This is a genomic window from Mycolicibacterium stellerae (genome assembly GCF_003719305.1).
GTDB lineage: Bacteria > Actinomycetota > Actinomycetes > Mycobacteriales > Mycobacteriaceae > Mycobacterium > Mycobacterium stellerae.
In genome coordinates, this window is sequence record NZ_RARC01000006.1 from 169,190 (window position 1) to 226,860 (window position 57,671).

50 protein-coding genes and 1 pseudogene (2 of these 51 running past the window's edge) are annotated in these 57,671 nt (G+C 65.9%); 24 read left to right on the plus strand and 27 right to left on the minus strand.

What is annotated here, in order from left to right:
* Positions 1–1,276, minus strand: partial view of a prolyl oligopeptidase family serine peptidase gene (locus tag D6M19_RS10890; protein ID WP_164478429.1) — the 5' portion only. It extends 809 nt beyond the left edge of the window; the window shows 1,276 of its 2,085 coding nt (coding positions 1–1,276); the start codon lies at positions 1,274–1,276; its stop codon lies off the left edge, out of view.
* 162 nt (positions 1,277–1,438) lie between these two features.
* Between D6M19_RS10890 and D6M19_RS10895 the strand changes: the two genes are divergently transcribed.
* Genes D6M19_RS10895 through D6M19_RS10930 form a run of 8 tightly spaced genes read left to right on the plus strand, consistent with a single transcriptional unit; the run spans position 1,439 to position 10,314 of the window.
* Positions 1,439–3,262 carry an ABC transporter substrate-binding protein gene (locus D6M19_RS10895; RefSeq protein ID WP_123025210.1) on the plus strand — a complete coding sequence of 608 codons (1,824 nt, stop codon included), beginning with the start codon at positions 1,439–1,441 and terminating at the stop codon, positions 3,260–3,262.
* 7 nt (positions 3,263–3,269) lie between these two features.
* Positions 3,270–4,307 carry an ABC transporter permease gene (locus D6M19_RS10900; protein ID WP_123025211.1) on the plus strand — a complete coding sequence of 346 codons (1,038 nt, stop codon included), beginning with the start codon at positions 3,270–3,272 and terminating at the stop codon, positions 4,305–4,307.
* Positions 4,304–5,212 carry an ABC transporter permease gene (locus tag D6M19_RS10905; protein ID WP_123025212.1) on the plus strand — a complete coding sequence of 303 codons (909 nt, stop codon included), beginning with the start codon at positions 4,304–4,306 and terminating at the stop codon, positions 5,210–5,212. Before D6M19_RS10900 ends, D6M19_RS10905 begins: the two co-directional genes overlap by 4 nt.
* Positions 5,209–6,174: an ABC transporter ATP-binding protein gene (locus tag D6M19_RS10910; RefSeq protein ID WP_123025213.1), complete on the plus strand. Its 966-nt coding sequence runs from the start codon at positions 5,209–5,211 to the stop codon at positions 6,172–6,174. The genes D6M19_RS10905 and D6M19_RS10910 overlap by 4 nt, the downstream gene beginning before the upstream one ends.
* Complete coding sequence (locus D6M19_RS10915) at positions 6,171–7,181, plus strand: oligopeptide/dipeptide ABC transporter ATP-binding protein (RefSeq protein WP_123025214.1); 1,011 nt, start codon at positions 6,171–6,173, stop codon at positions 7,179–7,181. Before D6M19_RS10910 ends, D6M19_RS10915 begins: the two co-directional genes overlap by 4 nt.
* A gap of 4 nt (positions 7,182–7,185) precedes the next feature.
* A complete protein-coding gene (locus D6M19_RS10920) occupies positions 7,186–8,319 on the plus strand; it encodes an aromatic ring-hydroxylating oxygenase subunit alpha (RefSeq protein ID WP_206428500.1) in 1,134 nt (377 codons plus the stop codon).
* A 10-nt stretch (positions 8,320–8,329) separates the two neighbouring features.
* Entirely contained in the window at positions 8,330–9,481 is a 1,152-nt protein-coding gene (solA, locus tag D6M19_RS10925; protein WP_164478430.1) for an N-methyl-L-tryptophan oxidase, read from the plus strand.
* Between the two features lie 5 nt (positions 9,482–9,486).
* Positions 9,487–10,314: a class I SAM-dependent methyltransferase gene (locus D6M19_RS10930; protein WP_123025216.1), complete on the plus strand. Its 828-nt coding sequence runs from the start codon at positions 9,487–9,489 to the stop codon at positions 10,312–10,314.
* A 19-nt stretch (positions 10,315–10,333) separates the two neighbouring features.
* Here D6M19_RS10930 and D6M19_RS10935 read toward each other — a convergent pair whose 3' ends face one another.
* Together D6M19_RS10935 and D6M19_RS10940 are read right to left on the minus strand one after the other, a co-directional pair.
* Complete coding sequence (locus tag D6M19_RS10935; RefSeq protein ID WP_123025217.1) at positions 10,334–12,283, minus strand: CocE/NonD family hydrolase; 1,950 nt, start codon at positions 12,281–12,283, stop codon at positions 10,334–10,336.
* On the minus strand, positions 12,280–13,359 hold the full coding sequence (locus tag D6M19_RS10940; protein ID WP_164478431.1) for a P1 family peptidase: 1,080 nt from the start codon (positions 13,357–13,359) through the stop codon (positions 12,280–12,282). Before D6M19_RS10940 ends, D6M19_RS10935 begins: the two co-directional genes overlap by 4 nt.
* Positions 13,360–13,387: 28 nt before the next feature.
* On the opposite strand from D6M19_RS10940, the gene D6M19_RS10945 reads away from it, so the two are divergent.
* A complete protein-coding gene (locus D6M19_RS10945; RefSeq protein WP_164478432.1) occupies positions 13,388–14,449 on the plus strand; it encodes a histone deacetylase family protein in 1,062 nt (353 codons plus the stop codon).
* Between the two features lie 82 nt (positions 14,450–14,531).
* Here D6M19_RS10945 and D6M19_RS10950 read toward each other — a convergent pair whose 3' ends face one another.
* The gene (locus D6M19_RS10950) at positions 14,532–16,586 is read right to left on the minus strand and encodes an NAD(+) synthase (protein ID WP_123025219.1); all 2,055 of its coding nucleotides are present in this window, start codon (positions 16,584–16,586) and stop codon (positions 14,532–14,534) included.
* Between the two features lie 57 nt (positions 16,587–16,643).
* On the opposite strand from D6M19_RS10950, the gene D6M19_RS10955 reads away from it, so the two are divergent.
* From D6M19_RS10955 to D6M19_RS10970, 4 genes and pseudogenes are all read left to right on the plus strand, one after another.
* Positions 16,644–17,183, plus strand: coding sequence for a cysteine hydrolase family protein (locus D6M19_RS10955; RefSeq protein WP_123025220.1), 540 nt, complete (start codon positions 16,644–16,646; stop codon positions 17,181–17,183).
* Positions 17,184–17,295: 112 nt separating this feature from the next.
* Positions 17,296–17,715 (plus strand): annotated as a pseudogene (locus D6M19_RS10960) (Hsp20/alpha crystallin family protein); the annotation flags it as partial.
* Positions 17,716–17,886: 171 nt separating this feature from the next.
* Positions 17,887–18,720 (plus strand): NAD-dependent protein deacetylase, encoded by an 834-nt coding sequence (locus D6M19_RS10965; protein WP_123025222.1) that lies wholly within the window; start codon positions 17,887–17,889, stop codon positions 18,718–18,720.
* The gene (locus D6M19_RS10970) at positions 18,717–19,349 is read left to right on the plus strand and encodes a hypothetical protein (RefSeq protein WP_123025223.1); all 633 of its coding nucleotides are present in this window, start codon (positions 18,717–18,719) and stop codon (positions 19,347–19,349) included. Before D6M19_RS10965 ends, D6M19_RS10970 begins: the two co-directional genes overlap by 4 nt.
* 8 nt (positions 19,350–19,357) lie before the next feature.
* Here D6M19_RS10970 and proB read toward each other — a convergent pair whose 3' ends face one another.
* The 13 genes from proB to D6M19_RS11035 form a co-directional block, all read right to left on the minus strand.
* On the minus strand, positions 19,358–20,458 hold the full coding sequence (proB, locus tag D6M19_RS10975; protein ID WP_123025224.1) for a glutamate 5-kinase: 1,101 nt from the start codon (positions 20,456–20,458) through the stop codon (positions 19,358–19,360).
* Complete coding sequence (gene obgE / locus D6M19_RS10980; RefSeq protein WP_123025225.1) at positions 20,455–21,894, minus strand: GTPase ObgE; 1,440 nt, start codon at positions 21,892–21,894, stop codon at positions 20,455–20,457. The genes proB and obgE overlap by 4 nt, the downstream gene beginning before the upstream one ends.
* A gap of 85 nt (positions 21,895–21,979) precedes the next feature.
* Entirely contained in the window at positions 21,980–22,246 is a 267-nt protein-coding gene (gene rpmA / locus D6M19_RS10985) for a 50S ribosomal protein L27 (protein WP_123025226.1), read from the minus strand.
* A 44-nt stretch (positions 22,247–22,290) separates the two neighbouring features.
* Positions 22,291–22,602, minus strand: a complete 312-nt coding sequence (gene rplU, locus D6M19_RS10990) for a 50S ribosomal protein L21 (protein WP_123025227.1) — start codon at positions 22,600–22,602, stop codon at positions 22,291–22,293.
* Positions 22,603–22,762: 160 nt separating this feature from the next.
* Positions 22,763–25,513, minus strand: a complete 2,751-nt coding sequence (locus D6M19_RS10995) for a ribonuclease E (protein WP_123025228.1) — start codon at positions 25,511–25,513, stop codon at positions 22,763–22,765.
* Between the two features lie 295 nt (positions 25,514–25,808).
* On the minus strand, positions 25,809–26,219 hold the full coding sequence (gene ndk / locus D6M19_RS11000; RefSeq protein WP_123025294.1) for a nucleoside-diphosphate kinase: 411 nt from the start codon (positions 26,217–26,219) through the stop codon (positions 25,809–25,811).
* A gap of 32 nt (positions 26,220–26,251) precedes the next feature.
* The gene (locus D6M19_RS34555) at positions 26,252–27,313 is read right to left on the minus strand and encodes a hypothetical protein (protein ID WP_206428501.1); all 1,062 of its coding nucleotides are present in this window, start codon (positions 27,311–27,313) and stop codon (positions 26,252–26,254) included.
* Positions 27,314–27,418: 105 nt separating this feature from the next.
* Positions 27,419–27,817 (minus strand): DUF4233 domain-containing protein, encoded by a 399-nt coding sequence (locus D6M19_RS11010; protein ID WP_123025229.1) that lies wholly within the window; start codon positions 27,815–27,817, stop codon positions 27,419–27,421.
* Positions 27,814–29,223, minus strand: a complete 1,410-nt coding sequence (gene folC, locus D6M19_RS11015; protein ID WP_123025230.1) for a bifunctional tetrahydrofolate synthase/dihydrofolate synthase — start codon at positions 29,221–29,223, stop codon at positions 27,814–27,816. The genes D6M19_RS11010 and folC overlap by 4 nt, the downstream gene beginning before the upstream one ends.
* Entirely contained in the window at positions 29,220–31,874 is a 2,655-nt protein-coding gene (locus tag D6M19_RS11020) for a valine--tRNA ligase (protein ID WP_123025231.1), read from the minus strand. The genes folC and D6M19_RS11020 overlap by 4 nt, the downstream gene beginning before the upstream one ends.
* 67 nt (positions 31,875–31,941) lie before the next feature.
* On the minus strand, positions 31,942–32,556 hold the full coding sequence (locus tag D6M19_RS11025) for a DUF937 domain-containing protein (protein WP_123025295.1): 615 nt from the start codon (positions 32,554–32,556) through the stop codon (positions 31,942–31,944).
* A 90-nt stretch (positions 32,557–32,646) separates the two neighbouring features.
* Positions 32,647–33,903: a saccharopine dehydrogenase family protein gene (locus D6M19_RS11030; protein ID WP_123025232.1), complete on the minus strand. Its 1,257-nt coding sequence runs from the start codon at positions 33,901–33,903 to the stop codon at positions 32,647–32,649.
* A gap of 11 nt (positions 33,904–33,914) precedes the next feature.
* Entirely contained in the window at positions 33,915–35,903 is a 1,989-nt protein-coding gene (locus tag D6M19_RS11035) for a S9 family peptidase (RefSeq protein ID WP_123025233.1), read from the minus strand.
* A gap of 64 nt (positions 35,904–35,967) precedes the next feature.
* Here D6M19_RS11035 and D6M19_RS11040 point away from each other — a divergent pair, with 64 nt between their 5' ends.
* From D6M19_RS11040 to D6M19_RS11050, 3 genes are read left to right on the plus strand one after another with little or no spacing between them, the layout of a single operon-like run.
* Complete coding sequence (locus tag D6M19_RS11040; protein ID WP_123025234.1) at positions 35,968–36,363, plus strand: winged helix-turn-helix transcriptional regulator; 396 nt, start codon at positions 35,968–35,970, stop codon at positions 36,361–36,363.
* Complete coding sequence (locus D6M19_RS11045; protein WP_123025235.1) at positions 36,360–36,890, plus strand: PaaI family thioesterase; 531 nt, start codon at positions 36,360–36,362, stop codon at positions 36,888–36,890. Before D6M19_RS11040 ends, D6M19_RS11045 begins: the two co-directional genes overlap by 4 nt.
* Before the next feature lie 31 nt (positions 36,891–36,921).
* On the plus strand, positions 36,922–38,085 hold the full coding sequence (locus tag D6M19_RS11050; protein WP_234834807.1) for an FAD-dependent oxidoreductase: 1,164 nt from the start codon (positions 36,922–36,924) through the stop codon (positions 38,083–38,085).
* On the opposite strand, the gene D6M19_RS11055 is transcribed toward D6M19_RS11050, so the two are convergent.
* The 5 genes from D6M19_RS11055 to D6M19_RS11075 form a co-directional block, all read right to left on the minus strand.
* On the minus strand, positions 38,077–38,475 hold the full coding sequence (locus D6M19_RS11055) for a transglycosylase family protein (RefSeq protein ID WP_234834812.1): 399 nt from the start codon (positions 38,473–38,475) through the stop codon (positions 38,077–38,079). The genes D6M19_RS11050 and D6M19_RS11055 overlap by 9 nt on opposite strands.
* 326 nt (positions 38,476–38,801) lie before the next feature.
* Positions 38,802–39,128, minus strand: a complete 327-nt coding sequence (locus D6M19_RS11060; RefSeq protein WP_123025238.1) for a transglycosylase family protein — start codon at positions 39,126–39,128, stop codon at positions 38,802–38,804.
* 1,031 nt (positions 39,129–40,159) lie between these two features.
* Positions 40,160–40,726 carry a molybdenum cofactor guanylyltransferase gene (gene mobA, locus D6M19_RS11065; protein WP_234834808.1) on the minus strand — a complete coding sequence of 189 codons (567 nt, stop codon included), beginning with the start codon at positions 40,724–40,726 and terminating at the stop codon, positions 40,160–40,162.
* A gap of 10 nt (positions 40,727–40,736) precedes the next feature.
* Complete coding sequence (locus tag D6M19_RS11070) at positions 40,737–41,807, minus strand: 2-oxoacid:ferredoxin oxidoreductase subunit beta (protein ID WP_123025240.1); 1,071 nt, start codon at positions 41,805–41,807, stop codon at positions 40,737–40,739.
* Positions 41,804–43,741, minus strand: a complete 1,938-nt coding sequence (locus D6M19_RS11075) for a 2-oxoacid:acceptor oxidoreductase subunit alpha (protein WP_123025241.1) — start codon at positions 43,739–43,741, stop codon at positions 41,804–41,806. Before D6M19_RS11075 ends, D6M19_RS11070 begins: the two co-directional genes overlap by 4 nt.
* 395 nt (positions 43,742–44,136) lie before the next feature.
* Between D6M19_RS11075 and D6M19_RS11080 the strand changes: the two genes are divergently transcribed.
* Complete coding sequence (locus D6M19_RS11080; RefSeq protein ID WP_123025242.1) at positions 44,137–44,850, plus strand: hypothetical protein; 714 nt, start codon at positions 44,137–44,139, stop codon at positions 44,848–44,850.
* A gap of 123 nt (positions 44,851–44,973) precedes the next feature.
* On the opposite strand, the gene D6M19_RS11085 is transcribed toward D6M19_RS11080, so the two are convergent.
* Positions 44,974–45,978, minus strand: coding sequence for a LacI family DNA-binding transcriptional regulator (locus D6M19_RS11085; protein ID WP_123025243.1), 1,005 nt, complete (start codon positions 45,976–45,978; stop codon positions 44,974–44,976).
* A 153-nt stretch (positions 45,979–46,131) separates the two neighbouring features.
* On the opposite strand from D6M19_RS11085, the gene D6M19_RS11090 reads away from it, so the two are divergent.
* The 7 genes from D6M19_RS11090 (at position 46,132) to D6M19_RS11120 (ending at position 54,232) form a co-directional block, all read left to right on the plus strand.
* Positions 46,132–47,289, plus strand: coding sequence for a phytanoyl-CoA dioxygenase family protein (locus D6M19_RS11090; protein WP_123025244.1), 1,158 nt, complete (start codon positions 46,132–46,134; stop codon positions 47,287–47,289).
* Entirely contained in the window at positions 47,286–48,293 is a 1,008-nt protein-coding gene (locus D6M19_RS11095) for a Gfo/Idh/MocA family protein (protein ID WP_123025245.1), read from the plus strand. The genes D6M19_RS11090 and D6M19_RS11095 overlap by 4 nt, the downstream gene beginning before the upstream one ends.
* Positions 48,290–49,162, plus strand: a complete 873-nt coding sequence (locus tag D6M19_RS11100; protein ID WP_123025246.1) for a sugar phosphate isomerase/epimerase family protein — start codon at positions 48,290–48,292, stop codon at positions 49,160–49,162. The genes D6M19_RS11095 and D6M19_RS11100 overlap by 4 nt, the downstream gene beginning before the upstream one ends.
* Positions 49,159–50,121 carry a Gfo/Idh/MocA family protein gene (locus tag D6M19_RS11105; RefSeq protein WP_123025247.1) on the plus strand — a complete coding sequence of 321 codons (963 nt, stop codon included), beginning with the start codon at positions 49,159–49,161 and terminating at the stop codon, positions 50,119–50,121. Before D6M19_RS11100 ends, D6M19_RS11105 begins: the two co-directional genes overlap by 4 nt.
* Before the next feature lie 148 nt (positions 50,122–50,269).
* Positions 50,270–53,029 carry a helix-turn-helix transcriptional regulator gene (locus D6M19_RS11110; RefSeq protein ID WP_123025248.1) on the plus strand — a complete coding sequence of 920 codons (2,760 nt, stop codon included), beginning with the start codon at positions 50,270–50,272 and terminating at the stop codon, positions 53,027–53,029.
* A 47-nt stretch (positions 53,030–53,076) separates the two neighbouring features.
* Positions 53,077–53,358, plus strand: coding sequence for a hypothetical protein (locus D6M19_RS11115; protein WP_123025249.1), 282 nt, complete (start codon positions 53,077–53,079; stop codon positions 53,356–53,358).
* Positions 53,359–53,536: 178 nt separating this feature from the next.
* The gene (locus D6M19_RS11120) at positions 53,537–54,232 is read left to right on the plus strand and encodes a hypothetical protein (protein ID WP_164478433.1); all 696 of its coding nucleotides are present in this window, start codon (positions 53,537–53,539) and stop codon (positions 54,230–54,232) included.
* A 54-nt stretch (positions 54,233–54,286) separates the two neighbouring features.
* On the opposite strand, the gene D6M19_RS11125 is transcribed toward D6M19_RS11120, so the two are convergent.
* The 4 genes from D6M19_RS11125 to D6M19_RS11140 form a co-directional block, all read right to left on the minus strand.
* The gene (locus tag D6M19_RS11125; protein ID WP_123025251.1) at positions 54,287–55,111 is read right to left on the minus strand and encodes an ATP-binding cassette domain-containing protein; all 825 of its coding nucleotides are present in this window, start codon (positions 55,109–55,111) and stop codon (positions 54,287–54,289) included.
* 3 nt (positions 55,112–55,114) lie between these two features.
* Entirely contained in the window at positions 55,115–56,173 is a 1,059-nt protein-coding gene (locus tag D6M19_RS11130) for an ABC transporter permease (protein ID WP_123025252.1), read from the minus strand.
* A 24-nt stretch (positions 56,174–56,197) separates the two neighbouring features.
* Positions 56,198–57,187 carry a substrate-binding domain-containing protein gene (locus tag D6M19_RS11135; RefSeq protein WP_123025296.1) on the minus strand — a complete coding sequence of 330 codons (990 nt, stop codon included), beginning with the start codon at positions 57,185–57,187 and terminating at the stop codon, positions 56,198–56,200.
* A gap of 130 nt (positions 57,188–57,317) precedes the next feature.
* Positions 57,318–57,671, minus strand: the 3' end of a protein-coding gene (locus D6M19_RS11140; RefSeq protein WP_123025253.1) for a LacI family DNA-binding transcriptional regulator. 639 nt of this gene lie beyond the right edge of the window; only the last 354 of its 993 coding nucleotides appear in the window; the start codon falls outside the window, past its right edge — the gene reads right to left on this strand; it ends in the stop codon at positions 57,318–57,320.

The window sequence follows — 57,671 nt, forward strand, 5'->3', positions numbered from 1 at the left end:
CGTCCTGCGCCGGGGCCAGGTGGCGCTCCTGCACGTAGGCGTCGGGATCCACCCCGACGATCTGCTCGACGTGACGCGGGCTGCGACGGCCGGAGCCGATGTCGACGTCTTCCCACCGGGTCGGATAGATGAACGACTGCTGGACGACGGTGACGAAGTCGGCGTCGAACACTTCGTTGCGGCCTAGTGTCACCAGGCCACCGGGCTCGTCGGGCCAGATCTCGAAGGCCGTGCCCCGGTAGGGGTGCACCGTCAGCATCCCGACGCCCTCGCGTCGGGCGGACACCACCACCGCGGAGTCGAATGCGTGCGCCTGGTAGACGCGTGTCGTCGAATCCTCGGCCACATAGTCGTCCCACCGATCCGGCGCATCGACCGCAGCGCTGACGATGCGGAAGGATTCGGCGTCGAGATTCGTGACGATCAGAAAGCGATTGCCTTCGGGGCCGGGCGCATGCTCGAGGCGGTACTCGACCAAGTCCTGCCTGGGGCGAACGAGTCTCGGCGTGCCGGCGGGCTCAGCGCACGACAGGATGTGCACCTCGGTGGTGTTCCGCGATGCAGCGGTAATCACGAACCACGCCCCGGACCGGGTGGCGCTCACGCTGACTTCGAACCGCTCGTCGGGCTCGGTGAAGACCAGTCGATCTGTCGCGGGATCGGCGCCGAGCGTATGCGCCCACACCTGATGGGGTCGATTGATGGTGTCGGTGCGCAGATACATGTATGTCGTCGAGTCCGCGCTCCATCCGCCACTGGGGAAGGTCGACTCGATGACGCCCGGCAGGTCCGCTCCGCTGGCCAGGTCGCGGAATCGAAGGGCGTATCGCTCGTCGCCGACGATGTCGGACGACCAGGCCAGCGTCGTCCCGTCGGGGCTGACCTCGCACTCGCCGAGATGAAACTCTGCGGCGGGGTGCGCATCGGCGACCGCCTGCAGATCGATCAGCCGCTCGTCCGTGCCATCGGCAGTGCGGCGCACGAGCGTGGGGAATTCCGCACCGGCGCCGTGGATTTCGCGGTAGGTGAAGTCTCCGGACCGCCAAGGTGCCGATTCCGACGTGGCTGGTACCCGCGCGGTCATCTCGGCGGTCAGGGTAGCCCGCAGCTCTGCAAGGGAAGCGACCCGCGCCTCGTAATACGCGCGTTCGGAGTCGAGCAGATCGATCAACTCCGAGGTGGGCTCGGCGATCCAGTCGTACGCGCCGCCCCTGCCGTCTGCGACCCGCGCGACCGGCGGGGTGAAGGCAAGTTCGGCATCGCGGCGGGGTGACACGGCAAACCTCCCGACTGTCTCAGCGCGCGTCATACGCGATGCAAACCATAACTCCCGTTTCGCAACGAATTCGTTCAAGATCTCCGGACCCCCTGCACGAATCCGTCGTTCGTGGTGTATTTGGTGGCGTCCTGATCCGTCAGTCAAACTCGAGGGCACGTGATGGCACATCGACCCACCCGCCTCATCGCCGCATTGGCATGCATCATGGGGCTGCTCTTCCTCCCGACCGGACTCTCCAGCGCCGACGAACCTCCCGCCAAGTCGGTGTTCACCGTCGGGGTGGTGCAGGACGTCGACTCGCTCAACCCGTTCATCGGGGTCACGGTCGCCGCCTACGAGATGTTCCAAATGCAGTACCCGACGCTGACCGAGTGGGACGCGAAGAACTTCGCCGTCGTGCCGGGGCTGGCGGAATCCTGGACAGAGTCCCCGGACAAGACGTACTGGACCTACAAGATGCGGCCGGACCTCAAGTGGAGCGACGGCGAACCGCTGACCGCGAAGGACGCGGCCTACACCTTCAACCGCATCATCAACGGCACGTTCGAGAAGACCAACTACGGCAACTACGTCAGCAACATCACCAAGGCCGAGGCGCCCGATGACACCACGCTGATCCTCCGCGTCGACAAGCCAACACCGATCATGCAGACGCTCGTCGTCTACATCCTTCCCGAGCACGTCTACTCCAAGATCGACGAAACGGCCATCCAGAGCTACAACAACGAACCGCAGGGCGGCAAGCCCGTCGTCGGGGCCGGGCCGTACCTGGTCGCCGAGCGCAAGGTCGGCGAATTCACCCGGTTGGTCGCCAATCCGAACTTCTACCGCGGCAAGCCCGCCGTCGACGAGATCGTCTTCAAAACCTATGCGAACCCCGACGCACTCGGCCAGGCGCTCAAGAAGGGCGAGATCGACTACGCCAACGACCTGCAGCCCAACGTCTACGACTCGCTGGCCGACGCGCCGAACATCGAACGCAAGTCCCAGGTCTACCCGGGATTCAACGAGCTGGCCTTCAACACCGGAGCGGCGCTGGTCGACGGCAAGCCGATCGGGGACGGCAACCCACTGCTGAAGGACAGGCGCCTGCGCGAGGCCATCGGCTGGTCGATAGACCGAAAAACGTTGGTGGACAAGGTTCTCGGGGGGCACGGCAGCCCAGGCACGACCATCATCACGCCGAACTATGCGAACCTGCACCTGACGCCGTCCGACGAGGCTACCTTCGACCCGGACAAGGCCCGCCAGCTCCTTGACGCCGCGGGCTACCGCATGGGTCCCGACGGCGTCCGGCGCGCCGAAAACGGCGCGCGGCTCGACTTCCGGCTCTTCGGCAGGACCGACAACCCGAACTCCAAGAAGTCCGTCGAGTACATCAAGCGCTACCTCGCCGACGTCGGCATCGCGGCCAACGTAACGCTCATCTCGGAGGATGCCCTCACCGAGAAGATCGGCCAGGGCGAGTTCGACATGTTCGAATGGGGATGGGTGGTCGAACCCGACCCGAACTACCAGCTCTCCACCATGACCTGCGGCAGTAGATCATACGAGGAGGACGGCAGCGTGCTGGCCGGCCTCTCCGATTCGTTCTACTGCAATCCCGAGTACGACAAGCTCTTTGACGCCCAGGGCGCCGAAACGAACGTCGCCAAGCGCACCGAGATCGTCAAGCAGATGCAGCAGATTCTCTACGACGACTGGCCGTACGCGCTGACCTATTACTACGACAACCTGATCGGCTACCGCACCGACAAGTTCGAGGGCTTCATCCCGCAGCCCGATCCCGACGGTTCCTACCTGTTCCAGTACGGGACGTGGACATACGAGAACCTCAAGCCGATCGCAGCGGGCGCGGGCCAGTCGAGCGGACCGTCGCCTGCGCTCATCGGCGGAGTCGTGGCAGCTGTCGCGGTTCTCGGCGGTCTGGCCTTCCTGTTGCTGCGACGGCGTCGCGCAGGCGCGGCCGACGACCGGGAGTGACCAGCGGATGGCGCTGATCAACGCACCGGACGTCGCGCCAACCCCTCAGGCGCCCGGACGGGGGCGCGTCCTCGGGCCGGGGGTCCGCTTCGCGGTGTCTCGGGTGCTGTCGTCATTAGGCACGTTGGTCTTCGTCATCCTGTTCAACTTCTTCCTGTTCCGCATGCTGCCCGGCGATCCCATCGCCCTCTACACCCGCGGGCGGGACGTGGATCCGGAGATAAGAAGGCAGATGCAGATCAAATTTCATGCCCCGATCGCCGAGCAGTTCGTGCAATACATCAAGAATCCGTTCGTTCCCGAGCTGCCCTCGCAGCAGTTCAGCGCCCCCGTCTGGGACGTCATCGTGCCGCGGATCGGTCCGACGCTGCTGCTGGTCGGCACGGCGACGTTACTCGCGACGGTATTCGGGGTATGGCTCGGCGTCCGCGCCGCATGGAAGCGCGGCGAACGCTTCGACAAGGTCACCACCACAACAACTCTCGTCATGTACTCGATGCCGGAGTTCTGGTTCGGGATGATCTTGTTGATCGTGTTCTCGGTCGGCGTTTTCGGGTTCCCTGGGATCTTCCCCGTCGGCGGGCTGTCCACACCGGGTATCGACGTCGGCTCCTTCGCCGGACTGGCCGACGTCGGCTGGCATCTCGTGCTGCCGGTATTCACCCTCACCGTGGTCTATCTTGCCGAGTACGCACTGGTCATGCGCGCCTCGCTGATCGACGAGATGGGCCAGGAGTACCTGCAGACCGCACGCGCCAAGGGACTGCGCGACGACGATGTGCGCCGCAAGCACGCGGTACCCAACGCCATGCTGCCGACGACGACGCTGATCTTTTTGAACCTCGGCTTCGTCATCGGCGGGGCGATCACGATCGAGTACGTGTTCTCGCTGTCGGGCCTCGGATCGCTGACCGTGCAGGCCCTGCGTGGACCGGATATCCCACTGCTGCAGACGCTGTTCCTCTTGTTTTCCGCGGCCGTGATTCTCGCCAACCTCGTGGCCGACCTGCTCTACGCCCGACTCGATCCGCGGGTACGGACATGACCCCAGAAGCCGGGCCCGTTTCGGCTCGTTCGATCGTGTGGGTGCGCAGGCGCCGGGCATGGAGCAATCTGGCCGGCCAGTTCCGCCGCTCCAGGCAGGGCATGCTCGGCCTCACGATCTTCATCCTGTTCGTCGTAATCGCGGTGCTCGCCCCGGTGATGTTCGACGAGTCCCAACTCGACGTCACCAAGGCGGGCGGCGGCGTCTATGAAGCGCCGTCCGGGCAGTACTGGCTCGGCACCGACGCCGCCGGTCGCAACGTGCTGGCGCTCGTGGTGTGGGGTGCCCGCATCTCCCTGCTCGTCGGGTTGTGCGCCAGCGTGCTGGCGATGGTCATCGGCACCTCGGTCGGTATCGCGTCTGGGCACTACCGCGGATGGGTCGCCGGAATCCTGAACCGGCTCACCGACTGGTTCCTCGTCATCCCGTTCCTGCCGCTGGCCATCGTTCTGGCCACCGTTCTCGGCAAGAGCCTGCTCAACATCATCATCGTGATCGGCGTGACGTCGTGGCCCGCCACCGCCCGGCTGATCCGGGCCCAGACGCTGTCCGTCGAGGGCAGGCCTTACCTCGAGCGGGCCAAGGCCCTTGGCTCGGGCGACCTGCACCAGATGACGCGCCACGTTCTGCCCAACGTGATGCCGCTTGTGCTGGCGAATACAACGCTGGCCGTGTCGATTTCGATCCTGTCGGAGACGACGTTGTCCTTCCTCGGACTTGGCGATCCGACCGCGGTGTCCTGGGGAACGATCCTCGACGATGCCTTCGCAGGCGGCGCCATCTCATCAGGCGCATGGTGGTATCTGGCCCCTCCCGGCATCTGCGTCGTGCTGGTGGTGCTGGCCTTCAACCTCATCGGGCGAACGCTCGAGGACATCCTCGACCCGCGCGGGGCACACATATGACGCTGCTGGAGTTCGACGATGTCAGCATCACCTACCAGTCCAGGCACGGTCGGGTCCCCGCGGTCCGCAACGTGTCGCTGTCCGTGCCGCTGGGCCAGACCGTCGGCATCGCAGGCGAATCCGGTTGCGGTAAAACCACGTTGACGAGTTCGGTGTTGCGACTTCTGCCGAAGTCCGCAGAGGTGACCGGCCAGATCCGGCTCAACGGCGATGACGTGATGGCGATGTCGTTCGGCCAGTTGCGCGCCGTCCGCTGGGCGCAGGCGGTTGTGGTGTTCCAGGGCGCGATGCACGCGCTCAACCCGGTGCAGCGCATCGAAACCCAACTCGCCGAACCGATCCTGCTGCACATGGATGTCGGACCCAAGGCAGCGCGCACTCGGGTCGGTGAACTACTGGAGCAGGTCGGCCTGCCTGCCAGTCGCGCTCGCGCATACCCGCATCAACTGTCCGGCGGGCAGAAGCAGCGGGTCATGATCGCCATGGCGCTGGCCTGCCAACCCCAACTCCTCATCGCCGACGAACCCACCACCGCCCTCGATGTCATGGTCCAGGCGCAGGTCCTCGATTTGCTTTCGTCGCTGGTCGCCGACCTCGGCCTCGGCGTCGTGTTCATCAGCCACGACCTGTCCGTTCTCGCCTCGACGTGCGACCGGGTCGCGGTCATGTACGCGGGCAGGATCGTCGAACAGGGCAGCGCGAGCGATGTTTTCGCCCGGCCGCTACATCCCTATGCCCGCGCGCTCGCGGCGGCGTTCCCTCGGATCGGCGACGCACGGTTCCGCTACGCACCCGCAGGGGTGCCGGGCGATCCGCCGTACCCCGGTGACCTACCGGCGGGTTGTCCGTTTCACCCCCGTTGCCCCGCGGCGACTGACATCTGCACGACATCGGAACCAATGTTGGAGAACTATGACGGTCGGGACGCCGCGTGCCATCATGCGGGCGAGGTGCTGGTGTGACGGCCGCATTGGAAGCCGGTGCAACGGCGCTGGAAACGCGTGAGCTGAGAGTCGAGTTCCGTGTCCGCGGTGGCGAGGTGGCACGCGCGGTCGACGGCGTCGACCTGGCCGTCCGACGCGGCGAGATCATCGCTCTGGTCGGCGAGAGTGGCTCAGGGAAAACAACATTGGCCCGCACGATTCTCGGCCTGCAGCGGCCGACGTCGGGCGCGGTCTACGTAGCGGGCGAGACGCTGTCGTATCGGGCCCGCGATCTGAAGGCCTACCGCAGGCGGGCACAGCTGATCCTGCAGGATCCGTCGGGCGCACTCAACCCGAGGCACACCGTATACGAGGCGGTGGCCGAGGGCCTGCGGGTACACGGCCTGCACCGGGGCGAGGAGGCCAAGGTCGCCGACGCACTGTCACGTGCGGGACTGCGCCCACCCGAGCGCTTTTACTTGCGCTACCCACACGAGCTGTCCGGCGGGCAGCGCCAGCGGGTGGTGATCGCGGGAGCTCTCGTTCTCGATCCGGAGATCATCGTCGCCGACGAGCCGGTGTCCAGCCTTGACGCGTCGGTTCGTGGAGAGATCCTCGCGCTGCTCCTGCGGCTGCGCGACGAACTGGGTCTGACGCTGGTCGTCGTCACCCACGACCTCGGGCTGGCCTGGAATATCGCCGACCGGGTGGCGGTGATGTATCTCGGTCGCATCCTCGAGATCGGCCCGACCGAAGAGATCATGTCCGCGCCTCAGCATCCATACACCAAGGCACTGCTGTCGGTGGTGCCGGAGACCGAGCGGCTCGAGCCGGTCGTGCTGGTGGGCGAGACGCCCGACCCCACCAGGATTCCGAATGGCTGCCGGTTCCACACGCGGTGCCCCGCGCTGGCAGACGGCACCGCCGCAGCCGCAGGCGTCGACGGACAATGCCGGACCGTGGCGCTACCCGTGCTGACCGCCGACGTGAACGCCGACAACCACACCAGCGCATGCCATCTCGTGACTGCGGACGCAGGGTCATAGCGCTGTGTCGAATCCAACGCGGCGACCGCTCCAGCCGGCCCTCGATCGCCACCACTACGTCGACGCGGCGTCCTTCGATCGCGAAGCGGGCATGCTGCGGCGCGAGTGGACCTGCATCGGTCGGCTCGACGAGTTCGGCCTTGCCGCAGCGGGACACGCCAGTCCCAATCGACGTGCGGTGGTGTGCTATCTCGGTGAGTCGGTCATCGTCACCGCCGACGCTGCCGGTGCGCTGCACGCGTTCGCGAACGTGTGCCGACACCGGGGCTCCCAGGTGGTACCCGTCGAGCCGGGCATCCCTGCCGAGCCCTGCTCCGCGAAATCCTTGCGGTGTCCCTATCATTCCTGGACCTACGGGCTGGACGGCAGGCTGTTGCACGCCCCGCACACCGACGACATCGATCTGGACACCTCGAGGTTCGGACTGCAAACATTGCACGCCGCGGCGTGGGGCGGATTCCTTTGGCTCACCGAGGATCTGGAAGCCCCCGCTGTCGTCGACGCGCTTCATCCTGTGCCGGAACGGGTGCGACGATACCCGCTCGACACCCTCGTGGTGGGCATGCGGCTGACCTATTCGGTCGCGGCGAACTGGAAGGTGATAGCCGAGAACTACAACGAGTGCTACCACTGCGGACCGGTGCATCCCGAGCTGTCGCGGTTGGTGCCCGCGTTCGGTGATGGCGGCGGCGCCGACCTCGCGTGGGACGACGGCATCCCGCATCGCGACGGCGCCTGGACGTTCACTGTGTCCGGCACCACCGACCGCGCGCCGTTCCCTGACCTCGACGAGGCAGAACGGGTGCGGCACAAGGGCGAACTCGTCTACCCCAACCTGCTGCTGTCGCTGTCGGCCGAACACGTCGCGGCATTTGTGCTGCGACCCACCGCAGTCGACCGCACCGAGATCACCTGCGATCTGCTCTTCGCACCCGATGAGTCCGCCAAACCGGAGTTCGATCCCAGTGATGCCGGCGATCTCTGGGATCTGGTCAACCGGCAGGACTGGGCGATCTGCGAGTCGGTGCAGCGCGGAATGACATCGCGGTACTACACGCAGGGGTGGTTCGCTCCGATGGAGGACGCGTCCGCCGACATCCGCCGCTGGCTGCTCCCCCGACTCGAGCGGCACGGCTAGCATGACGCACGTGTGCGACCTCGCGGTCATCGGGCTCGGCGCGCTCGGCAGCTCGACGGCATGGCACGCGGCCAGCCGGGGCCTGCGCGTGGTCGGTCTCGAGGCGTTCGAGTTCGGGCACGACCGCGGCGCTTCACACGACACGTCGCGGATCATCCGGCACAGCTACCACACCCCCGCCTACGTCGCGCTGACCTTCGGCGCCTACGACGACTGGGCGCGCCTCGAGGATCAGACCGGCGAACATTTCGTCACGGTCACCGGTGGACTCGACCTATACCCACACGACGCTGCGATCCCCGCCGCCGACTACACGTCGTCGATGGACGCACACGACATCGCCTACGACGTGTTGGATGCCGATGCGGTCGGCGAACGGTGGCCGGCGTTCGACCTACCGGATGGGACCATCGCCATCCATCAGGCCCGTACCGGAATCGTGCCCGCAGCCAGAGGAACCGCCGCGATGGCGAGGCGGGCAACCGAACTCGGCGCGGTGCTGCACTACAACACCCGAGTCGAGGCGTTGGTACCACGAGCCGACGGCGTCGACCTGATCACCGCCGACAATGTGATCAGCGCCGGGTGCGTGGTGGTCACGGCAGACGCGTGGACTGCCGATCTACTCGCTCCGCTCGGCGTCGATCTGCCGCTGACCGTCACCGAGGAGCAGGTCACGTATTTCGCTCCGGGGCGGCCTGCGGAGTTCAGTCCCGACGTCTTCCCGGTGTGGATCTGGATGGACGAGCCGTCCTACTACGGCTTCCCCACCTACGGCGAGGACACCATCAAGGCCGCGCAGGACTGCGGCGGGCCCATCGTGACGGGCGACGACCGCAGCGGCGCACCGGATGAGGTCATGCGAGAACGCCTTTCGGGATTCATGCGCCGAGTGGTCCCCCGCTGCGGCCCGCCCGTCCGGTCCAAGCGCTGCCTGTACACACTGACGCCGGACCGCGACTTCGTCATCGATCGGCTTCCCGGGCATCCTTCCGTCACCGTCGGTCTCGGCGCGGGCCACGGGTTCAAGTTCGCTGCCCTGTTCGGGCGCCTGCTCACCGATGTGGCCGTCGACGGCGAAAGCCGTTATGACCTCTCGGCTTTCCGGCTCGACCGGCCTGCCCTCACCGATCCCTCATACGAAGCGAACTGGATGGTTTGACCGTCGTGGACTCCGCAGAGATCAATCGGCTCAATTGGGACGAGCGCGCGCCCGCCCACGCCACCTCGCCCGACTACCACGCCGCGAGCTTCGCAGAGGATCAGTCTTTCCTGAGTTACGTTGTACAGTTCGACCTTCCGCGGCTCGGAGACATCGCTGGGCTGCGTGGCGTACACCTGCAATGCCACATCGGCACGGACACCGTCTCACTCGCCCGCCTCGGCGCACACATGACGGGCCTCGACTTCTCCCCCGCAGCCCTTACCGAGGCGCGACGGATAGCGGCGCTGGCCGGGGCGGAGGTGGATTTCGTCCAAGCCGAGGTGGATGAGGCGGTTTCGGTGCTCGGCCCCAACAGGTTCGACCTGGTCTTCACCGGCGTCGGCGCGTTGTGCTGGCTGCCGGACATCCGCCGGTGGGCGCGGGTCGTCGCCGACCTGCTCCGCCCGGGCGGACGGTTGTTCCTGCGCGAATTCCATCCGATGCTGTGGGCCCTTGACGAGGAGCGCGAGGGCGATCTGCTGGTCGTCGACTACCCGTACTTCGAGACGTCGGGCCCCTTGGTGTTCGATGACGACGAGACCTACGTCGAGACGGATTCGACGTTTTCCCACACCACGACTCACACATGGAATCACGGGTTGGGCGAGATCATCGGCGGGTTACTCGAGGCGGGCATGGAGCTCACCGCGTTCGAAGAGCATCGCAGCGCGCCATGTGACGTGCTGCCCGGTCATCTGGTGCGCGACGAGTACGACGAGTGGCATCTTCGGGAGCGACCGGAGCGGGTGCCGTTGACGTATACGTTGCAGGCGCGCAAGCCAACTCGCTGAACCGGCGCTTATCCGCATCTCATGCGAGATCACGCGCAAACCGCCGGTGCCAACTCCGCTGCCCCACCACTTGCTGTCCCGAATGCCCTGTTTCCGTGCACGTCAGGTCGATCGTCACATCGAGTTCGGTGTCGTCGGCCTCGACCGTCAGCACCGAATGGGCCACGCAATCGACGGCAGCCCCCGCCGCGTCGTCGTCGTAGTGCACAGAGAACGTCACGTCGGATCGCGCCGACTGCGCGAACGTCTGCGTCTGCACATTCACCTCGCCGATGTAGTGCTCGCCTGCGCGGCCGTAGGGAGTGGCGTATGGTTCGCCGCCGTGCTCGACGAACGCGCCGGTGATGCGGGCAAGCACGTCACGCGACGTCCGCCAGGTGACGGCGGACGGGTCCTCGTCGGCCGTCTCATCCGCTGGTACGAAAATGGGTGTCGGATAGGGGCTTTCGGCCGCATCATAGGTCGGTAGCACCAACTTACCGCCGTGCACGGTCATGGTCAGCGGCGAGGGAGGCGCGATGACGTTGGGCCAGTCTGCGCCGGCCACGGCCAGCCGCAGCAGGTGGCCGGGTGCCCAGCGCCAGGCGATCGCATCGATCTCGACGTCGACGTCGTAGATCTCACCCGGCACCAACGGTTCGGCGGTCGCCATTCCGCCGCGCCTTGTCAGGTTCAAAAAGCCGCGTGACACCAGCGTCGAAGTGCCGTCCGGCCCCACATCGCACAGCCGGGCGGCGATGACTGCGACCGGTTCCGTCGTCGAAACCCGCAGCCGCACATGCGAATACCCGGCTATCTCGAGCCCGTCGGCGAGGGGCCAGTCCCAGGTCAACGACCGGATGTCGTCGACGCGTTGATCGTCGGGCTGTCCCCACGGCAGGTGTCCGGAACACGACAGCCACGCGGTGAGGCCGATATCGGCGACCACCTCATACGGCGGCTTCGGTGCCACCGACCAGGTCTGCTCGCCGATACGCGGCGTCGGCCACTCGTCGGCCCGCCACACGCCGGGCACCTCATCGAGATCTGGTGCGGGCCGGTGGGACGCCTTGGCATACCAGCGCGCCTGCGGTGGCTCGACGGCGGGAGCGCGGCCCCGCAGCCAACGGTCCCACCACGCGGTCATCTCCGGAACCAGATCGATGCGTGGGCCAGGCAGGCACGACGAGGTCGCCGCGTGCGGCCATGGCCCGGCCAGCAACTCGGCGTGCCGTCCCGCCGCGCGCAGCGCCTCGATCGCGCGGAAGGTGCTGTTGCGGTAGCCATCCGCCCAGCCGGCGACGATGAGTACCGGGCATCCGATGTCGCTGTAGTTCGGGCGGATCGATCCGTGCTCCCAGTACCCGTCGCGGCGGGTGTGCTCGAGCCATTCGAAGAGCCATGGCTCGTGCTCGGCGATCCGCGCCGCCCACTCGTCGCGCCAGCCGTCACCCCATAGCGCGGGCACGGGCGGAAGGGCATTCATCGGCGTCATGTAGTGGCAGTAGTCGACGAGGTCCAGCCACCGTCTCGAGCCACCGCAGAGATGTACGTCATCGGTGAAGCGGTCATCGCTGGCGTAGATCGCGATGACGGCCTTCAACGCTGGTGGGCGCTCGGCGGCCATCTGCAGCGAGTTGAAACCGCTGTAGGACGTGCCGTACATGCCGACGTTGCCGTCACACCAGTCCTGGTCTGCGATCCACGCGATCACCTCGGCCAGGTCGCGCTGCTCGAGGTGGGGATATTCGTCGGTGGCACGGCCGCTGCTGCTGCCCGTGCCCCGGACATCCAGGCGGGCCACCACATAGTCGTATTCGTCGCGAAGCCGGGTGTACTCGGGGCGATAGGAGGCGGTCAGGTCGTCCTTGCGGTACGGCAGCGCCTCGAGGATGCACGGGTGCGCCCCGCTGTCGGGAAGGTAGAGCGTGACCGCGAGGCGGGCGCCGTCCGACATCGGGATCCACTCGTCGCGGCGGGTTCCCGTCACGGCAGCCCCAACAGCGTGCGGACGCGATCGTGCGGAAGGGCGTGGATGGTCCTGCCGCCGACACCGGTGGTCGTCGTGCCTGCAAGCAGTGCGTCGATCACCGCCTCCTCGGTCGCATCGACGGTCGCTTCGAAGTAGGGGTCGAGACCGGTGCCCGATATGGCGGCCGCCGATCGGGCTGGAGCGGACCGATCCGTGCGCAAACCCGTTGCCAGGCCGAGGAATATCTCACCGGATCCATGATGGCCGGTCGAACCGGTGCGGGCCAGCCCGAGGCCCATTCGCGCCGCAAGACGAGCACAGCCCGCGGCGTCAATCGGCGCGTCGGTGATGACCACGCCGATACACGACCCGGCAGGCGGCGGTGTGGCATCCGGCGGCCGACCGAGGCCGCGCCCCACCGGCACGCCCGCGATCGTCAGACGGCCCCACTCGCCGAAGTTGGCCAGCACGAGCGCCGCGACGACGTGGCCGTCCGGCAGCAGCCGCGACGCGGACCCGATGCCGCCCTTCCAGCCGAAGCAGGCCATGCCCGTGCCTGCCCCGATGGCGCCGAGGCCGACGTCGGTTCCGCCGATCGAACGCCGCGCCGCGGCAAGCGCCGCCGCGACATCGCCGTCCTGCACGTGCATGCGGCGGGCGTCGGTGAGCCACGAGTCGTCGCATTCACCCACGATCGGGATCACCACGTCGTCGACCCCGATCCGTGGCTGCTCGTCGATCAGCAGGCGGCATGCGGCGTCGTAGACCCGGCCGACCTGCATGGTCGAGGTCAGAAACACCGGGGTCTCGGCAACCCCCCACTCTTCGATCTGGGACCGGCCGGTCAGCTCGCCCGCGCCGTTGAGCACCGACACCCCGGCGGGCACGGGGGCGGCCCAGACGTCGCCGCCCGGGTCGAGAACCGTGACGCCGGTGCGCGCGATGCCCGAACCCGCAGGCGGTTCGGCGTCATCGGAGATGACCGTCGCGTGCCCCAACCCGACGCCTGGCACATCGAGCACCGAGTTGGTACGCCCGCGGGGAAGCGCGCCGACGGCGACCGACCAGGCAGCCAGCCGAGTGCTTCCACCCATCCGCGCATCGTGCCATGCTGCCGGGGTGGTGGGGCGAATTCCGGTCGTGGTCGATCCGCTGTGCGCGGAGCACGATCCGCAGGCGGAGATCTGGCTCGGTATGCGCACCCCGGCAAGCGAGGTCGCCGACCGCGTCACCGTCATCGAATCGACGCTGCGTGAATTCGGCCATGAGGTCGTGCCCGCGCGCGAGTTCGACGACATCTGGCTGTCCCGTGTGCACTCCGCCGAACTGGTGGAGCACCTCGCGACCGTGTGGGACCGGTGGGTGCAGGGCCGCTATCCCGACCTCGGCGCGCAGCGGGTCGTGCCGTATCTGTTCCCCAGCGCCGAACTGCTGCACGGGCTTCCCGCGCGGAGGGCCACAGCGGTGCACGCGCAGGTCGGTACGTTCTGCTACGACACGATGACGCTCGTCGGCCCGGGCAGTTGGCGAGCGATCAGGGCCGCGACCCACGCCACGCGCACCGCGGTGGACCTCGTCGTTGCCGGCGCCCCTTGCGCTTACGCGCTGACCCGACCGCCGGGTCACCACGCCACCAGATCGGCCTACGGCGGGTCGTGCTACCTCAACAACGCCGCGATCGCCGCGCAGGCGCTGCGTGACGCCGATTTCGCCAAGGTCGCGGTCGTCGACATCGACGCCCACCACGGCAACGGGACCCAGGCGATCTTCTACGAGCGGCCCGACGTGTTCACGGCCTCGGTTCACGTCGATCCGGGTGCGGGCTGGTTTCCACACCACGTCGGCTTCGTTTCGGAGGCAGGGCGCGACGCGGGACATGGTGCCAATCTCAACCAACCGCTCGCACCCGGATCCGGTGACGGGGCTTGGCTACCGTCCGTCGAGCGCGCCGCGGCTGCCGTCACCGTGTTCGGCGCGACCGCACTCGTCATCGCCCTCGGAGTGGATGCGGCGGTCGACGATCCCGAGAGTCCGCTGCAGGTGACCGTCGAGGGCTACCGACGGGCAGGCAATGTGCTGGCGGCGCTGGGTCTTCCGACAGTGGTAGTGCAGGAGGGCGGCTACCATCTGCCGACACTGGGCCGGTTGGTCGGTTCGGCGCTCGAGGGCCTCGGGTCTGGTTAGCATCTCCGCCGAGCGCTCATTCCTGTACAGAATTTGGCGCCGAAACCGTACAAGGCTGAGCGCTCGACGCGTTCGGGTCCGGCTAGTCCTCGGGTACCTCGCGTTCGATCTCGTCCAGCCAGGTTTTGGCCGACATGTCCGACGGCGCCCGCCAGTCACCGCGCGGGGACAGCGAGCCGCCGTGGGACACCTTGGGGCCGTTCGGCACCGCGGACCTTTTGAACTGGGCGAACGAGTAGTACCGCTGCACAAAAACCTGCAACCAGTGCCGAATCTCCTTCAGCGAGAAGGACGGCCGCTTGTCGTCCGGGTAGCCCGTCGGCCAGTCCCCGTGCTCGGGATCGCGCCAGGCATGCCAGGCCAGGAAAGCAACCTTCGACGGCCGGAAGCCGTACCGAAGCACTTGAAACAGCGAGAAGTCCTGCAGCACATAGGGCCCGATTTTCGCCTCGCTGCTCTGGATCTCCTCGTCCTCACCCTGCGGCACCAACTCCGGGCTGATCTCGGTGTCCAGCACCGACATCAGCACCTCGTTGACCTGGTCGTCGAACTGCTTCGAAGCGACCACCCAGCGGATCAGATGCTGGATCAACGTCTTCGGCACACCGCCGTTGACGTTGTAGTGCGACATGTGATCGCCGACGCCGTATGTCGACCATCCGAGGGCCAGCTCGGAGAGATCCCCTGTGCCGAGCACGATTCCGCCACGCTGGTTGGCAATCCGGAAGAGATAGTCGGTGCGCAGCCCGGCCTGCACATTCTCGAAGGTAACGTCATAGCGCTTCTCGCCGCGCGAGAACGGATGATCCATTTCGCGCAGCATCAGCTCAGCCGTCGCCTTGATGTCGAGTTCGGCGAAGGTGACCCCCAGCGCGTCGGCCAGCCTAATGGCGTTTCTCTTGGTGCGGTCGCCGGTGGCGAACCCGGGAAGGGTGAATGCCAGAATGTCGCTGCGCGGCCTGTCTTCCCGGTCCATCGCGCGGGCGGCGACGATCAGCGCATGGGTGGAGTCCAGGCCACCCGAAACGCCGATCACCGCCTTGGGGTAGTTCAGCGCGCGCAGCCGCTGCTCCAATCCCGACACCTGGATGTTGTAGGCCTCATAGCAATCCTGTTCCAGCCGTGAGGGATCTGAAGGGACGAATGGAAACCGCTCGACCTCGCGGCGCAGGCCGATGTCACCGGCAGGCGGGTCGAGCTCGAACTCGATGCGACGGTATGACTCGGGGTCGATGCCGTGGTGCACCCGGTTGTCGTCGAAGGTGCCCATCCGCAGCCGTTCCGACCGAAGCAGCTCCAGATCGACATCGGCGACCGAGCGCCGCGCTCCCCTGGGAAAGCGCTCGGAGCCGGCCAACTGGACACCGTTCTCCCAGATCATGGTCTGACCGTCCCACGCCAGATCGGTGGTCGACTCCCCCTCGCCCGCAGCGGCATACACGTATGCCGCAAGGCACCGCGACGACGCCGAGCGCGCCAGTAGGCAGCGGTCCTCCGACCTGCCGATCGTGATGGGGCTGCCCGAAAGGTTCGCGAGCACGGTCGCGCCTGCGAGCGCGGCCTCTGAGCTGGGCGGAATCGGCACGAACATGTCCTCGCAGATCTCGACATGGAGAACGAAGCCGGGCAGATCGGCTGCGGCGAAGAGCAGATCGGGGCCGAAGGGCACCTCCGCGACGGCACCGCGCCGTCCGATCCGGATCACCCCGCGCAGGTCGTCGCCCGCCGCCATCTGGCGGCGCTCGTAGAACTCCCGATAAGTCGGCAGGTAGGACTTCGGCGCGACGCCGAGCACCAGTCCGCGGTGAATGACGACGGCGGTGTTGTAGATGCGGTGCTGATGCCGCAACGGCGCACCGACCACCAACACCGGCAGCAGGTCGACCGATGCCGTCACGATGTCGAGCAGCGCATCCTCGACGGCATCGAGCAGCGCATCCTGCAGCAGGATGTCCTCGATCGAATAGCCCGACAGCGTCAACTCGGGGAACACCGCAAGGCCGACGCCCTCGTCGTGGCATTCCCTGGCCACTTCCAACACCGATTCGGCATTGGCCGACGGCTCACCGATCGTGGTGCGCATCGTGCACGCGGCGACCCGGACAAAGCCCTGGCCATAGGCGCTATAGAAGTCCATCACCTTCTATTGTCGCTTGTGAAGTGTCATAAACCGGTCACGGGGTATCAACGATTCATGAGTGACACCGCTGTGCTCGTGATCGACATGCTCAACAACTACCGGCACGAAGATGCCGAGAAGCTGGCGCCGAGCGTCGCTGACATCATCGAACCCATCGCCGAGCTCATCTCTGCGGCGCACAAGCGGGACGACGTCGACCTCATCTACGTCAACGACAACTACGGCGACTTCACCGCCAGTCAGGACGACCTTGTTCGTCAGGCGCTCGAGGGTGAGCGACCCGACCTGGTCAAGCCGATCGTCCCCAAAGAGGGTGTGCGATTTCTGCAGAAGGTCCGACACAGCGCGTTTTATGCCACCGCGCTGGCGTATTCGTTGCGCCAGCTGGAGCCCAAGCGGTTGATCCTCACCGGACAGGTCACCGAGCAGTGCATCCTTTACACCGCGCTGGACGCCTATGTGCGCCACTTTCCGGTCACCGTGCCTCCCGACGCCGTCGCTCACATCGACGCCGACCTCGGCGAGGCGGCATTGCGGATGATGGAGGAGAACATGGGTGCCGAGATCGTGCCAGCGCGGAAGTGCCTGAACTGACATCGGTGACGGTGTGGTGTTGGTCTGCAGTTCGCCCGCAGGCATCGTGCCCGCTTCGGGGATTTTCCCTCCATCGCCCATGGTTAGGCGATACCCGCCGGATCCTGGAGGAATCGTGAACAAGCTTGCCGTTCAACGTCAGTCGCGTCTCTTGCTGCCCGAGCTCTCGCACCTCGTCACTGGCCTGCCCGCGTTCGCCGGTCTTCGGCCGCTCTTCGAGAACCACGTTCTGCGCCTCGAGGACGAAACCAAGGAGGGAATCTATGAGGTGCGCGTCGAGCTGCCGGGCGTCGATCCGGTCGAGGACGTCGAGGTCACGGTTCGCGAGGGCCGGCTGACGATCAGGGCCGTGCGGACGCGTACCGCCGAGTCGACCGGGCTTTCCGAGTTCTCCTACGGATCCTTCAGCCGAACCGTGCCGCTGCCTGCGGATGCCGACGAGGACGACATCAGCGCCACCTACGACAGGGGCATCCTGACCGTTTCGGTGCCGATGTCCGACGCGGAGCCGGTTGAGAGGCATGTCGAGGTGTACGAGATCGCACCCCTCGATGAGGACCTCGATGAGGACGAGGAAATCGACGACGCGTTGGACGACGACGACGACGCGTTGGATGACGACGACGACGCCCCGACCGGGCAGTCGCAGAGCGAGGATCAGCCGCAACACGACCAGGGCGCCTGATCGCCTACCCTCGATGGGGTGCAAGCCCCCGAACTCGTCACCCTGCTGCAGGGACGCCGGGTAGCGGTGCTCACCGGCGCGGGAATGTCCACCGACTCGGGGATCCCCGACTACCGAGGGCCGGACTCGCCGCCGAGCAACCCGATGACAATTCGGCAATTCACCTCCGACCCGGTGTTTCGGCAGCGGTACTGGGCCCGTAACCATGTGGGTTGGCGTCACATGGACGACACGCTGCCGAATGCCGGTCACCGTGCGCTGGCGGCGCTCGAGCATTCCGGCGTGGTTTCGGGCGTCATCACCCAGAACGTCGACCTGCTGCACACGAAGGCAGGCACCCGCAACGTCATCAACCTGCACGGCACCTACGCCGAGGTGATCTGCCTGGACTGCGGCCACACCATGACGCGCGCCGCGCTGGCCGAGATGCTCGAAGCCGCCAACCCCGGTTTCGCCGAACGCGCCGAGGCGGTCGGCGGCATCGCGGTCGCTCCCGACGCCGACGCAGTCGTCGGCGACACGTCGTCGTTCACGATCATCGACTGCACCGAATGCGGCGGCATGCTCAAACCCAACATCGTCTACTTCGGTGAAAGTGTGCCGAAAGACCGTGTGGCGCACGCATATACGATGGTCGACGAGGCCGATACACTGTTGGTGGCCGGCTCGTCGCTGACGGTGTTCTCCGGATTCCGCTTCGTGCGGCACGCGGCCGGACTGGGCATTCCGGTCGCGATCATCAACCGCGGGCGCACCCGCGGCGACGACCTGGCGACCGTCAAGATCGACACCGGCTGCTCCCCCATGCTCGCGCTGCTTTCCGACGAGCTCCCGATCGTGATGAGCGCATGAACACGCCCAGTCCACCTGGGCTGCTGAATCGGATTCGGCCCAAAACCTGCCCCGCCGACGAGCGTTGGTCGCTGAGCATCGGCGACGTCATCGCCGACGCGGTGAACGCGCCGGGTCCGGTGCGCTCAGCAGTGGGCCTGCTCAATCACTTCGGCGGCGTAGCGATCAGCGGGCAGTCCGTCGAGTTCGACGGCGACGACGTCGACTGGTCCGACGTGACCGACATCCGCACCCGCAATCTCGTTGGCTACCTGCTCTCCGATGCGATCGACAAGCAGGTCGGCAAGCTCCCGCTGCCGCGGCTTCCCGGGCGCGGGCTGTTGCTCGACGCGGCAGGGGCTGCGGTGCTCACCGCGCTTGTCGCGGTGGCCGGGAAACAGCTCCAAGAGGGCCTACTCGATATCCGGATACCGGCGGAGGTGCACTACCGCGGGATGCTGCGCGGCAAGGAGCTGTCCCCTGGTGTGCTCGCCGCGCTTGTGCTGATCGATCCTGCGGTGCGCGAGTGCCTTCAGGAGACGGCCCGCACACACGGCGTCGAGGTGCTGCCCTCCGACGACGACCCCATCGACGCGGCTGCGGACCGCGCAGACCGCATCAAGTCAGCCATCGCCAAGCTCACATCGTGATTTCGCTACTAGACGGCGACGAGATCGTCGGCGTGCACTGCCGGACGGCGCATTTCGGCGGGCAGATCCGACGTCGACCGGCCGAGCATCATCGCGAGTTCCGCGGCGTCGTAGGCGACCACGCCGCGGGCCACCATCGCCTCGTCGGGTGCGCACAGGTCGACAACGTCGCCACCGTGAAATCGTCCCGACACCGCCGTGATGCCGGCGGGCAGCAGTGAGCGGCGCTGCTTGACCACCGCGCGCACCGCGCCATCGTCGAGGGTCAGCGCGCCCGCCGACTCGGCGGCGTAGCGGACCCAGAAGCGACGCGCCGACATGCGCTCCGGCCGGGGTGCGAAGACGGTGCCGACCGACGCGTCGACCAGCGCGGTGGCGGCGTCTGACGCGGCGGCCAACAGCACCGGCACACCCGCATCCGACGCCAGCAGGGCCGCGGACAGCTTCGACGCCATCCCGCCGGTGCCGAGGTGACTGCCGCGACCCGCGATCACGCCGTCGAGGTCGGCGGGGCCTGCGACCTCAGCGATGAACTGAGCGTTGCCCTTTCGCGGATCCGAGTCGTACAGACCGTCAACATCAGACAGCAGCACCAGGGCATCCGCCCCGGTGAGGTGGGCGACCAGCGCAGAGAGCCGGTCGTTGTCGCCGAACCGGATCTCGTTGGTGGCGACGGTGTCGTTCTCGTTGACGATCGCGACCGCGTGAAGCGAACGCAACCGATCGAGCGTGCGCTGGGCGTTGGTGTGCTGCACCCGCATCGAGATGTCGTGCGCGGTCAAAAGCACCTGCCCGACCGTCCGGTGGTACCGGGCGAACGCCGAGTTCCACGAGTTGATCAGCGCGACCTGGCCGACGCTGGCCGCGGCCTGCTTGGTGGCCAGGTCGGCGGGCCGCTTGGTCAGCCGCAATGGTTCGATGCCTGCGGCGATGGCACCCGACGAAACGATCACGACGTCCGACCCGGCCTTCATTCGCGCCTCGATGGCATCGGCGAGCGTCGCGAGCCTGTTCGTGTCGAAAACACCGGACGGCGTCGTCAAAGCGGTGGTACCGATCTTGACGACGACGCTGCGTGCGGTCCGGACGGCGTCCCGGTGGCTGCTCACGGCTGCTGCTCCCGGCGTGCCTTGCGGGCCCTTTTGCGTTCGTCGGCACCGACCCGGTCGGTTTGTTCCAGCCGGGTGTCGGTGCCGCGGCCCGACAACGGCACGTCGATGCCCGCGGGCGTCTGCGGCTCCCAGTCGAAGGTCATGTCACCGATGGTGACGGCGCAGCCGGCCTTGGCGCCCAGCCGCAGCAATTCGTCCTCGACGCCGAGGCGGGCCAGCCGGTCGCCGAGGTAGCCGACGGCCTCGTCGTTGGTGAAGTCGGTTTGCGCAACCCATCGTTCGGGCCGGACACCGTGTACGAGGAAGCCGCCATCGCCGTCGGATTCGACGGTGAATCCGCTCTCGTCGACGGGTATCGGCCGGATCACCGGACGCCGCGGCACGATCTCGGGCTGCGCGGCCCGGTACCGCGACACCAGATCCCACAGCGCGAACGTCAACGGTCGCAGCCCCTCCCGGCTGACGGTGGAGACCTCGAACACCGGCCAGCCGTAGCGTCGGTCGATCTCCTCACGGACGAAGTCGGCGAGTTCACGGGCTTCGGGCACGTCGATCTTGTTGAGCACCACCGCGCGAGGCCGCTCGGCGAGATCACCGAGCGTCGTATCACCCTGCAGGGTTGGCGTGTACGCGGCGAGTTCGGCCTCCAACGCGTCGATATCGGAGATCGGGTCGCGACCCGGCTCGAGAGTGGCGCAGTCGACCACGTGCACCAGCACCGCGCACCGCTCGATGTGCCGCAGGAAGTCCAGCCCGAGGCCGCGCCCCTGGGACGCACCCGGAATCAATCCGGGCACATCGGCGACCGTGAAGGTGTGCTCGCCGGCCGAGACCACGCCGAGATTCGGGACCAACGTGGTGAACGGGTAGTCCGCGATCTTCGGTTTGGCCGCCGAGATCACCGAGACCAGTGACGACTTGCCCGCCGAGGGGAACCCGATCAGGCCGACGTCGGCGACCGTCTTCAGCTCGAGCATCAGATCGCGGGCCTGGCCCTTCTCGCCAAGCAGTGCGAAGCCGGGTGCCTTGCGGGCCCGCGAGGCCAGTGCGGCGTTCCCGAGGCCGCCCCGTCCGCCTGCGGCCGCCTCAAACCGGGTGCCTGCGCCGACCAGGTCGGCCAGCAGCCGACCCTTCTCGTCGAGGATGACGGTGCCGTCGGGCACCTTCACTTCCAGGTCGCCGCCCGCGGCGCCGTCGCGGTTGCTGCCCGCGCCCTGCTTGCCAGACGGCGCGACGACATGAGGGTGGAAGTGCAAGTCGAGCAGCGTGTGCACCTGAGGATCGACGACGAGCACCACACTGCCGCCTCGCCCGCCGTTGCCGCCGTCAGGGCCGCCAAGGGGCTTGAACTTTTCGCGATGGACCGAGGCGCAACCGTTACCGCCGTTGCCCGCGCGTGTGTGGATGACGACGCGGTCGACGAACCGGGGCATCGGCTATTCCTCCTCTCGCCGAAACGAACATTTGGGCGTGAAAGTGCGAGAAGCCCACGCCCAAACGTCGATCTCGACGCGAGTGCTAGGCCTCCGAGGCCGACGGCTCCACGATGCTGACCGTCTTGCGGCCACGCTTGAGGCCGAACTCGACGGAGCCGGCAGCCTTGGCGAACAGGGTGTCGTCGCCGCCGCGGCCGACGTTGACGCCGGGGTGGAAGTGGGTGCCACGCTGGCGGACGATGATCTCGCCGGCCTTGACGACCTGGCCGCCGAACCGCTTGACACCCAGCCGCTGGGAGTTGGAATCCCGACCGTTACGTGAGCTGGAAGCGCCCTTCTTGTGTGCCATTTATTGACTCCCGCTGGATTCTTGGTTCTTCGCCTTGCGGCTCATCACTTGATGCCGGTGACCTTGAGGACCGTCAGACGCTGACGGTGACCCTGGCGCTTGTGGTAGCCGGTCTTGTTCTTGAACTTATGGATGCGGATCTTGGGGCCCTTGGTGTGCTCGAGCACCTCGGCGGCGACGGCGACCTTCTCCAGGTCCTTGGCGTCGCTGGTGACCTTGGCGCCGTCGACCACGAGGGCGACGGGCAGCGACACCTTGGCGCCGGGCTCACCCTCGAGTTTCTCAACCTTGACCACGTCACCGACGGCGACTTTGTACTGCTTGCCGCCGGTCTTGACGATTGCGTACGTCGCCATCGTTCCTCTGCTCTCTGGGCGCGCGCCACCGGGTGGTGCGCGAGCGGGTCTGGGTGCGGAGCCGCGGTGGGCCCGCTGTCATCGGCATCAGCCGAAAGACAACTGGTCAAGAGTACGTGAGACGCGCCTAAGGGGTCAAATCACCGCAGGTCACGATGGGTCAGTCGTCGTGGATGGGCGGACCTGCCGGTCGAGCTGCGGCGCGACGGCGCGGACGTCGGCCGCCGACGAACGCAGCAGGGGCGTCCTCATCGTCATCGTCATCGTCATCGTCATCGTCGTCTGACACGTCGTCATCGGAGTCCTCATCGTCTGAAACGTCGTCGTCCGAATCCTCGTCGTCGTCGGAATCGTCGTCGCTGTCGCCGTCGATCACCTCGATGTCGTCGTCGAGGTCGTCGTCCTCGTCGTCCTCGTCCAGGTCGATCTCGACGTCGTCGGAATCCTCGTCGTCGTCGGAATCCTCGTCGTCGTCGGAATCGTCCGAGTCGTCGTAGTCCTCGTCGTCTTCGAGATCGTCATCGGCGGACTCGACGACAGCTTTCTTGATGGTCTCGGCGTCGACTTCCGCCACCTCCTCGGCGGCCTTGTCGTCCTCGTCGCCGATCTCCTCGTCGCCGAACTCCTCGTCGTCCTCGTGGCGCCCGTTGGCGGCGGCCATCGCCTTGAACATCGGATGCTCGCCCTGATGCGGGGGCACCTTTGCGACGGGGACATCTTCGGTGCGGCCGCCCTTCTTGCCGCGCTTGCCCCTGCGCCCGGATTCGGACTTGCGCCCGGTCGCGGCTGCCGAGTCGACGGGATCGGCGTGCAGCACGATCCCGCGGCCTGCGCAATGCGGGCACGGCGTGGAGAACGCCTCGATCAGGCCGGTGCCCAGTCGCTTCCGTGTCAGCTGCACCAGGCCAAGCGATGTCACCTCGGATACCTGGTGACGGGTGCGGTCGCGGGCGAGCGCCTCGGTCAGCCTGCGTAGAACCAGATCGCGGTTGGACTCGAGCACCATGTCGATGAAGTCGATGACGATGATTCCACCGATGTCGCGCAACCGCAGCTGGCGCACGATCTCTTCGGCGGCCTCGAGGTTGTTGCGGGTAACGGTCTGTTCCAGGTTGCCACCCGAGCCGGTGAACTTGCCCGTGTTGACGTCGACGACGGTCATCGCCTCGGTGCGGTCGATAACCAGTGTGCCGCCGGACGGCAGCCACACCTTGCGGTCCATCGCTTTGGCCAGCTGCTCGTCGATGCGGTGCACGGCGAAAACATCGGGCCCGTCACCGCCGGCGGGCTGGTACTGCGTCAACCGCGGAACAAGGTCCGGCGCAACGGAATTGACGTACTCATTGATGGTGGTCCAGGCGTCGTCGCCGGACACGATCAGATTGGAGAAGTCCTCGTTGAAGAGGTCGCGGATGACCTTGACGAGTACATCCGGCTCTTCGTAGAGCGCGATCGCGGCACCGGCCGCTTTCTTCTTGGTTTCGATCGCCCTTGCCTCGATCTCCGACCATCGTTCCTGCAAGCGGCTGACGTCGGTGCGGATGTCGTCTTCCTTGACTCCCTCGGAGGCGGTGCGGATGATCACACCGGCTTCGGGCGGAACTACTTCGCGCAGAATCTCTTTGAGCCGCTGGCGCTCGGTGTCGGGCAGCTTGCGGCTGATGCCCGTGGAGGACGCACCCGGGACGTACACCAGATACCGGCCCGCGAGCGAAACCTGTGTGGTCAGTCGCGCGCCCTTGTGGCCCACCGGGTCCTTGCTCACCTGGACGACTACGTAGTCACCCGGCTTGAGGGCCTGCTCGATCTTGCGGGCGGCGCCGCCGAGACCCGCGGCCTCCCAGTTGACTTCACCGGCGTAGAGCACACCGTTTCGGCCACGCCCGATGTCGACGAACGCCGCCTCCATCGACGGCAGCACGTTCTGAACGATGCCCAGATAGATGTTGCCGACCAACGATGCCGACGCAGCAGATGTGACGAAGTGTTCGACGACCACCCCGTCCTCGAGGACCGCGATCTGGGTGTACCTCGCGCCCTCGTGCGGCGGCTCGGTGCGGACCTTGTCGCTGACCACCATCACCCGCTCGACGGCCTCGCGGCGGGCCAGGAATTCCGCCTCGCTCAGGATCGGCGGCCTGCGCCGACCCGCGTCGCGACCGTCACGGCGACGCTGGCGCTTGGCCTCCAGCCGAGTCGATCCCGTGATGCCCTGGATCTCGCCGTTGTCTTTGTCCTTGGTCTTTTCCGCGCGGCCGGCGCGTTCGTGAACGACGGTGTTCGGTGGGTCGTCGGGGGAAGTGCCGTTGTCATCCCCGGCGCCGGGCCCGGCCTTACGACGGCGACGGCGGCGGCGGCGGCGATTGCCTGCCTCGCCTCCACCGGATTCGTCGTCGCCGTCCTCGTCGGAGTCATCGGCGGAGTCGTCGGCCTGGCCGTCGGACTGTCCGTCGTCGGAGTCGTCGCCGTCGCCGTTCTGCTCACCCCGACCGCGGCCACGCCCGCGGCGGCCCCGGCGGCGGCGCCGATTCGGTCGCTCGGCCTGGTCGTCGTCGGCATCGGCATCGGCATCCGGACCGTCGTCTGAGTCGTCCGAGTCGTCGTAATCGTCGGAGTCGGCATCCGCATCCGGGTCGAACTCAACGGGCTGCGGCGCCACGAAGAGCGGCATGTACTCGGCGCGCTCCACCGTGGTCTCGAGGATCGTCCTGGACTCCGGTTCGGCGCCGTCGACGCCTTCGGCCGGTTGATCCTCGACGCCTTCGGCCGGTTGATCCTCGACGACGTCTTGATCCTCGACGACATCGGCGGACCCGTCCGGATCCTCCTCGACTCCCATCAGCCCGTCAGGCTGGGCCTCGGGCTCCTGAGTCTCTTCCGATATGTCTTCAGTGGTTGCATCGTCGGCCACGTATTCTCCTCAAGCCCCCGGGCGCGTCCTGTTGACGCGGCCACGCGAGGGCTTCCGCTATTGGCCCGGGCGGGTTACTCCCGGGCTTGTTATGGTCTCGCTCCGAGCGGTTCGCTAAGAACCCACCCGGTGCCTGGCTGAATGATGGCTGGGACGGTCGGCGCCACACCACGGGTGAGCGGTGGTCGCGCTCGTCTAAGTCTTCATTCGGGCGTCTGGCCATGGTGTACAGCCGTCTACCCGCAGTCAGTATCCCATACCACCGGTCGTAGATGGACCAGGCTGGGCGACTGAGCTACCTACCCGGGAACCAGAGCTCGATTTCGCGGGCGGCCGACTCCGGCGAATCCGACCCGTGAACGATGTTTTCCTGGGTGACAAGTGCCAGGTCACCGCGAATCGACCCGGTAGCCGCCTTCTCCACCGGGTCGGTGCCGCCGGCGAGCTGACGGAAGGCAGCAATGGCCCGTGGACCCTCGACGATCGCCGCGACGACCGGCCCCGACGTGATGAACTCCAGCAGCGAGTCGAAGAACGGTTTGCCGTCGTGCTCTGCGTAATGGTTGCGGGCCAGCTCGTCGCCGACATTGCGCATCTCAAGGGCCGCAATGGTCAGGCCTTTGCGCTCGATTCGGCCGACCACCTCGCCGATTAGGCGGCGCTGGACGCCGTCGGGCTTGATCAATACCAAGGTCCGCTCAGTCACGGCCGACAGCGTACCTGCGTGACCTTTCCGGTCTACGGATTCGGTCCCGCGAAGCCGCCGCACATCGGGATGCAGTCCGTGTTTCCGATCGGCGGGCCCATGTCGACTGGGGGCGGGACCTGCTTCTCCCCGCCACCGCCTGCGCCTGTCCCGGTGTCGGTGCCCGCGTCGGTCCCAGTTCCCGTCCCAGCGCCGGTCCCCGTGTCGGTGCCGGTACCGGGCCCAGTCTTGGCATCCGGACCAGTCCCGGTACCTGTTCCCGTACCAGTGCCGGTGTCAGTTCCTGTCCCAGCGCCGGTGCCGGTCCCAGTTCCCGTCCCCGTCCCAGTCCCAGTCCCAGTCCCAGTGTCGGTGCCCGCACCGGTCTCTGTCCCCGCACCGGTGCGGGTGTCAGTCCCCGGGGTTTGCTTGTCCTCCGGGTTCGGGTTCGGGTTGGGGTTGGGATTCGGGTTCGGGTTCGGGACGACCGACCTCGGTACCGGGTTGTTCGGCACGAGGCGAGGCGCGGGCGCCTGCTGTCGAGGCGCCTGTTGCCGGGGTGCCGGCTGCTGCACGACGACCGGCGGGCTTGGCGTAGGCGGCGCAGCGGGCGCGGGAGCCTGCGTCGGGGCGGGTGCCAGCGGAACCTGCACCTGCTGCGACGGCGTGCCTGTCGTGTTGGCCGGCGTCGTCGACACCCCGCTCATCTGCCACGTTGCGATCAGAGCGGCCACCGCCAACAGCGCGGCCCCCGCGGCCGCGCCGAACAGAACGCCCGGCTTTCGGTACCAGGGCACGGTCGGCCCCATCGGCTGCTGGCCGTAGACGGGGGGTGGCTGGCCATATTCCAGGGGTGGCTGGTCGTAATACTGCGGCTGTTCGTAGTAGTTATCGGTCGGGGCTTCGCCGTACGAGCCATACGAGTAGCCGCCGCCCCCGTGAGGATCCTGTTCAGACCAGGCGGTGGGCTGTGCAGGCTGCGGGGCGACAGGCGCGGCCACCGTCGGGGGTGAAAGCTGGTTCGTCCGATCCCCGAGCTGTTGCGTGCGATCCCCGAGCTGCTGCGTGCGATCCGAAATCCGCTGGGTCGGATCGAAGTTTCCTGGGTTGTTCATCGTTGCTTCCCGTATGGATACAAGGAGGTCCGCTGCGCACAACAATGACACTTCCGCGACAGTCATGCAGGGTAGTTCGCTACCCCAGTTGTCGTTCGCCCGTGATTAGTCGGACGGGGGTTGTTGGCCTGGCAGCAGGCCCTGCCGTTCACGGCGTCTCACTTCGCTGCGCAGATAGACAATCAGCAGCCAGACGCCCGCGAAGATCAGGCCGATGAAGCCGACGGCTCCAGATACTGCCCATCCGGCGATCACCACCAACTGGATGCCGAGATTCACCCAGATTGCCCATTGCCGGCCCTGCAGTCCGGCCAGGAGTACCAGTACGACGGCCACGCCGATCAGGTAGCTGCCCGTGCCCGCCGACAGCCCGCCGTCCGCCGTCGAGACGACGGGTAGGGCGAGCAGCACCACGATGGCTTCCAGGATCAGCGTGCCCGCCATCACGCCGCGGAAGCTCTTCCACGGGTCCGGCGGCGCAGGCCTGTCCGCCTGATCGCTCATTCGGGATCCCGCCCGAAAAGCGTGCGTGCCGCGCCAGCGGTGACGACCGATCCGGTGATGACGACACCGCTGCCGGAGAAGCCTTCACCCTCGTGTCCTGCCTCCTCGACGAGCGCGGTCGCGGTCTCGATGGCGTCGGGCAGGTTGGTCGAGACGATCACCCGCTCGGGCCCGAATCGCTCCTCGGCCCGTATCGCGAGGCTCTCGACGTCGAGCGCACGCGGCGAGCCGTTGTTGGTCACGATGATCTGATCGAAGGCTGGCTCGAGCGCGGCCAGGATGCCGTCGACATCCTTCTCGGCCATCACTGACACGATTCCGACGACGAAATGGAAGTCGAACTCATCGGCCAGCATCTGTGCCAATGCCGCCGCACCGGCCGGATTGTGGGCGGCGTCGATGAAAACTGTTGGGGCGCTGCGCATCCGTTCCATTCGTCCGGGGCTGACGGCGCCGGCAAAACCAGCACGGACGGCATCGATGTCGAGTTGCCGTTCGGCCCCTGCGCCGAAGAACGCTTCGACGGCCGCCAGCGCGATGGCGGCGTTGTGGGCCTGATGTTCGCCGTGCAGCGGCAGGAAGATCTCGGAGTACACCCCGCCGAGGCCCTGCAGTTCGAGCAGTTGTCCGCCGACTGCCACTTGGCGGCCGAGCACTGCGAACTCGGAGTCCTCGCGAGCGACCGCGGCGTCGGCAGCCACCGTTTGGGCCAGCACCACCTCCATCGCCTCTGGCACCTGCCTGCCGATCACCGCGACGGTGTCGACCGACGCCAGGTCGTCCTTCTGCCTGACGATGATGCCCGCCTTCTCGGCGGCGATATCGGCGATTTCGGTCCCCAGGTATTCGGTGTGGTCGATACCGATCGGGGTGATGACGGCGACCGGGGCGTCGACCACGTTCGTCGCGTCCCAGCGTCCGCCCATTCCGACCTCCACCACCGCGACGTCGATCGGCGCGTCGGCGAAGGCCGCGAACGCCATCGCGGTCACCACCTCGAACTTGCTCATCGCCGGACCGCCTGCCGCTTCGGACTGCTTGTCGACCAGTTCGACGAACGGTTCGATCTCTTCATAGGTCGCCACGTACTGCGCGGGCGTGATCGGCGTGTTGTCGATCGCGATGCGCTCGACGGCGGACTGCAGGTGCGGGCTGGTGGTGCGGCCGGTCCGTCGGTGCAGCGCGGTCAGCAGCGCGTCGACCATGCGCGCCACCGACGTCTTCCCATTGGTGCCTGCGATGTGGATCGACGGATACCCGCGCTGCGGCGAACCGAGCAGTTCCATCAACGCCGAGATGCGGGCCGTGCTCGGTTCGAGTTTGGTCTCCGGCCACCGTTGGTCCAGCAGGTGCTCCACTTGCAGCAGCGAGGCGATTTCGTCCGGCGTCGGGACGGGCTGGTTCATTGAAGAGAAGCCAGCCTGGAGTTGATCCGCTCGACTTCCTCCTGCGCGAGCTGCTTGCGGTCCCGGATCTTGTCGACGACGTCGGCGGGCGCCTTGGCCAGGAAAGCCTCGTTGTCGAGTTTGCCGGTGGTGCCCTTGAGTTCCTTCTCGGCAGCCGCCAGATCCTTTTCGAGCCTGCGCCGCTCGGCGGCGAGGTCCACGGTGCCAGAGGTGTCGAGCTCGACCGCGACGGCGCCGCGGCTCAGCCGCACCTCCACCGAGGCCGTCGGAGCGAACCCCTCCGAAGCGGGCGTCAGCCATGCCAACGACGTCACCGCAGGTATCTGCGAGTCGAGATCGGCTGCGGCGACATCCGTCAACCGTGCGGGCACCTTCTGCCGGTCGGCGAGTCCCTGATCGCTGCGGAACCGACGCACCTCGGTCACCAGCTTCTGCATGTCGGTGATGCGTTGAGCCGCAACCTGATCGACCGTGAAGCCGGACGGAGTCGGCCACTCGGCGATGACCAGCGATTCGCCGCCCGTCAGCGTCTTCCACAGCGTCTCGGTGACGAACGGCATCACCGGATGTAAAAGCTTCAACAGCGTGTCGAGGACCGCAGCCAGCACCGCTGTGGTGTGCGCGATGCCTGCGGCCAGCTGCACCTTGGCCAGTTCGAGGTACCAGTCGCAGAACTCGTCCCATGCGAAGTGGTACAGCGCCTCGCACGCGCGGCTGAACTCGTAGCTGTCGAACGCCGAATCCACTTCGACGCGAACCTCTTCCGCCCGGCCGAGGATCCAGCGATCGGCATCGGTGAGATCCGCCTCGTCGGGCAGCGGCGCAGGGCTGGCCCCGTTCATCAATGCAAAGCGGGTGGCGTTGAACAACTTGGTGGCGAAGTTGCGCGACGCGCGAGCGTGGTCCTCACCGATGGACAGGTCGCCGCCGGGGCTGGCCCCGCGGGCGAGCGTGAACCGAAGGGCATCGGCGCCGAAAAGCTCCACCCAGTCCAGCGGATCGATGCCGTTGCCCCGCGATTTGCTCATCTTGCGGCCGAACTCGTCGCGAATCAGCCCGTGCAGGAAGACGTTTTCGAACGGCACCTGCGGCCCCCGCGCGCCGTCGGAGGTGATCGCCGGATCCGACGCGACGAACTGGCCGAACATCATCATCCTGGCCACCCAGAAGAAGAGGATGTCGTAGCCGGTCACCAGAACACTGGTCGGATAGAACTTGGCCAGTTCGGGGGTGTGGTCGGGCCAGCCCATCGTGGAGAACGGCCACAGCGCAGAAGAGAACCAGGTATCCAGCACGTCGGGGTCTTGTTCCCAGCCCTCGGGCGGGGTCTCGTCGGGTCCGACGCAGACGGTTTGGCCTTCGGGGCCGTGCCAGATCGGGATGCGGTGGCCCCACCACAGCTGTCGCGATATGCACCAATCGTGCATGTTGTCCACCCAGCCGAACCAGCGTGGTTCCAGGCTCGGCGGGTGAATCACGGTGTGGCCGTTGCGCACCGCGTCACCTGCGGCCGTGGCCAGTGACTCGACCTTGACCCACCACTGCAGCGACAGCCTCGGCTCGATGGGTTCCCCGCTGCGCTCGGAATGTCCGACGCTGTGCAGGTACGGCCGCTTCTCTTCGACGATTCGACCTTCTGCGGCCAGCGCCTCACGAACCGCGACGCGCGCATCGAAGCGGTCCATGCCGTCGAACTTGGTCCCGGTATCGGCGATCCGGCCCTTGGTGTCCATCATCGTCGGCATCGGCAGCTTGTGCCGCAGCCCGATCTCGAAGTCGTTCGGATCGTGGGCGGGCGTGACTTTGACTGCGCCGGTACCGAATTCGGGGTCGACGTGTTCGTCGGCGACGATGAGCAATTCCCGGCCTGCGACGAACGGGTGCGGCAGCGTCTTGCCCACGAGGTCGCGGTAGCGGTCGTCGTCGGGGTGCACCGCGATCGCGGTGTCGCCGAGCATCGTCTCGACCCGTGTAGTGGCCACCACGATGTGAGGTTCGGTGTCGTCGAGCGAACCGTAGGTGAACGACACCAGCTCGCCCTCGACGTCGGAGTAGGAGACCTCGAGGTCAGAAATGGCGGTCTCCAGCACCGGCGACCAGTTCACCAGTCGTTCGGCCTGATAGATCAGCCCGGCGTCGAAGAGCCGCTTGAAGATGGTCCGCACCGCACGGGACAGGCCGTCGTCCATCGTGAAGCGGTCACGGCTCCAGTCGACACCGTCGCCGAGTCGGCGCATCTGGGCGCCTATCGTGCCGCCCGATTCGCGCTTCCAGTCCCAGACCTTGTCGATGAACAGCTCGCGGCCGAAGTCTTCCTTCGTCTTGCCGTCGACGGCAAGCTGTTTCTCCACGACGGACTGGGTGGCAATGCCCGCATGATCCATGCCCGGCAGCCACAGCACCTCGTAGCCCTGCATCCGCTTGCGCCGGGTCAGCGCATCCATCAGCGTGTGATCGAGCGCATGCCCCATGTGCAGGCTGCCGGTGACATTCGGCGGCGGCAGCACGATCGAATACGGTGGCCTTTCACTCGCCGGGTCGGCCCCGAAGTAGCCGGCGTCCACCCAGCCCTGATAGAGCTCGCCTTCCACCGCACCCGGGTCCCACGTTTTGGGCAGGGCTTCTGTTGATGGCTTAGAGCTGGCGGTCACCGCGCCATTCTATGGAGTGCGATGACCCGGCTCCGACTTCAGGGTTTGTGCCGGCCCGGCCGGCGCCCTACTTTTTGCCGCTGAGTAGGCCGCCCAGGATCTCGCCTATCGCGTTGTTCCCTCCGCCGCCCATGACGCTGCCGAGAATGCTGCCGAGTGGATTGTTCCCGCCACCGCCACCACCCGCGGCACCGCCGAGGATGCTGCCCAGAATGTCGCCGAGGCCGCCACCCCCTGCGGACTGTGCCTGCGGCTGAGCGGGCGCCGAGTCTGAGCCCTTGGTGAGCTGCTTGCCGATGTAGGCCAGCACGATCGGCGCGAGGATGGGCAGCAGTTTCTTGATCAGGTCGCCACCACCGGCACCCGTTCCGGCGAGTGCCGACGCGACAGCGTTGCTGTCGTTACCGCCGAACAGCGATGCGACCAGATGGTCGCCCTGCTTCTCGTCGACCTGGTCCACGTTCACCCCGCCGTCCAGGAGGCCGCTGGCGCCCTGCTCGGCCACTGCGGACTCGATCTTGCTCGAGTCGATTTGGTTCGAGTGGACGTTCTCCGCCAGCCCACCGACGAGTGCGGGGACCAGCGTCTGGATGGCGTTGTTCACCTCGGCTTGATCCGCACCGATTTTGCTCGCGATGTCCGCTACGGGGATCTGCGCGAAGAGTTCGTCGAGACCTGCCATTGTCGTGTCCACCTTCATTGCTGGTTACCGAATGTCGAGCACGACACTAGTCCACATGATCTTGGTTGACAGGTGTTCTGCGCTCGCAGATCAATTGAGCCGGTCAACGCTCAATGACACACCGGCAGCGGGAAATCGAGCCAGCAGCGCGTCGCCCATTGCCGCCGCCGGAGTCAACACACCGCGCAGTTCGGACAGCCGGTCGCGATCGGCAGCCAGCGCCAAACCGCTTTCGCCCAGCAACACCGAGGTGGCCTTGTAGCCGGGGTCGCCCTGTTGCGACATGGTGGCCCGGTAGCGCACCCCGGTCGTCGTGGTCGCATACGTCTCGATCTTGTAGTGACCCCGTTCACGGGTGCGTTCACTGGGGCCGCTGCCCGGTTTGGGGACAACACGATCAACCAGACCCTCCGGCACCTTGTCGAAGTACCGGCTGCCCAAGCCGCTGACCATTGCGCCCACACCCGCGGCCATCGCCGACGCGACGGGGGCCAATGCCGACGACCCGACGCTCTGGCACTCCGAGTATCGGAACCGACTGCCGTACGCCCAGTCCTGTAAGGCGTTGCTGCGCCTGACGATTCGCGTGTTCGTCGACGCCATCAAGAATCCCGAGGTCCATATACCGTCCAGCTCCGGCGCGATCTGAGCGCCGCGTCGCCACGGATAGTCAGGCTGGGCACCGAATTCGGGCTCGGCCGCCCGGTCAGGGGTCAGTGTGTACGGGTCCTCGAGGAGGCGCCGCGTCTCCGGATCACCCGACGTCGCCCGCACCACATCCGCAATCGACGCGATGGTGCCGCCCGACAGCGCGCCGGACATCTTCCGCACCACGAATGTGGTGTCCGCCAACTCACCCGCGTCATCGTCGCTTGCCCGCCGGTACAGCGCAAAAACACTGAGATCCGAAGGAATGGAGTCGAATCCACATGCATGGACGATTCGCGCGCCGGTGTCGATGGCCTGTTTGTGGTACCGGTCGATGCTTTCGCGCATGAACATCGGCTCGCCGGAGAGATCCGCGTAATCGGCTCCTGCGCCAGCACATGCGGCAACAAGTGGCAGCCCGTAGCGGTTGTACGGTCCGACGGTCGTCACCACGACCTGCGCGCGCGCTGCCATCGCATTGAGCGTCGACGGCTGCGACGCCTCCGCCGTGATCAGCGGCCAGGACTGCGCCGTCTCCCGAAGCGTTTCCCTGACCGCCAACAGCTTGTCCTGGGAACGGCCTGCCAGCGCAATGCGAGCGGTGCCGCCCGCCTTGGCCAGGTATTCGGCGGTCAGTTTTCCGACGAACCCGGTCGCGCCGTACAGCACGATGTCGAACTCCCGCTGCCCGGTGCTCATGATTCCCGACGCTACCCCAGCGTCTCTGGTAGCTCGATGTCCTCACCGAGCACGTGCTTGGCGAGGAACGCGATGACGACCTGGTACCAGATCTTCGCGTGCTGCGGTGCGAGCACCCAGTGGTTCTCCGAGGGGAAGTAGAGGAACCGGTGTGGACTTGTACCGTCGTCGCCTGCGGGCAGACCCGATTCGCTGAGCAGCTCGTACCACAGTCGGAGCGCCTCGCCGATGGGCACGCGATAGTCCATGTCGCCGTGGATGACAAGCATCGGCGTGCGGATCTCGGAGACGAAGTGGTGCGGCGAGTTGGCCTTCGCCATGTCGCGCGTCATCTCGCGCAGCCAGTAGTAGGCGGCGTCCGTGGTGGAGTTGAACTGGTCGAGCGCCCACAGGCTGGCGTGGGTGACGATGGCCTCGAACCGGTCGGTGTGGCCGGCCATCCAGTTCGCCATGTAGCCGCCGAACGAGCCGCCCATCGCGGCGGTGTGCGATGCATCGATGCGCGGGTCGGCGCACGCAGCGTCGGTGGCGGCCATCAGATCCTCGAACGGCGCACCGCCCCAGTTGCCCCAGCCCCGCTGGATGAAGTCCTGGCCGTAGCCGGTCGAGAGCGCCGGATCAGGAAGCAGCACCGCGTAACCGCGGGCCGCGAGCACCCACGGGTTCCACCGCCAGTGCCAGGAGTTCCAGCTGGCCAGCGGCCCCCCATGGACCCAGAGCACAAGGGGCGCGGGCGTCTGCCGGTCGGGCAGCACCAGCCACGATCGCACCGAGTTTCCGTCGTCGGTTGTCGCCGACACCTCGGTGAGCGAGCCGGGCAACTGGGGCGGTTCGACGCACGGCAGCGGCGTGATGGTGCCGTCGGGATCGATACGCACTGGGTGCGGTGGCGATGCGTATGAGCTTCGCAGCGCATAGACGATGCCGCCGGGTGCGGCCGTCACATCGGTGTAGGCGTAGTCGTCGGTGGTCAGCGGCTCAACCTTGCCGTCGGCGATGCCGATTCGGAAAATCGGGCGGCGACCGCCGTCGTCTGCGGCGACAAGCAACGCATCGCCGTCGCGCGAAAACGTGACGGATGCCGGCCAGCGATCCCAGTCGGCGCCCAATTCGGCTGGCTCCTCACCGAACCACAAGTAGCCCAGGCTGATTCGCGGTGCGCGCTCCGGTGTCGAGTACGACTCCCGGATGAACGCCACGGCTGTCCCATCCGGGGAAACGGCCGGACTCCACAGATCGGCCTCCGGTTCGTCGGCGATGATCGTGTGTTCGCCGGATGCGAGGTCGACGCGGACGAGCACGGAGTGTTGCGACGCGCCCGGCGCGGGCCGCCGCCATGACGTCACGACGAAGCTGCCGTCGGGGCTGACGTCGAAGTCGGCGTCGCGCAGAGCACCACCCGGTCGCGGCGTGACATCGACCGGGGTGGCGTCGTCGCGCAGGTTGAGTGCGAGTAGGTGCGGTGCGCCTGGGCCGAGATCTTTGTCCCAGTGCCGGATCGGATAGCCGGTGTGCAGGATCGCGGTGATCTTGTCGTCCTTGCGCAGATCCCGCAGCCTGCGGTCGTCGTCGATGCTGCGCGCCGACGGCAGCAGCGGTGCACGCACCACCGCTGCCGATTTGTGGTGCGCCGTCTTGACCACGTCGACGCCGCCGGGCGGCGCAAGGACCTCGACGGCCTCGCCGCCGCTCGCGGGCAGACTCCACAAGGCCGCGGGCGGCTTGTCCTCGCCGTCGGTCGGACGTACCGCGACGAACAGCAGGTCGCCGCCTGACGTGAAGGCCGGCGCCGACTCCCCCTTCGCACCTCTGGTCAAGCGTCGAGCCGGGGCCCGGCCCTTCGGGTCGAGTTCCCAGACCGCGGCGACGTATTCGGTGCGTTTGTCGTTGAGCTCGCTGACGGTCGTCACGACCCGCGAGCCGTCCGGTGAGACCGCCAGCCCGGAGACCCTCGGCAGGGCGAAGAAGTCGTCGAGATCGCCGAATGGGGTTTCGGTCATGCGACGTTCGTAGCACAGCCCATGTGAGTTTGATATTCAAACTCACTGCTGGCACACTGGCGCCATGAGCATCACCGCGCTGGCCGACCTTCCCGGCAGGCCCTGCCCGATCGCGGCGGCGCTCGGTCTCGTCGGTGAACGATGGGCGCTGCTCGTCATTCGTGAGATCGCGCTCGGGGCCACCCGCTTCGGCGACATCGTCGCGGGTACCGGGGCACCGCGGGACCGCATCGCGGCCAGGCTCAAGACGCTCGAGAGTGCAGGCATCGTCGCCCGGACGAAGTACCACGACAGCCCGATCCGCTACGAATACCGGCTCACCGACTCCGGCGCAGCACTCACGCCGGTTCTCGACGCACTCCTCGAATGGGGGAAACATCACGCCGTCGCGCCCGACGACCCCGATCGACAACACAGATACCGACCGATGGGCGAGCTGAAAGTGAAGGGATCACGATGACCGCAGAACTGGCCGACGCGACCACGCGCGAGGACTGGGGATCCCAGCGGTCACGCACCGTCACCTGGCATGAACCCGGTCCGAGCACCGCCAAGGGCCTGACGATGGCCGGGATCGATTATCTGCGGGCCATCACGAATGGTGACCTGCCTGCGCCGCCGATCGCGGGCCTGCTGCGCTTCGACATGGTCTCGGCCGACCCGGGGCGGGTGGTTTTCACGTGTGAACCCGACGAATCGGCGTACAACCCGATCGGGGCCGTGCACGGCGGTCTGGTCTGCACGCTGTTGGACTCCGTCACCGGTTGTGCGGTGCACAGCACGCTGCCGCAGGGCAAGGGCTACACCTCGGTCGAGATCAAGGTGAGCTACCTCAGGGCGGTCCGGCTGAACAGCGGAGTGCTCACCGCGACAGGAACCGTCGTGAAGTCGGGATCGCGGGTCGGCTTCGCCGAGGGCGTCGTCACCGATGCCGCGGGCGCGGTGGTGGCGACGGCGACCAGCACGCTGTTGGTCTTCGACCTGTAGTCACGCAGGGCCGAGGCGCTACGTTCGACGGGTGGCGCAGCAGCAGTTCCTTGTCATCGGTGCCGGCATAGCGGGTCTTGCTACGGCGGTCGCATTGCAGCGCGGTGGCCATCACGTCACGATCCTCGAGGCCCGCTCCGACACCACCAGTGGGGCTGGAATCAGCATCTGGCCCAACGCCCTTGCGGCACTTGACCACATCGGGCTCGGTGACGCGGTGCGGGAGGCCGGCGGTCGGGTGACCGCCGGAGCGATGCGTTGGCGCGACGGCACGTGGCTGCGTCGTCCGTCCGGGCAGCGGATCGTCAAGGCCCTCGGCGAGCCGTTGGTGGTGATTCGTCGATCGGCGCTCAACGACATCTTGGCCGGTGCGCTGGCGAGCGGCACTGTGCAATCCGGACTCAGCGCCGAGGACATCGAGTCCACACCGGACGGTGTCAGCGTGACACTGTCTGATTCGACGACGCGCCAGGCCGCCGCCGTGATCGGCGCCGACGGCACGCACTCGGTGGTGGCCCGCCACCTCAACGGCCCTCTGCACAACCGCTACGCCGGATACACCGCATGGCGCGGCATCGCCGACGCCGCAATCGACCATGACCTCGCCGGCGAGACGTTCGGCGCAGGACGTGAATGCGGGCATGTACCGCTTGGCCCCGATCACACGTATTGGTTCGCAACCGAGCGCGCCCCGGAGGGTCGGGTCGCACCGCAGGGCGAACTCGAGTATCTCAAGATCAGGTTCGGGTCATGGGCCGAGCCAATGCCTGCGCTGCTGGCCGCAACCGACGCCGAGGTCGTCCTGCGCAACGACCTGTACGACCGCGGTGAGGCGCGCATCTGGTCGAAGGGCCCGATCGTTCTGGTCGGCGATGCCGCCCACCCGATGCGGCCGCATCTCGGCCAGGGCGGCTGTCAAGGGCTGGAGGACGCTGCAATCCTGGCCGCCTTCGTCGATCAGAGCGGCGATCTACCGACCGCGTTCGCCCGGTTCGCGGCGTACCGCAAGCCACGGGTGAGGGCGTTGACGCGCGAATCGGCGATGATCGGCAGGGTCGTCAACCTGCGGCCGGCGCTGCTGAGCGCGCTGGCCAGTCGCGCGACGGTCCTGGTGCCGGAGGCGTTACTGAACCGGCATCTGGCCGCGGTGGCTTCGACGTCGGCGTTCCGGGCGCCGACGGCGGCGTCAGCCTAGGCCGAAGGGGCTGAGGAACGTCGAGCAGATCTGACGCAGGTCTACCAGTCCGAGCACCGCGCCACCGCGCATCGCGCCGCATCCCAACATGGGACTCGACGCGTTCCACACCGCGGGCCCACCCGAGGCTGAGCCGCAGGTAGGCCAGGCGCGCAGGCCCTGCGTTCGCAGGACGTTCTCGGCGACCCTGATCTGCTCTTCCCGCGACGCCGTCGACGGGGAGCCCACACCGCCGTTGGCGGCCCAGGTCGACGGCTTGAACTGCAGGCCGCCGTAATGCCCGTTTCCGGTGTTCGTCGACCAGTTGCCGCCGGATTCGCATTGGGCGATGGCATCCCAGTCCACGCTGTCGGCATTCGCCGTGGCGGCTGAGAGCGTCATCGGCGCCATTGCGAGCGCCCCGGCAATTGCGACCAGCCAGGCGGCCTTTTTCGCCGTCCGGATGAACGAGTGGCGTTTCTTCATCACTTTGGTCCTTCCCCGACCGTGTAACTACTGGGGTTTTCGGGTTGGGAGTGTCAGGCGTTACACAGGAGGTATATGCACGTTATCGGGACGGGATAGGACACAGCTAGCGATGTGGCAAATGAGTATGAAGGGCAATTTGAGTAAATTGTTAAGGAAGTGCCAGAAGTGAATTTTGTGACTGCTGTGAATACGAAAGGTGCCGGACCCCTTGGGGCACCGGCACCTTTCTCAGTTGTGCGCTTTCGGTACTAGCCCCGCCTGCCGCAGACTGGCCACGCGCCGATGCCTTGGCTCTTCAGCACGTTGTTGGCCACGCGTATCTGCTCATCGCGGCTGGCGCGGTGGGGCGAACCCGCTCCACCGTTGGCATGCCAGGTGCCCATGGTGAACTGCAGGCCGCCGTAATAGCCGTTACCGGTGTTGATGGCCCAGTTGCCACCCGACTCGCACGCCGCAACGGCATCCCAGTTCACACCGCTGTCCGCATTCGCGGTGCCGGTCGCCAACGCCATCGGCGCCAGGGCCAACGCCCCAGCGATGGTGGCCAGCCCGAACGTTTTGCGGATGTTCTTCACTTCTTTCCTTTCGCCAAGCGCGCGCCAACAACGCCCGCTCACGCAGGCGCCGATGCCGTTGAGGCAGAGACTTGGGCCGTGCCGTCTCGGTTAGGCACGACAGGGGGAGTGAAAGATCACTTCCACCGGGTGGTACGCCCGGCGACCGCGGAAGCAGGCCATCACGCCGTCCGCGGCCCCGCTCACACGCAGGTTCGTGGTTTGAAATTATTTGCTCATTTCCGAGCCGCCTGGAAACGTACAAAGCCGTCTCGACAAAGTCATCTCGGTGAAGAACGTGTCGCGGTTAGATCACGGTCAGATCACGATCGCCAATTTGTGCAGTCCGCGCAGGTCATCGCGGCGTGTTGACCTCGGAGTCACGCCACGGCTGGCACGACGGCAACGTGGGCCAAATCACACATATTCTGTGACCTGGGACACTCCGAATTTGATTGATAACTCAAAGATTCCAGGTCAGATCGCCCCAGAATTGGCCTGCACCAGTGCTTTTCAGCAACTACACGGCCGAAATAGTTTGCTGTCTTACCATGTCGTCGATCAGTGACGAATTTATCTGCTAGACAGTAGCTTTCGCGCCATTGATACATTCAGCCCACGTCCGGCTCACCTGTACCCCGCTGGCTTTTCGAACCACCAGGACGCATGAATTATGAAGGGGAGGTGGATATCTCACGACGACAACGCGTATTCCGAATCTCAAGGCAGGTAAGCGCTCGTTGCGTTTTCGCGACTGTCCGTCGCGGCGATCTCAATGGCGCATCGGGATCGACTTCAGTGCGGATCGCTGTCAGGCTCGTTTGCCGCCATTGCGAAGCGGCGGGCTGGAAGTCGCATACGAGGCACCGAAATCTGCACGGCGAGAGGCGTTCTCGTGGGACACCGAGAAGATGAAAGCGGTAATTCAATAGCGAACTAATTACGGATCAATGGCGAAAGATTCACGAAAGAATGGCTAATAATTCGATGCCACACCAAGCAATACGAATGAAGTAATTTGCTACGAATTCAGCTAGGCCATGGACCGCGGTTCAGGATAGGTCAGCGGTGGTGTTCACGTTCGTCAGTGCCCGTTGCGTCGGCATCACGATGCGTTGCGTGTCGACGGTGTCCACCAGCGCACGCATGCTTCGCTCCCCCGATGCGATCAGCGCGTCGACCCGATCAGCCAGCTCGGTGCGGTAGACGCCGGCCAGATAATGGTCGCGGCCGTCCCACGGCAGCACCACGTCGACACCCAGCCGGGCCGCGTGTTCGGCGAGTTCGCCGATCAACTCGGTATCCATATGCGGCATGTCGACCGCACAGACGAAGGCCAGCTCACGCCCGGCATCCGCGGCCGCCCGCAGACCGCGTCCGGTGGCCAACAGCGGACCGACCCCGCGCACCTCGTCGCGCAAGACCTCGGCCTGCAGTTCGGGTAGCGGCTGGCCAGGAGCGGCGATGACGAACACCGGCGAACACCGGGCGCTAAGGGCAGAGACGACCAGTTCGACCATGGTCGAGCCGTCGTAGGGCATGGTGGCCTTGTCGCGGCCCATCCGGCGAGACGCGCCGCCGGCCAGTACGACAGCAGCAAGCGGTACGGGCGATGTCACGTCAGTGAGATTAGTCGACGGTCCAGGTGTCTTTACCGCGCAGCAGCGACTGCAGCGCGGCCGTGTCGTGCGGCTTGGCATCGCGGGCAACGGCGACCTGCTGACGCGCCGCATCGTCGTAGGTCGGCTTGCTGACCTGACGGAAGATGCCCATCACCATGTGCTCGAGGTTCTGCTCGGAGAGCCGTGACAGCGCGAAGGCGTATGCGGGGTCGTCGATGTGTGCGTCGTGCACCACGATCGCTTCGGCGGCCACATCGGCTGTCTTTGCGACCTCGAGTCCGAATCCGGACTTCACGACGCAGTACTCGCCGCCGGCGCCGAAGGTGATCGGCTCACCGTGGGAGAGGTTGATCAGACGCTCCTCGGCGCCTTCCTTGCGCAACGCATCAAACGAGCCGTCGTTGAAGATCGGGCAGTCCTGCATGATCTCGACCAGCGCGGCACCACGATGCTGGGCGGCACCGCGCAGCACCTCACTCAACCCCTTGCGGTCGGAGTCCAGCGCGCGGCCGACGAAGGTCGCCTCGGCGCCGAGCGCCAGCGACACCGGATTGAACGGGTAGTCCAACGAGCCCATCGGCGTCGATTTGGTGATCTTGCCGGTTTCCGACGTCGGCGAGTACTGACCTTTCGTCAGACCGTAGATCCGGTTGTTGAACAGCAGGATTGTCACGTTGATATTGCGGCGCAGGGCGTGGATCAGGTGGTTGCCGCCGATGGACAGCGCGTCACCGTCGCCGGTGACAACCCAGACCGACAGATCCGGCCTGGCAAGAGCAAGACCCGTTGCGATCGTCGGGGCCCGGCCGTGAATCGAGTGGAAGCCGTAGGTCTCCAAGTAGTACGGGAACCGGCTCGAGCAGCCGATACCACTGACGAAGGCGATGTTCTCGCGACGCAGACCCAACTCGGGCAGGAAGTTGCGAATCGTGTTGAGGATGACGTAGTCACCGCACCCCGGGCACCACCGGACCTCCTGGTCGCTGGTGAAGTCCTTGGCCTTCTGCGGCTCATCGGTTGTCGGCACGCCGCCGGTGCCGGGAACCAGACCGAGGTCCGTTCCTATCAGGTCGGTCATGTGTCTGCTCCCACGCCAGTCTCCACGGTGGCCGCCGCCAACCGCGCGAACTTAGCCTTGTCGCTTTCCTTTTCGCTCAACGTTCCGTCCAGCGCGCCATCGATAATGCCTTCGACCTCGTCAGCCAGGAACGCCATGCCTTCCACCTTGGTCACCGACTGCACGTCAACCAAGAACGTGCCGCGCAGCAGCAACGCCAACTGGCCGAGGTTCATCTCTGGCAGTACCACATTCGGGTAGCTCCGAAGCACCTCACCGAGATTCGCGGGGAAAGGGTTGAGGTTACGCAGCTGCGCGTGGGCGACCTTGATGCCTTTGCGCCTTGCCCGCCGACACGCCTCGCCGATGGGTCCGTACGAGCTACCCCAGCCGAGCATCAGCAGCTCCGCGTCGCCCGTCGGATCGTCGACCTCGAGATCCGGCACGGCGATGCCGTCGATCTTGGCTTTCCGCAGCCGCACCATCAGGTCATGGTTCTTCGGCTCATACGAGATGTTGCCCGAGCCGTTCGCCGCTTCCAGGCCACCGATGCGGTGCTCAAGGCCCGGGGTGCCAGGCACGGCGAACTGACGGGCCAGCGTCTCGGGATCGCGGGCGTACGGCTGAAACGGCTCACCGGTTTTTGCGAAGGTGTGCGCGATCGGCGCGTAGGTGCTGACGTCGGGAATCTGCCATGGTTCAGAGCCATTCGCGATCGCGCCGTCGGACAGGATCATCACCGGCGTGTGGTAGGTGATGGCGATACGGGCGGCCTCGACCGCCACATCGAAGCAGTCGGACGGTGAACGCGGCGCGATCACCGCGACGGGTGACTCGCCGTTGCGGCCGAACATCGCCTGCAGCAGGTCGGCCTGCTCGGTCTTGGTCGGCAGGCCGGTGGACGGTCCGCCGCGCTGCACGTCGATGACGATCAGCGGAAGTTCGGTCATCACGGCCAGGCCGATGGCCTCCGACTTCAACGAGATACCCGGACCCGACGTGCTGGTGACGCCGAGCGCACCGCCGTAGGAAGCGCCGATCGCCGCGCCGATGCCCGCGATCTCGTCCTCGGCCTGGAAGGTGAGGATGTTGAAGTTCTTGTGCTTGGAGAGCTCGTGCAGGATGTCTGACGCCGGCGTGATCGGGTAGGTGCCGAGCACCAACTGGATGTCGGCGAGTTGGCCCGCGGTGACCAAGCCGTACGCCAAGGCGGTATTACCCGAAATCTGGCGGTACTCCCCGGACTTCAGCTTCGCGGGCGCCACTTCGTAGGTGCTGGCGAATGCCTCCGTGGTCTCGCCGTAGTTCCAGCCTGCCTTCAAAGCCAGCACGTTGGCCTCGGCGATATCGGGCTTGCGGGCGAACTTCTCCCGGATGAACGCCTCGCTGTGCTCGAGTTCGCGGCCGTACATCCACGACAGCAGGCCGAGCGCGAACATGTTCTTGGCGCGCTGGCCGTCCTTCTTGGTGGCGCCGATCGACTCGACCGCGCCGAGCGTCAGCGACGTCATCGCGACGGGTTGGACGACGTAATCGGAAAGTTCGTCGGTCTCCAGCGGGTTGGCCTCGTATCCGACCTTCGCCAGGTTGCGCTTGGTGAACTCGTCGGCGTTGGCGATCACAAGGCCGCCGCGGGGCAGGTCGGAGATGTTGGCCTTCAGCGCGGCCGGGTTCATCGCTACGAGGACATCGGGACGGTCGCCCGCGGTCAGAATGTCGTAGTCGGCGATCTGAATCTGAAACGACGAGACGCCCGGAAGAGTGCCTGCTGGTGCGCGGATCTCGGCGGGGTAATTCGGTTGCGTCGCAAGGTCGTTGCCGAACAGGGCGGCCTCGGTGGTGAACCGGTCACCGGTGAGCTGCATGCCGTCGCCCGAGTCGCCGGCGAAACGTATGACGACCTTTTCGAGCTTCTGGCGAGCCGCCGGACTGGCCCCGTTGCCGTTCGGGCTCACAACCCCCGCCTTTCGTGCTGCTCTCGGACGTTTTCGTCAGTCGCGGGCTGATCGCGCCACCAGGCTCAAATGTCCATCAAATTTGGTGTCACCCGCAGTACCGATTAAACCACTTCTCTTAGGACCCGTTTTGCACGACTCGCGGGTTACCAGCAGGTGACACACGCGCAAAAATAATGGTCAGCGCAGTGTGCGAGGACTCGCTGAGACAAAAGTGTGTGCTTCGTCACGTTGCCGCGACACCACTTCTCTAAGGAAATTGTTACCCGCCGGTAGCTCCCGGCTAGCACCCTAACGTTTCGCCGCAAGCGCATTGATGGGGAAACACCTGATGCGCTGACATACCCGGCCTCCCTAACGTCGGCCGCAGGTCGGATGGAACTCAAGGGGACACCATGGAAAAGACAGGCAAGCACCTGCCACTCATCGCCGCTTCGGCGATCGCGGCCAGCACAATTGGAATGTTCACCGCCGCTGTGCCCGCACAGGCCGAGACCTGCGAGTATGAATTTCCGACCATTCTCCAGGTCAAGACACCGGCCGGCATCGAGCCAGACGGGTGGACGTACCAAATTCCGGTATCTGGTTCACCGCGACGGACCGTCGGGCCGGGCAAGGCGATGGGGGCCGTCATTGGATTCCAGGAAGGCTCGTTCGGGACTCCCTACGGCGGCATGAATGGAAACAGCATCAATTTCACCATCAACTTCGACAGCGGGCCGGCCAAGGGAAGTACCACGGCATTCCGCGGCCAGATCGACCCCGATGGCTTTGCGAGCGGGACGATAGCGTCAACTGGCACTCCCTGGCGATCCAGCGAAAAGATGTCGTGCGTCTACAAGCCGCCGGTGGTTGAGGCGCCGAAGCCTGCGCAACCCGCCCCGTCCGCGGACCACATGTTCCAGCTCACCGCCGATCGCGACAGGTACAAACGCCCCGGCGGAAAAGATGAGGACAAGCTCCCCGGCTTTGTCGACGGGGCGCCCGACGGCCCACAGGTGAATCTGATCGGATGCCAGAAGGACAATTGGTGTCAGATCGCAGTACCGCCAGATAACCAGTTCGTCTGGGTGTGGGGCGACGCCGTGCCGCCGGAGGTTCGATTCTGAGTGTCCCTGGCACGCTGCTCGCCCGGCGGCCAGCATTAGCCGAGCAACCACGCCGGTTTGTGAATCTGACGACGCAAATCGCCGTCTAACGTCGTCAGGTTCACAAACGTGCGGCCCGCCGAATCAACCGGGCAGGTTGAACGGCGTGATCACCTGAATCGGCGCCGGACGTGCCGCCTCGAAGGGCAGCGCCCCGCGCTCCTGCAGGATCAACCGTATCGCCAGCCGCGCGTCGGCGCGTAGATCGTTGTGCAGCACGACGGAGATCCGGCCGTCGCGCAACAGTCGCCGATTGTCGGCGTCCAGGTCGTGTGCGATGAACACCCGGCAGTCGCGTCCTAGCCGCTCGAACGCGGCAACGGTCGCGGCGTTTCCGCCCCCTACGGAGTAGACGGCCTCCACCGCCGGGTTGCGCTCCAGCGCTTCGAGCACCAACCGCTCATTCGTCGCATCGATACCGTCGCTGTCACTCACCTCAACGATCTGGCGGCCCGAACCGCGCAGCGCAGACCGGAAGCCGACCTCGCGCTCGCCCTCGCCACGGAACACGTTGCGGCTGAGCGTGATCAACACATCCGACGGTGACGCGCCCAGCCACTGCCCCATCAGATAGGCGGCGGTCACGCCCGCGCCATGGTTGTCGATGCCGACATATGAACAGCGCGCGCTGCCGGGCACATCGGTCGCATAGGTCACCACGGGAACGCCGCCGTCGACGAGCCGGTCGATCACCTCGGCCACCTCGGGTTCATCCTGGCCCTTGAGGATCACGCCGTGGCTGCCGCGCAAACGGGACAACGCTTCGACCATCTGCCCGGTCGACCCGGTCTCCCACAGGTGAAATCGGGCCCGCACCATCGCGGGCGCGAAGACCGGCAGCTCCGCCTCGACGGCAGCGCGGAACGCGTCGGAGAATCGCTGCGGGGTCTGCATGACCACGTCGATCAGGTAGCGCCTGCCGCTCAACCGCAGCTGAGCGCGCTGTTTGTCCAGGTCCGCGATCGCCTGCATCACCTCAGCGCGGGTGTTCTCCCGCACGCCAGGCCGCTCGTTCAACACGCGGTCGACCGTGGCCTCGCTCAGCCCGGACTGCTGAGCGATCTCGCGGACTTTGAAGCGGTGAGCCATCGGGCTGGTGTCCCGTCTCCCCGCGAGCAGACGCAAATGTGCCGCAACACGCCGCTGGAAGGGCACTTTTGCGTCTGCTCGCGCAAGATCGTGAGGCGTTTTTGATGGGTTTCTGGTGTTGATTGCGGTGCGGTCGACAACCAGACTAGCGACATGGCAACCCCACTGACCACTGCATACAGGCCGTGGATCGATGAGTCGGATTGCGGGCTCGACGAGTTCCGTGCCGCGGTGGCCCAAGACACCGACCTTGCCGACTACCCACACGCCATCGACGTGCGAGACAACGTCCTGGTTTACCCGGCCACTGCTCCGTCTGACCGGCGAGCACTACAGGCCGAGCTCATCCGCGCGCTGACCGACGGGCCCGGCGTCGTGGTGTTCGAAGACGCCTTCAGCACGGCCGTCGTCGACCGGGCCAGCAGCGCCTTCTACGCCATCATCGAGGCTCAGCGCGCAGCAGGCTCCGCAGCGGGCGACCACTTCGGTGAGCCAGGCGCCAACGACCGCATCTGGAATGCCGCGCAGAAGCTGGCCCTGCATGCTCCCGACGTGTTCGCGCACTACTACGCCAACGACACGATCGCGGTGATCTCCGAGGCGTGGCTCGGGCCGCGATACCAGGTCACCTCGCAGGTCAACGTCGTCAATCCCGGTAGCAAACAACAAGTTCCGCACCGCGACTACCACCTCGGCTTCGTCGCGCCGGACGACCTTGCGGCCTACCCCGCACATCTGCATCGCATGTCACCGATGCTCACCCTGCAGGGTGCGGTCGCGCACTGTGACATGCCGGTCGAGAGCGGCCCGACGATGCTGCTGCCCTACTCGCAGCGATTCCTCGGCGGCTACATCGCGTTCAATCGGCCCGAGTTCGTGGCGTTCTTCGACGAACACCACGTGCAAGCCCCGCTGCGCAGCGGCGACGCGTTGTTCTTCAATCCCGCGCTGTATCACGGCGCAGGGACGAACGAGTCGACAGATATCAACCGCATGGCCAACCTGCTGCAGATCTCCTCGCCATTCGGCCGCGCGATGGAGGCGTTGGACCGGACCGCGATGGTGCGGGCGATCTACCCGGCGCTGCTCGCGATGAAGGCTGCGGGCCGCCCCGAGCGCGAGCTGCACAACGTCGTCGTCGCGACCGCGGAAGGCTACCCGTTCCCCACCAACCTCGACATCGACCAGCCGATCGGCAGCCTCGCCCCAGCGTCGCAGGTCGACGTGGTGCTGGCCGCGCTGGCTGACGGTGCCACCCCACAACAACTCGACGTCGCGATGCGCGACAAGGACGATCGGAGAGTCCCGTGACCACACTCGGCGTAATCGGATTGGGTCGCATCGGCGCCTTCCACACCGACACCCTCAGCGCCCTCGACGGCGTCGACAGGCTCGTCGTCACCGACGAGCGGCCCGAGCTCGTCGCGGCGGTGGCGGCCAAACACGGTGCCACACCGGCTGATTCGGTCGACAAGCTCCTCTCGTCGGAGATCGACGGAGTCGTGGTCGCCGCGGCGACGCCCGCCCACGCCGCGCTGACACTGGCCGCCGTCGAGCGCGGGATCCCCACCTTCTGCGAGAAGCCGATCGCCGCCACCGCCGCGGAAAGCGCCAAGGTCGCCGACATCATCGCCCGCTCCGGCGTCCCGGTGCAGGTCGGTTACCAGCGTCGCTTCGACACCGCATTCGCCGCGGCCAAGCGTGCCGTCGACGACGGTTCGCTCGGCACCCTGCACACGGTCCGAAGCACGACGATGGACCCCGCCCCACCACCGATGGAGTACATCGCAGGCTCGGGCGGCATCTTCCGCGACTGCGCGGTGCACGACTTCGACATACTGCGCTGGATTACCGGCGAGCAGGCCGTCGACGTCTACGCCACCGGCAGCGTGCAGGGTGATCCGCGGTTCAGCGAGTTCGGCGACGTCGATACCGCCGCCGTGGTGGTGCGCTTCGAATCCGGCACCCTCGGCGTGGTCTCGGCAGCCAGGTACAACGGCCACGGCTACGACTGTCGCCTGGAAGTTCACGGTTTCCACGACACTGTGGTCGCCGGCTGGGACCAGGGTGCGCCGGTCCGAAACGTCGACCCCGCCAACGACTTCCCCGAGGGCCCAGCGCACCACTTCTTCATGGACCGCTTCACCGAGGCGTTCCGTGCGGAGCTCGCGGCCTTCGTCGACGTAGCGAACGGCAAGGCCGCTCCCGCGTGCACCGTTGAGGATGCAGTCGAAGTCGCCTGGCTTGCCGAGGCGGCGACGGAGTCGTTGAAGCGTGGCGTTCCAGTACGGGTTGAGGAAGTGAGGTCTCGATGAAGATCGCCGGTGCCCCGATCTCGTGGGGTGTGTGTGAAGTACCCGGATGGGGATATCAGCTCACGCCCGAACGCGTGCTCGCCGAGATGCGCGACGTCGGAATGTCCGCGACGGAACTTGGGCCCGAAGGGTTTCTACCGTCTGACCCCGCCAGTCTGACCGCATTGCTGAACTCGTACGGCCTGCGCTGCGTCGGCCAGTTCGCACCGGTGGTGCTGCACGATCTGGGCCACGATCCGCTGCCCGATATCGCCGCATCGTTGGATGCGATCGTGGCGTGCGAGGCAGATGTGCTTGTGCTCGCCGCTGCGACGGGCTCCGACGGGTATGACGCGCGACCGACTCTCGATGACGGGCAGTGGCAGACCCTGCTTGCCAACCTGGACCGGCTCGCAGCCGCCGCGGCCGACCGCGGCGTGCTGGCCGTGCTGCACCCACACGTCGGCACGATGGTGGAAACCCGCGACGAGGTCGGGCGGGTGCTCGACGGCTCGGAGATTCGACTGTGCCTCGACACCGGCCACCTGCTGATCGGCGGGACGGACCCGCTACGCCTGGCACGGGAGGTGCCGCACCGGATCGCCCACGCCCACCTGAAGGACGTCGACGCAAAGCTGGCCGCGCGTGTGCAGGCAGGCGAGTTGACCTACACCGAGGCGGTCCGCGGCGGCATGTACACGCCACTCGGAGTGGGGGACGTGGACATTGCGGGCATCGTCACCGCGCTGCGGAGCAATGGGTTTGACGGCTGGTTCGTCATGGAGCAGGACACCATCCTCGATGACGATCCGACCGACGAGGGTCCGCTGCACGATGTGCGCGCTAGTGTGACGTTCATGCAGAACGTATGCCGCAGCGTAGCGGTATGAGTTTGCGGATCGGGGTGCTCGGTGCATCCCGAATCGCCGATCTCGCCATCGTCGGCCCCGCCAAGCAGTTGGGTCACCGACTGGTCGCCGTCGCCGCGCGCGATCGGGGCCGCGCCGCGCTTTTCGCCGAAAAGCACGGTGTCGAGCGAGTTTTGGACTCCTATGCCGAGGTGATCGCCGACCCGGAAGTCAATGCCATCTACAACCCGCTGGCGAATTCGCTGCATGCCCCGTGGAATCTCGCGGCGATCGAGGCGGCCAAGCCGGTGCTCACCGAGAAGCCGTTCTCGCGCAACCGTTCCGAGGCACAGCGGGTTGCCGAAGCCGCGCAGGCGACGGGCGTCACGGTGATGGAGGGCTTTCACTATCTCTTCCATCCGGTGATGCGCCGCGCACTCGAGGTCGCCGTCGACGGAACGATCGGCGATATGCACCACGCCGAGGTGCGGATGGCGATGCCCGCCCCCGATGCCTCCGACCCGCGTTGGTCTTTCGAGATGGCCGGTGGGGCGCTGATGGATCTCGGCTGCTACGGCCTACACATCATGCGCAGGCTCGGCCACCCGTCGGTCATTCGCGCGCACGCGAGCCAACGCACTCCCGGTGTCGACGAATGGTGCGATGTGGAGCTCGGCTTTCCCTGCGGCGCGACCGGCCTCAGCGCGAACACGATGGCCGCCCCCGACCATTCGTTCACGGTGCGCATCGTCGGTACCAAGGGGGATCTCTTGGTGCACAACTTCATCAAGCCCCACGAGGATGACCGACTCACGATCCGCACACCGGCGGGTACGCGCGTCGAACACCACGGCACCAGGACCTCTTACAGCTATCAGCTTGAGGCGTTCGCCTCCCACGTGCTCCATGGCACACCGTTACCGATCGACACCGCCGACGCGGTGGAGAACATGGCTTATGTGGACGCCGCATACCGGGCCGCAGGTATGACGCCGCGATAGAAGCACAAGGCAGTTAATTCCGTGCAGTCCACGGTGAAGTCGATCTCGGCCGCCCCGCAGGTATGACAACACGGTGATATATCCGCGCCATTCTCTGGTGTCGGGAGAATGCTAGGAACTTTCTGTGAGCGTTAGCTAATGTTTTTGAATGGTCGGTCACGTCGTCAACCGTGAAACCGAAGAGGCCACGCTCACAAAATTTTTGACGTTGGCGTCGACCCAACCCGCTGGGCTGCTCATCGAGGGCGAGGCAGGGATCGGCAAAACCACCTTGTGGCTGGCTGCCGTCGATCAGGCAAGGGAACGCGGTTTCAAGGTCTTGTCGGCGCGTGCGGCTGCGGCGGAGTCGGTGTTGGCCTATGCCGCACTCGCCGACCTGTTGAGGGAAGTCGACGCATCGGTTTGGGCTGAATTGCCGGACCCGCAGCGTATCGCTGTGGACCGAATCATGTTGCGGGGTGACCCGACCGACCCCGCATCGGATCAGCGCGCCGTGGCTGCGGGCTTCCTCGGGGTTGTCGAGCGGATCTTGTCGGAGGGCCCGCTAGTGCTGGCAATCGACGACCTGCAATGGCTTGACCCGTCCAGTGTGCAGGTGGTGAGCTTCACTGCGCGCCGGCTCTCCGGACGGGCAGGCGTTCTCGCAACGGCACGAGTCGGTCCCGACATCGAGACGACCGCGTCCTGGCTTCATATGGCTCGACCTGATGACATCCGGCGAATCCAGGTGCCACCGCTGACCCTCGGCGGACTGAATCAGGTAATCGCGACCAGATACGGCCGCGCGTTCCCACGTCCGACGATGGTGCGTATCCACGAGATCTCCGGCGGGAACCCGTTTTACGCGTTGGAGTTGGCGCGGGTGATCGATACCGCGGAGGTTGCCAGCGATGCAGTGCTGCCCGATACGCTCACCGAGTTGGTGCAGTCCCGAGTCGGCCGTCTACACAAAGATGTCCGACACGTGTTGCTCGCCGCGGCCTGTATCGCAGCGCCAACCGTTGAACAGGTGGCCTTGGCGACCGGCGCACCCATCAGCCGCGTGATTGATCTGCTCGAGGATGCTGAGGAAAAGGGCATTGTCGGAATCGACGGCCACTGGGTGCGATTCGCTCATCCGCTATTGGCGCGTGGGATTTATACCGGTGCCGCCATTGCCCAGCGCAGGAGCATGCATCGCCAGCTGGCCAAGGTCGTCAAAGAACCGGAGTTGAAGGCGCGGCACCTTGCGCTCGCCGCGACCACCGGCGATCCCAATACTCTTGATGCCCTCGACAACGCAGCCGAGATGGCCCGCCTCCGAGGCGCATCCGCGACCGCAGCTGAATTCCTCGAGCGTGCTCTCAAGCTCGACGGTGACACCCCGCAACGACGAATCCGATTGGCGGGTCACCATTTCAACGCCGGTGATCCCGGCCGGGCGCAGGCGCTACTCGAAGATACGATCGCCACACTGAAACCCGGTCCGGTGCGTGCCGAAGCGCTCGCGCTGCTCGGCTTCGTGCGGCTGTGGGTCAACAGCTTTTCGCAAGGCGCGGAGCTTCTGCAGCAGGCCGTCAACGAGGCCGGCGACAATCTGGCGCGCCGCACGCCCATGTTGGTGAATCTGGCTTTTGCCCTGTTCAGCGTCGGGCTGATGGCGGAGGGAGCTCTCCGCGCCGAGGATGCGGTCGCCGACGCGAAGCACCTGCAGAACGGCGATCTGCTGAGTCAGGCACTGGCCACCCGCGAGCTGTTGCGCTTCATGTGCGGCGACGGACTCGACGAGCCCAGCCTCGCCCGCGCGCTCGAACTCGAAGAACTCCGCGGGGACATGCCGCTTGCGGTCCGCGCATGCATGCAGAAGGGTCTGATGCTGGCGTGGACAGGCCAGCTGGATCCAGCCGCCGAGCAGATGCTGTCCATCAGAAGGCATTGCGAGGACCGGGGTGAGGAAAGCGAACTGATCTATGTCGCCTTCCACAGCGGTCTGATGGCGACCTGGCGGGGCGACCTCAATGAGGCCGTCCGCCTCGCCGATGAGGCGATGGAACGAGCATTGCAACTCGGTGATCTACCAGTCATGGTTGCGTTGACAGTCCGCGCGATGCCAGCCGCCTACCAGGGTCGCGTCGCCGATGCCCGCGGCGATGTCAGCGCTGCACTCGAGATCGGAGCCCGCTGCGGAGCAAATATTCTGGCGGTGTGCCAGCTGACCACGCTGGGGTTCCTCGAGGTGTCGCTTGGCCGCTATCGTGAGGCGCTGACGACGCTTCAGCCACTGTTGAGCGACTCAGGTAAAGCGCCCAAAGCAACAGAGATGTTTCTCGCCGCGTTCATCCCCGATGCCGTCGAGGCTCTCATCGCCGGGGATCAAGTGAACCAGGCCGAAGTGCTCGTCCAACGGCTGGAGCGGAACGGCACCAGAGTGGATCGGCCGTGGATGTTGGCCGTCGGGGCCCGCGCGAGGGCGATGGTGTGCGCGGCGCGCGGCGACGTCGAGGGGGCGAGCGCGGCCGTCGGTCACGCCATGGCGGAACACGAACGATTGCCGATGCCCTTCGAACGTGCTCGCACCCAACTTGTCGTCGGGCAGCTCCTGCGTCGACAACGCCACAAGGACCTCGCGGTGAACACGCTGACCGAGGCACTGTCGACCTTTGAGGCGATGGGTGCCCGATTATGGGCCGAGCGCGCCTCCACCGAGCTCGCGCGAACGAGGTTCGGTCCCCGCATGATCTCGGGGCTGACGCCGTCCGAACAGCGGGTCGCCGAGCTCGCGGCCAAGGGGATGACCAACCGCGATGTCGCAGCCGAACTGTTCATCAGCCCGAAGACCGTCGAGGCCAACCTGTCCCGCATCTACCGCAAGCTCGGCATCCACTCGCGCGCGGAGCTCGGCGGGCGGATGAGGGACCCCGACGGGTAGGGAAACACCTTATTTCCTCGGAAGGACGCGCACCCTAACGTCGAGTCATGGCACACCCGTGCTTCCTCGTTGAGTGGTACCGACCCGAGCCCGGGCAGGAAGCCCTTGCCGAGACGGCCGCCAAGCTCAACGAATGTGCGGCCGCCGTGTCCGCAGAGGGCGCACCCGTACGGCTGGTGACCATGTTCTCGGTGCCACCCGACGAAATGTCGTTCGCGCTGTTCACGGCCGATTCCGTGGATGCTGTCGCCCAAGCCTGCGGTCAGGCGGGCATACCACCTGACCGACTAACCTTCGCTGCCGGTCTGGGCTCACCCGACGACGACTGACGCCGACTCGTCTTGAACTCCCACTTGCGGCTCGCTCGATATCCAGAGCGATCCACGGCGTAGGGACATTGGGGCATGCGGGTAGGGAAACACCTGATGCGCGGGTGACCCCCGCAGTCGTAGCGTCCTCACAACCCGGGGTCGGCAACGATGTTCACCACTGGAAAGGGCGAGTCCTATGTTCTCAATTGGCGATGCGTGCAGGTTTTCCCTGGCCGGCGCTGCGGCTTCGACAATCATGGTCGGAGCATTCACGATTGCTCCATCAAACGTTCATGCGGTACCGATGGTGCCGTTGGCACCCGCTTGCGCCGAGTACGAATTTCCGCCTCTGTTCGACATTTATCAAACCGACGGGTGGCGAATTCAAATCCCAACGTCGGGTGCTCCGAGGCGTACGGCCGGACCTGGCCAGGCCACCTACTGGAAAGACGGCAAGCCCGATCCCTCGAACGGCGTACCGACCGGCGGTATGAACGGAACGGCAATTGACATCACCATTCCCTGGAGCAATGGCAGCCGAGGCCGATTCACGGGCACGGTACAGGCTGACGGAACGGTGACTGGCACTTCGGTCGACGAGACGAATACCAATCACCAGTTCAAATGGAATGCCAGAAAGCTGCCTTGCGCCGCGACCGCTGTGGCGCCCGCAGACCAGGCGCCGGCGGCGTCAAACGTCAACAAGCGCAAGGCGGCAAACGACGTGGACATCTCGGACGGGCCGCAAGACGACGCCGCAATCATCGGAATGCTGAACGAGGGCGAGGTAGTCGATGTCGCGCCCGGCTGCGAGACCGACGTCAAATGTGAAGTCATAGGAAGAGGCTGGGTTTGGGGCAACCACCTGGTGAAGGTCTTCGGCCGCGCCTGAGGTGACGGCGACCGGCCTTGCGTTTCCTACCGCAAGGCCGCCGCCCCGCAGTCGCTAACCCTTATCGCCGCGCAGTTCGTGTGACAGCGCCTCGAGTTCGTCGCCACCCGCCATCTCCTGCGTGAGGTGCTCCAGGGTGATGTCGTCGTAGGTGCAGTCCAGCTTCTGCTTGCCGCGGTTCAGCAACACGAAATGATCGCCGACCATGTGCGCGTGATGCGGGTTGTGGGTGATGAAGACGACGCCGAAACCGGCCTCCTTTGCGGCGGTGATGTACTTCAGCACCACACCGGACTGCTTGACGCCCAACGCTGCGGTCGGCTCGTCGAGGATCAGCACCCGTGCACCGAAGAAAACGGCCCGCGCAATCGCGACGCACTGCTTCTGGCCGCCGGACAGCGAGCCGATCGGTACATCGACGTCGGGTAGATCGATGCCCATCTTCGATAGCTCCGACAGCGTAGTGGCGCGCATCGCATTGGCGTCCAACGCCCATGGGAAGCGGGTCTGCCGAATCTCCTGGCCGAGGAAGAAGTTGCGCCACACCGGCATCAGCGGCACGACGGCAAGGTTCTGGTACACCGTCGCAATGCCTTTGCCCAACGCATCTTTCGGTGAGGTGAATTTGATCGGCTCCCCATCGACGAGCAGCTCGCCGTCGGTTTGGGGGTGGTAGCCGGCGATGATCTTGATCAGCGTCGACTTGCCCGCACCGTTGTCACCGAGGATGCCGGTCACCTCCCCTGCGTGCACCCGCAGTGAGATGTCTTTCAGCGCGGTGATGTTGCCATAGGACTTTCCGACGTTCTTCAGCTCGACCAACGGCACCTTGCCACCGGAAGGAGCCTCTTCCACGGGACGATCAACTGTTGCGGTCATGGGTCACCTCTTGGCGGCGTAGTTGCGGAATGCGTTGTTGGCGATCACCGCGAACAGCAGCATCACGCCCATGAAGAACTTGAACCAGTCGGGATTCCACCCGGCATACACGATGCCCTGTTGCACCATGCCAAAGATGAACGCGCCGATCGCGGCACCGATCGCGGTGCCGTAGCCACCGGTGAGGAGGCAGCCGCCGATGACTGCGGCAATGATGTAGATGAACTCATTGCCCACGCCTTGACCGGACTGCACGGTGTTGAACGCGAACAGCAGGTGCATGCCGGCGAACCAGGCGCAGAAGCCGACGAACATGAACAGGCCGATCTTCACGGCGGTCACCGGAACACCCACGGCGCGGGCGCTTTCCTGGTCGCCGCCGACGGCGAAGACCCAGTTGCCGACGCGGGTCTTGAAAAGCACCCATGTCGCGATTGCGGTGAGAAGCAGCCACCAGAACACGGTGATCCGTACCTCGATGCCAAAGATCGGGAACGACGATGAGAACACCTTCTGCGCCGAATCCCAACCCTGCATGTCGTTCACGCTCGGTGTCGCAACTTGACCCGAAATCAGCTTGGTCACAGCGAGATTGATGCCCGTCAGCATCAGCAAAGTGCCAAGGGTGATCAGGAAGCTGGGAATCTTGGTCTTCATCACCAGATAGCCGTTGAAGAATCCGACCGCAAGCGCGACTATCAGGGCCAACCCCGCGCCGGCCCACAGATTGAGATGCAGGTTGTATGCCAGCATCGAGGCTGCCAGTGAACTCGTGGTCACAGCCACACCGGACGACAGGTCGAATTCCCCGCCGATCATCAGTAGCGCGACCGCGCACGCCATGATCCCGATCGTCGAACTGGCATACAGCACAGTCGCCAAGGCTTCGGGCGTCCGGAACGGCGGGGCGACGAACAGGAAGAAGATGAAGATCGCGACGGCGCCGATCGCCGCACCCATCTCGGGGCGAATGAGCAAGCGCTGAACACGGTTTCGCTCCTTGACACGCTCGTCACGGATGATCTTATGACCGCCGACGTCCAGATCAGTTTTTGTAGTCATGGTTCACTCTCTCCCGCGCGGGGCTCAACGGGTCCCGGACTTGGCCAGTTCGGCTACCGAGTCGATGTTGGTCTCGTCGATGAAGGACGGACCTGTCAGCGTTGCTTGTCCGCCGCCGATCAGGTTCTTGTTGTTGAGGAACAGCCACAGCGAGTCGATCGCGAGATAGCCCTGCAGGAACGGCTGCTGGTCCACTGCCCACTTCACGTCGCCCGCCTTGATGGCGTCGACGAGAGCCGCGTTGGTGTCGAAGGTGACGATATTCGCCGAGCTGCCTGCGTTGCTCTTCGACTGCACCGCGGCCAGCGCGATCGGCGCGCCCAGCGCCACGACATAGTCGACGGACTTGTCCGACTGGAGCTTGGCGGTGATCGTCGATTCCACCGACGGCATGTCCTTGCTGTTGACGTTCAGGATCTCCGACTGACCTTTGAAACCTTCACGTACGCCGGCACAGCGGGATTCCAACGCCACCTGGCCCTGCTCCTGGATGACGCAGATGATCTTCTTGGCGCCGTCCTTCTGCAGACGTTCGCCGGCGGCGATCCCGGCCAGCTTCTCGTCCTGGCCGAAGTACTCCTGCACGCCCATCGACTTCCAGTTGTCGAAGCCCGAGTTGAAGGCGACGACCGGAATGTTCTTGGCGGTTGCGGCCTTCACCGCGGGCGCCATGGCGTCCGGCTTGGCCAGCGTGAGGGCGATGCCCTGGACGCCGCTGTCGATGGCGGTCTGCACGAGGTTGGCCTGATTCGGCGCCTCGGGATCGTTGGAGTACCGCAGCTCGATGTTGTCCTTGTCGGCAGCGGCCTGGGCGCCCTTGCGGATCAGGTCCCAGAACGAGTCGCCGGGTACCTCGTGGGTGATCATCGCGACGGTGGCGCGCGGGGTGTTGGCCTGCCCGGCGCCCATCCCCCCGCCCTTCTCCTCCGGTTTGCCTCCGGTGGATGAACATGACGCGATCCCGAGCACGAGCACGCTTGCCCCGGCGATCGCCGCGAGCCGAGTGAACCTCATTGTTTCTCCTTGTATCCGCGTGCGGCGCAGCACGCCTCAAGGGTCGATGTAATACGGCTCACAGTAGAAAGTCAAGACTTTGTTCGGACATTAGGACTGCATATCAAACGTTCCTTCCGGTTGGTGCAGGTCAGGCATTCGGGGGCGCCGTGGACCCGCGAACCACCAAGGTCGGTTCACGGGTGATGTCCACTGGGCCACCGGCCGACGAGGCGTCGTCGAGCCGTTCCACCAGCCGCTGCGTTGCTGCCGATGCCAGACCTGCGGAGTCTTGGCGAATCGTCGTCAGATCGATGTGGGCGAGCCCAGCCAACGGGCTGTCGTCGAAGCCGAGTACCGAAACCTGTTGTGGAACAGATACTCCCGCTCGGATGAGCGCATCCATCACACCTAGCGCGCAGCGGTCGTTGAAGGCGAACACGGCACTGGGCAAAGCATTCGAGCTGAGCATTTCCGTTGCTGCAGCTGCACCTTCGCGTTCCGT

Coding starts and splice junctions, on each gene's coding strand:
- D6M19_RS10895 (WP_123025210.1), top strand. CDS start 1,439: ATGGCACATCGACCCACCCGCCTCATCGCCGCATTGGCATGCATCATG.
- D6M19_RS10900 (WP_123025211.1), top strand. CDS start 3,270: ATGGCGCTGATCAACGCACCGGACGTCGCGCCAACCCCTCAGGCGCCC.
- D6M19_RS10905 (WP_123025212.1), top strand. CDS start 4,304: ATGACCCCAGAAGCCGGGCCCGTTTCGGCTCGTTCGATCGTGTGGGTG.
- D6M19_RS10910 (WP_123025213.1), top strand. CDS start 5,209: ATGACGCTGCTGGAGTTCGACGATGTCAGCATCACCTACCAGTCCAGG.
- D6M19_RS10940 (WP_164478431.1), bottom strand. CDS start 13,359: ATGGGTGGAAGCACTCGGCTGGCTGCCTGGTCGGTCGCCGTCGGCGCG.
- D6M19_RS10950 (WP_123025219.1), bottom strand. CDS start 16,586: ATGGACTTCTATAGCGCCTATGGCCAGGGCTTTGTCCGGGTCGCCGCG.
- D6M19_RS10955 (WP_123025220.1), top strand. CDS start 16,644: ATGAGTGACACCGCTGTGCTCGTGATCGACATGCTCAACAACTACCGG.
- D6M19_RS10970 (WP_123025223.1), top strand. CDS start 18,717: ATGAACACGCCCAGTCCACCTGGGCTGCTGAATCGGATTCGGCCCAAA.
- obgE (WP_123025225.1), bottom strand. CDS start 21,894: ATGCCCCGGTTCGTCGACCGCGTCGTCATCCACACACGCGCGGGCAAC.
- rpmA (WP_123025226.1), bottom strand. CDS start 22,246: ATGGCACACAAGAAGGGCGCTTCCAGCTCACGTAACGGTCGGGATTCC.
- rplU (WP_123025227.1), bottom strand. CDS start 22,602: ATGGCGACGTACGCAATCGTCAAGACCGGCGGCAAGCAGTACAAAGTC.
- D6M19_RS34555 (WP_206428501.1), bottom strand. CDS start 27,313: ATGAACAACCCAGGAAACTTCGATCCGACCCAGCGGATTTCGGATCGC.
- D6M19_RS11010 (WP_123025229.1), bottom strand. CDS start 27,817: ATGAGCGATCAGGCGGACAGGCCTGCGCCGCCGGACCCGTGGAAGAGC.
- folC (WP_123025230.1), bottom strand. CDS start 29,223: ATGAACCAGCCCGTCCCGACGCCGGACGAAATCGCCTCGCTGCTGCAA.
- D6M19_RS11025 (WP_123025295.1), bottom strand. CDS start 32,556: ATGGCAGGTCTCGACGAACTCTTCGCGCAGATCCCCGTAGCGGACATC.
- D6M19_RS11030 (WP_123025232.1), bottom strand. CDS start 33,903: ATGAGCACCGGGCAGCGGGAGTTCGACATCGTGCTGTACGGCGCGACC.
- D6M19_RS11035 (WP_123025233.1), bottom strand. CDS start 35,903: ATGACCGAAACCCCATTCGGCGATCTCGACGACTTCTTCGCCCTGCCG.
- D6M19_RS11040 (WP_123025234.1), top strand. CDS start 35,968: ATGAGCATCACCGCGCTGGCCGACCTTCCCGGCAGGCCCTGCCCGATC.
- D6M19_RS11045 (WP_123025235.1), top strand. CDS start 36,360: ATGACCGCAGAACTGGCCGACGCGACCACGCGCGAGGACTGGGGATCC.
- D6M19_RS11055 (WP_234834812.1), bottom strand. CDS start 38,475: ATGGCGCCGATGACGCTCTCAGCCGCCACGGCGAATGCCGACAGCGTG.
- D6M19_RS11070 (WP_123025240.1), bottom strand. CDS start 41,807: ATGACCGACCTGATAGGAACGGACCTCGGTCTGGTTCCCGGCACCGGC.
- D6M19_RS11080 (WP_123025242.1), top strand. CDS start 44,137: ATGGAAAAGACAGGCAAGCACCTGCCACTCATCGCCGCTTCGGCGATC.
- D6M19_RS11085 (WP_123025243.1), bottom strand. CDS start 45,978: ATGGCTCACCGCTTCAAAGTCCGCGAGATCGCTCAGCAGTCCGGGCTG.
- D6M19_RS11090 (WP_123025244.1), top strand. CDS start 46,132: ATGGCAACCCCACTGACCACTGCATACAGGCCGTGGATCGATGAGTCG.
- D6M19_RS11100 (WP_123025246.1), top strand. CDS start 48,290: ATGAAGATCGCCGGTGCCCCGATCTCGTGGGGTGTGTGTGAAGTACCC.
- D6M19_RS11105 (WP_123025247.1), top strand. CDS start 49,159: ATGAGTTTGCGGATCGGGGTGCTCGGTGCATCCCGAATCGCCGATCTC.
- D6M19_RS11110 (WP_123025248.1), top strand. CDS start 50,270: ATGGTCGGTCACGTCGTCAACCGTGAAACCGAAGAGGCCACGCTCACA.
- D6M19_RS11115 (WP_123025249.1), top strand. CDS start 53,077: ATGGCACACCCGTGCTTCCTCGTTGAGTGGTACCGACCCGAGCCCGGG.
- D6M19_RS11120 (WP_164478433.1), top strand. CDS start 53,537: ATGTTCTCAATTGGCGATGCGTGCAGGTTTTCCCTGGCCGGCGCTGCG.
- D6M19_RS11125 (WP_123025251.1), bottom strand. CDS start 55,111: ATGACCGCAACAGTTGATCGTCCCGTGGAAGAGGCTCCTTCCGGTGGC.
- D6M19_RS11130 (WP_123025252.1), bottom strand. CDS start 56,173: ATGACTACAAAAACTGATCTGGACGTCGGCGGTCATAAGATCATCCGT.
- D6M19_RS11135 (WP_123025296.1), bottom strand. CDS start 57,187: ATGAGGTTCACTCGGCTCGCGGCGATCGCCGGGGCAAGCGTGCTCGTG.